The sequence below is a fragment of the Ruegeria sp. CF5 genome, assembly GCF_056537325.1.
In genome coordinates this window covers 230,687-288,357 of the sequence record NZ_JBQFRI010000004.1, presented here as the reverse complement: position 1 = coordinate 288,357, position 57,671 = coordinate 230,687, and the positions used below count along the sequence as shown (strand labels likewise).

The window sequence follows — 57,671 nt, the reverse complement described above, 5'->3', positions numbered from 1 at the left end:
GATCTTTGCGTTTGGCATGATCGCATGAATCAGCCCAACGAGTTGAAAGTTGGCAGGCATTTTATCGACGACATGCGGGACGTCCGGGGCGAATTGCGTCAACACCTCGACATAATCTTCTGCGCGTTGCCTGAGCTTGTCGTCCGGCAGCGACCGAAGGGCCAGAGGTACATTCGTTAGGCCGTCGCCCATTCTGCCAAACAGGTTCTGCAGATCGTTCAGCTCGCCGGCTCCAAAAATTTCCGGATGCGAATTCAGGATGGATTCGGTCAACGTGGTCCCCGACCGTGGCATCCCAACGACAAAAATCGGCCGGTCGCTTTGAACCGCGCAGCCGCGCAGCCGATCGATCATGTTCTGATCAAAGCATTCTATCAACGCGTCCGTCAGTTGATCATTTTCGGCGGGATCGTACTCAATCAAAGAGCGTTTTACCCGGGCGCCCAAGGAAAATTGCTCGAACGCTTCGTCAAATCGTCCCAGCTTTTCATAGCTCTCACCCATCGCGTAATGATAGGCGGTGGCCTTATGTGGCAACATCTCTGACGCTTGCGGCATCGCTGCTTCCATCGCCTGAAACACGGGGCTGTCAGCGGTCATTTCTTCCAGTCTGGCCAGCGAAAGCAATGCGCCCAGTTTGTCGTCGGCCGCGTCGGAAGCCGCTTCAAAATGCTGCCGGGCCTTTTCAAAGTCGCCCTGTTCCATTTCCAGATGACCCAGCGCCAGTCTGCTGGCTGTCATGTCAGGTTTCAAATCCAAGGCTTTCAGATAGCAGGTTATCGCGGATTCAGTGTCACCAAGCTGAGCCTGCGCCATGGCCATCTGATGAAAGGCCGTAGCGCTTTCCGCATCAAGACGCAGCGCTTGCTTGGCCTCGACCAGGGCAAGGCCGGGGTGGTTCTTTTCATAAAGAACCTGTGACAATCCCACATAGCTTTCTGCGTTCTGCCCGTTCAATGCGATCGCATTTCGAAAAGACTTCTCGGCTTTGTCCAAATCCGGCACAAGCAGGAAGATACGGCCCAGATTCCGATGCAACTCGGCATCCTGCGGGGCGCGTTCCAGATGCTTTTCCGCCACGGCGCGGGCCTCGGCGATTTTTTCGGCCTCAATCAGAACAGAAACAAGGTTGTTGGCCGTTTCGTTGGAGCGCGGATTAATTCTGAGCGCTTTTTGGTACAGTACCACCGCCTTTTCGCGATCATCGTTATCGCGTGCGATACTTCCAAGGTTGTTGATCGCCCGGTCGAATTCGGGATCAAGCGCCAGCGCTCTTTCCTGCGACGCTTCTGCGTCAGCGAGGTTTCCCAGGTCATAACAGACCAGACCCAGATTGGAGTGCGCAGCTGCGCTGCCGGGCGCAAGACGAACGGCCCTATGACCGATTTCAACAGCCTGTTCCAGATTGCCGGCGCTGCGAAGTATCTCGGTGAAATTGGTCAGGAAATTCGCGTTGTCCGGCTGCAATCTGACGGCCTCGTTCATGGCGCGTATTGCTGGTTCGAACTGACCGGCTTGGAAGGCGATAAGACCGATCATCTGATGGGCTGCAGCATGTTCCGGTACGGCCTGCACAATACGCGACAACAGTGAAGCGGCGTGTTGCAGTTGCCCACCTTGATAATGCGTCATTGCCTGATCAAACGCATCCTGCACCGAAATCTGTTGCTGGCTGGTCATCGGCATTCCTTTTTTAGCCAGAGAAGACAGGCGGGACGCCTCGTTAGGCCATCTACAACTGCAAATTTGTCTGGTCAAGATTGTGACCCGAGCATTTGGCGGCGCCGCCTCGATTGATCCGCCGATGGGTTGGCTTTGGGTTACAATGTCTGGATCAAAGCCTGCAGGATGCGCATCGCCCCTGTTGATGCCCCGGGCGTTAGGGCATCAAAGACTCAGGAGCTTAGAGATGGCGCATATTTGCAAATTAGATGGCGCATCGGACATCAATCGCAAGAAGTTGGGAGCTAGGCTTTAGCACGCATTCAGTTTTTTGATTTTTATCAGAAGTTCGTGCATGATCCTATTCAGCGTTTCTTCCAAGATTTTCTGTCTCAATTGCATATCAGCATGGGGGTCATAATGGATAGAATGATTGCGTTAATGAATCTGACGGGCGCTTCGATCTTGTCAGTCGTGATAATGTCCAATGGCGCAGACGCCTTTGAAGGCGAAATTCCACCAAACGACGCTGTGCCATCACAGAACTACTCGCCGTTCGTTGACCGATCTTATCCGGATCAAGTTCTCTTTGGTGATCTTCATTTTCACACTGAAATCTCATTTGACGCCGGGCTTGTCGGAACATCCCTGAACATTCATGACGCATTTCGAGTGGCGCGCGGGGGAAGAATAACCTCGAATACCGGCCAGCCAGTGCAGTTGATCAGGCCTCTCGACTTCCTAGCTATCACTGAACACGCGGAAATGTTGGGGCTTGCGACGGCTGTTCGCGCAGCTGATCCCCGTCTTTTGGCAGATGAGTGGGGCCGCCTGACTTATGAGCGGTTCAACTCCGGGCAAGAGGGTCGCATGGCCGCTTTTGCTGACATTATCGAAATTGCTGCGGTTCAAGGCCGCGACCCTACGGCTGGTCTCGATCTGGACGGCGATCTTTGGCAGCAGATTGTTGAAACAGTTGATCAGTACTACGAACCCGGTGTGTTCACATCACTTGCGGGATATGAATGGACATCAACACCGCTCGGAAACAACCTCCATCGCGTCGTACTGTTTGGCGACGGGGCGGAGAAAACGAGCCGGACTCGACCTTTCACATATTTTGAAAGCGAAGATCCCGAGCCGCTTTGGGATTATCTGGCCGCCTACGAAGAGGAAACAGGCGGCAGCGCAATTTCCGTGCCTCACAATGGAAACATATCAAACGGGATTATGTTTGCGCCCACCAAATTCGACGGATCGCCCATGGATGCTGAGTACGCCGCCAAACGTATTCGTTGGGAACCGATGCACGAAGTGACCCAGATCAAGGGTGATGAAGAAACGCATCCGCTTCTTTCACTGACGACGAATTTGCAGATTTTGAAACCTGGGACGTTGCAAATATTTCTGGAACCGTCGCCAAAACGCCTGAGATGCTGCGCTACGAATACGGCCGCTCAGCTTTGAAAGTCGGATTGGAAATCCAGCAGCAAGTTGGCGTCAATCCCTACAAGTTCGGCTTCTACGGTACGACGGACACGCATACCGCCCTTCCGACCACGCGGGAAGACAATTACTTTGGCAAGTACCAGCACACCGAACCCTCAGCGAACCGCCATAACTTTGATGTAATCCCTGCGGAAGACCCGGCGCTGCGGATTATTACGGCTCAGGAATCAGCCGCGGGTCTCACCGCTGTTTGGGCGCGCGAAAATACGCGGGAGGAAGTCCACGGGGCCATAAAGCGCAAGGAAGCCTATGCCACAACCGGACCAAGAATGCGGGTACGGGTTTTTGGCGGCTGGGACTTTGACGCTGAAGACCTGGGCGCCTCGGATTTTGTTTCCAAAGGGTATCGGAACGGTGTGCCTATGGGGGGTGATCTTGCAAAGGCGCCCGACGGGGTATCTCCAGGCTTCCTGATCCGCGCCCTGCGCGATCCGGACGGCGCAAACCTCGATCGTGTCCAAGTCATCAAAGGTTGGATTGATGCGAATGGCGAGACCCACGAGCGCGTCTTTGACGTCGCCGTCTCCGGTGACCGGGTTATCGGCGAGGACGGACGCGCACGGGAACCGGTTGGGTCCACCGTCAATATCGAGAATGCAACTTACAGTAACTCAATTGGTGCCGTGGCACTTGACGCCTACTGGCAGGATCCGGATTTCGATCCCGCTCATAATGCCTTCTACTACGTCAGGGTGATCGAAATTCCGAAACCACGTTGGACGACTATCGATGCTGCGTTTTATGATATCCCATTGCCTGAAAACGTTCCGGCAGAAGTTCAGGACCGCGCCTACACGTCGCCAATCTGGTACAGCCCCGAGTAGTTTTTCACAGCCTCGGCTGTGGCTTCAATTCTCAACTCGGGTTCGGACCGGCAGCACGAATGATACTGTCGGGTTTACGCGCTGCTAGGTGAGACGAGTGTCCATGTTAACACCTGCATCCCTTAAAAGCTCGAACTTCACTGCAGTGGCACTGACCTGACGATAGAACGCGATCAACTGTTTGGTTGGCCCCTGCAGGCGGGCAAGGCCGACCGTTGCGGCGACCACAGTCCCTACGTCGGTACTGCCGTCCAGAACATGTAAGCCACCAACAATCAGGACAGCCACTGTTCCGGCGCCGTTGATGGCACTCAGGACAAATTTGGACGAAAGTTTCCAAACGAAGATCTGGGAACGGGTCTCATAGATATCATCGAACCGGGTGGAAATACTTGCGGTTGGTTGGTCACCGGATGTCAGTTGTTTGGCGGCACCTCTGAGCATATGAACCCGATCAGCGACAAGCGCATTAACTCGGCTTTGCACGGTCAGGACGATCACAACTTGGGGCAGTATCATGAGCAACGCGATGAGCCCCAGCGCGGGGTCATTCGTTGCGATGTACCCGACAATGACAACAAGTGTACCAGCCTGCAACAAAGGCTCGGACAGGGCGCTGCCCGAGAATTTCCCAACCTGTTCTGCTTCGGCGGAAATCATCGTTGCCATCTCTCCCTGTGAGATCGGCGGCGCATCTTCGATATCGTCGTCTGTTGGATGACAAATGGAGTTTCTCAGGTTGCGGATCATATCCTCGCCTAACCGGCTGGAAAGGTAACCAAGCACCCACTTGAGAGCGAGACTCAGGAGAATAACCGCGCCCATTGCCAATCCAAGTGTCACCAGTTGGGACTTCGTTATCCAACCGTAGGTCAGCCCGTTCACTAACTCTTTTTGATAATTCAAGGGTAACGCGGCAAGCCCTGCAATGGCGAGGGAAAGCAGGATGTTGATTGTTTGCTTGCGACCTGTTGCTAACCAAATAGATTTGTAAAACTGGATCATTCGAGCCGTCCTTCCCCCAAACAAGCGCTCTGATTATTAATGACAAGTGCTGATTTTGTATGCGCTTTGAGTAACTTGAACCAATATATTCGAATGGGTTGTTTAAATCTATGGCAGGCCAATAATCTCAACCGCGCCGTGCAACTGTCGTGCCGTCCGGCAATGTTTCAGGGTGAGCGACGTGTGTGTCTGAAAGATATCCTTCGACCAATACGAGCGCGCTAGGCTGCCATTTCTGGTGCCTTTTCTGGGGGTGCTGTTGACCCCCGCATCATCGCTGGTGTTCTGGCTATTTGATTTGCCTTGCGGGCCAAGGCGGCTCTGAAGGTGCAGGCACCCTTGCTGGCCACGCTATGTAGTTGCATGGTAGCTTGCTGCGAAAGTTGATCAGGGCCTATCTGCCCCTGACTTCGGAGATCGTGGTCTCACTGAGACGGCTGATCAGGCTTTGCTCGATTTCCGTCATGATACTCGAAACGCGGCGGTGCAGGGCATGTTCCACTGAACATTCCGGAGCGTGATCTTCGTTGCCGGACGCGATCAGGCTTTCGTCCAGTGCAAGATACACATCTGCAAGGGTAATGCTGTCTGGTTCGCGTGCCAGACGCCATCCACCTGAGTGGCCTTTTTCCGAGGTCAACAGGCCTGCGTCACGGAGGCGTCCCAAGACACGGCGTACTACCACCGGGTTCGTCCCGGAATGCTCGGCAATGTCTGCCGAGGTTCTCACACGATCCGGATCTCCGGCCATGTGGCTTAGCGTGTGCAGGGCGAGGGACAGGCGACTATTGCGCTTCATTTGTGTTTCTTCTCCAAGCGGGCGTCACACGTAACAATGACTGTTGCATTCGTCTAGTAACTATGAGAGTTACATGACTCTCGAGGCACCTTTCGGAGCAACCCATGTCAGATACTCGTCTTCCTGTCACCGTCCTTTCCGGCTTTCTTGGCGCGGGCAAGACCACGCTATTGAACCGCGTCCTGAACAATCGTGAAGGGCGGCGGGTCGCGGTGATTGTCAATGATATGTCCGAGGTGAACATCGACGCTGATCTGGTGCGGGCCGATACCGAACTTAGCCGAACGGATGAAACGCTGGTTGAGATGTCGAATGGCTGCATCTGTTGCACTCTTCGTGATGATTTGTTGGACGAAGTTCGCCGTCTGGCAGCAGAAGGCCGATTTGATTATTTGTTGATTGAATCCACCGGTATCTCCGAACCCTTGCCGGTTGCCGCAACGTTCGACTTTCGCGATGAGTTCGGCAACAGTTTGTCTGACGTGGCACGGCTGGACACGATGGTGACAGTTGTTGATGCGGTAAATCTCCTTAACGACTATTCCTCTCATGATTTCCTGCGGGATCGGGGCGAAACGATGGGCGAGGAAGACGAACGCACACTCGTCCATCTGCTCACGGATCAAATCGAATTCGCTGATGTGGTGGTTTTGAACAAAGTCAACGATGCGGGGGCGGATAAGGTCGACGCAGCGCGCAAGATCATCCGCAGCCTGAATGCGGATGCCGAGATCATCGAGACAAATCACTCCTTAGTCGCCGCCGAGAAAATTCTCGACACCGGCCTCTTTGATTTTGAACAAGCTCATGAGCATCCGATGTGGGCCAAGGAGCTGTACGGTTTTGCCGATCATGTGCCAGAGACCGAGGAATATGGCGTCACCTCATATGTATACCGGGCACGGCTTCCGTTTGTTCCCGAGCGCATTTTGAAAGTCCTCAACGGCGATCTGCCAGGGGTGATCCGGGCCAAGGGGCACTTTTGGATCTCGACACGACCCGACTGGGTAGCTGAGTTTTCGCTGGCCGGGGCGCTGTCCAGTGTAAAACCGCTGGGCACCTGGTGGGCGTCGGTACCGGAGGAGCGGCGCCCTACACATGACAGTGCGAAAGCCTACATGCAGGCCCACTGGCAAGAACCCTGGGGTGATCGTCGTCAGGAAATCGTCTTCATCGGAGCGGGCATTGACTGGCCGGTTTTGAAGGCGCGGTTGGATGCCTGTCTTGTTCCTGCAGCTGCAGCCATGGGGCCCGACACATTGCCCGACTATCCGGACCCGTTTCCAATCTGGCGACGGGTGGAGGATGCCGCATGAACTTTGCCGAAACGCTGGAAAAAGACGCGGCCATTGGCGTCGCGGTCGCGGAAAACCCATCGTCATTCGCCACGTTTCTTCAACCCGGATGCGCTGCTGCGATTTGGCGGAGGCAAGCACCTGCTGACGTCCAAAGCTGGCTGAACAGGCTTGATCCAGAGGTTCTGCCACGCGGACGGGTCATTTTGCCGTCGAACGCGGTCAGGGATGCCCTGGCGAACCTCTGCGACTTGTCTGGTTTGCCTGACACTCCTGAAAGAGAGTGGTTGCAGGATGATATCGTGTCCCTCGCTGACATGTTCTCGGACCTGTTGAATGCAAGGTACCTGCGACTGCGGTTGGATGTTGTAACCACCAACGCCTGTCGTAGATTTCATATCGATGCGATTACCGCGCGGTTGGTTTGCACTTATCGCGGTACCGGAACACAGTACGGTATTTCGCAGGATGGAACGGATCCAGCACATGTGTTCACGGTTGAAACCGGTGCTCCAATTCTCTTGCGGGGGACGCTGTGGCCCGAACAGCCATCGTCAGGGCTGTTGCATCGCTCGCCGCCAATTGAGGGTACAGGTCAGACCCGGCTTGTACTGGTGCTGGACCCCGTGTTCGACCCGGACGACGAAGCATGAGCCGGAATCTCGGGCAATGCAGTCTACGACGCAAGCGGCGTTCCGATGATCCAATGGCTGCATTTGACGGCTTGCCGGCGCCGTTGAGGCGTTGGTTGTCCGAAGCAGCCTTGCCATGGTCCCCCACATCCGCGCGACGCATTTGGTCAAAGTCGCGGGCCCGCGGTCTCACGGCGGAGGAAACACTTCGGTCCCTAAGCGAAGCCGAAGCCAGAACGCTTGCCCGTGACCGGCAATCCACCGTTTTCAAACTCATGTCCCGAACGTGAAGGAGAACTCATGTCTCATTCATCACGGCCTGTTGTTGTTAAACATGCGGCTTTTGGCACCGCTCGATCGATGGCTTTCATGGAACCGGTTTGACGACGCCGAACGCAAAAGATGCAATTGATAGGTTTTGACTCAGGTCCCGATTGACAAGGCATCCGGTCTAAGACAATCAGGGTACAGATGGTTCCCCATGGTACGCCCAGGGGATGAAAAGGGAATACGGTGCGGTCCGCCTGTCGGTGCCAAGTCCGTAACTGCCCCCGCAACTGTAAGCGGTGAGCGACGCCAAACAACCACTGGCCAATAGGGCCGGGAAGGATGGCCAAGCGACGATCCGCAAGTCAGGAGACCTGCCATCGCATGTTTAACCAACCCGGGGCGGGGCGTCCTGGAAGGAGGCTTTGATGGCACGTCTGACACGTGTTTACATGATCGGCACCTTCTGTCCGCGCTTGGCTTTAAGCGGAGCGGACAATGCCGGAAACACCTGACCATTTCCTTCTGATCTGCTCGACCTGTCGCGGCGCACTGTCTGTTGGGGCCATGCGCAATACGCTGACCGGTAAGCTGCCCACGGGATTCGCTATCCGCACAGTTGCCTGTATGGCCGGTTGCGCGCAGCCAACAACTGTCGGATTTCAGGCCGTCGGTAAAGCTCAGTATCTGTTCGGTGACATTGAAAGCGAGGATGACATCGAAGCGCTGGCCAAATTTGCGCAGCAATACCACCACAGCCCGGATGGCTGGACCAATGCCTCCGACCGGCCGGGTCCACTTTTTACAAAAACGCTTTCACGCTTGCCTGGGATCCAATTGGAGGAGCCATCATGACGACCTCGACCTTTCTGGTTGCGCGGGACCTCGAATACTATGCGCTCAATGGTGATGTCCTGCTGCAGGACGCCTCGTTTGAGTTGGACGAGGGCGCGATACTGGCAATTGCCGGTCCGAATGGAGCTGGCAAAACAACGCTTTTGAACCTGCTGTGCGGGACGGCTGAGATCGTGCTGGGCGACGTTCTGGTCAAGGGGCGCAGCCTGAAACAGATGCCTGCCAAAGACCGGGCCCGGATGATCGCCGTTGTCAGTCAGCAAGAGCTTCCCGATGGCAGGCTTTTGTTACGGGATTACGTCGCGATGGGTCAGATTCCGATCCGGGCCGACCGTTCGGCTGCAGAACACGCTGAAGAACTGGACAGGGTACTGAACCTGACCGGCCTGAATGCATTGGCAGACAAACGAATGGCAATGCTGTCCGGGGGCGAGCGGCAACGCGCCCATATAGCGCGGGCTTTGGCACAGAATCCTTCACTGCTGTTTCTGGACGAACCCACCAACCATCTGGACCCGGATGCCAAGGGGAGGATGCTGTCGCTGGTCGCCGAACTGGGCATCACGGTGGTGATGATCGTCCACGATCTGGTGATGATCCCCGAATTCGCCACCCATGTGGCGCTGATGAAATCCACGCGGCTTACGGGAATTGGCCCCGTGGCCGATGTACTGACCCCGGAACGGGTCCGCGACACGTTTGGCGTCGATTACCTGTGCTTTCACCACGAAGGCCGCATCATCCCGGCGCTGGATATCCGAAGAACAACAGTCTCAACCTAAACCAAGGAGCATTCCCGAATGAAACACATCTGGTCCGTGGCGCTGGTCACAGCCATGGCAGGCGCCGCGTCCGCGCAGGAGGTCAGCGTCGACAACTGTGGTGAGCCGCTGGTGTTCGAAACTCAGCCCGAACGGCTGGTCGTACATGACATGAACATGACCGACATGGCCTTTGCGCTGGGTCTGCAGGAGAAGATCGTCGGCCTGACCGGCATCACCGGCTGGTACAAGACCAGCCCGGAATTCGACAAGTTGCGCGGTGATATCCCGGAACTGGCGCCGAAATACCCAACAGTCGAAAACCTTGTTGCGGTCGAACCTGACCTGTTTTTTGCTGGCTGGTATTACGGCATGAAGCCGGGCGGCGACGTCACGCCGGACACGCTGGAGCCCTTTGGCATCAAGACCATGATCCTGACCGAAAGTTGCGTGCATCTGGACAAGGACCGTCCCGAGGCCAGCATGGGCCTGCTGTTCAACGACGTTCTGCGGCTGGGCAAGGTCATGCAGGTCGAGGACAAGGCTGAGGCGTTGGTCACAGGCTGGAAGGAAGAGCTGAACGCGCTTGAAGCCCAGACCGCAGACCTGCCCAAACCGCGCGTCTTCCTGCTGGATGGCCCTGCGGATGCGCCCTTTACCGCGGGCAAATTCGCCATCCCGGACGCGATGATCACCGCCGCTGGTGGTCAGAATGTCACGCATGACATGGACACCAGCTGGGGCCGTACCTCGTGGGAGGCGGTGGCCGCCGCGAACCCGGAATTTCTGGTGCTGCTGGATTATCAAACTGGAAACGGGGCTGCGGACACGTTCAAGTTTCTTCAGGAACATCCGGTGATGTCCCAGACCGACGCCGTGAAGAGCGAGCGCTGGATTGGCCTACGGTACGAAGAGCTGACCCCCGGACCGGCGAACATCAAAGCGATCTCGAAAATGGCACAGGCCATGCATCCGGGTCTCAACTGATATGGGCCGATCCGGTCTGACACTTGTGCTGGGGGCGGTCGTTTTGGCCGCCCTCTTGCTGATTTCAACCATTTACGGCACCACGTCCATTCCGGTCTACGACACAATCACCGCCGTTCTGCTTGGAACGGGGCTAAGCGATGGGGATATGTCGCCGCTGCACCGGATCGTATTTGACCTGCGCCTGCCGCGCGCATTGTTTGCCGCTGTGATCGGTGCGGGGCTGGGCATCGTTGGTGTCGTCCTGCAAACGACAACGCGCAACGATCTGGCTGATCCGTTCCTTTTTGGCCTTTCCTCTGGCGCCGCTGCAGGGGCCGTGTTCGTCATAACAGTCACCGGAGATATTCTGGGGTTCTGGACCCTGCCACTGGCGGCCTTTTGCGGGGGGCTTGTGGCGTCGGGCATTGTGCTGGCACTGGTTCACGGGCTGCGCACAAATGCACCGGAAAAGCTGATCCTTGCCGGTCTTGCGGTTTCCTTCCTGTTTTCCGCCATTACGAATTATCTGATCTTTTCAGGCGACAACCGCGCCGCGCATTCGGTCATTTTCTGGATGCTGGGTGGGCTAGGTCTTGCCCGGTGGGAGACATTCCCGCTGGTCTGCGCCGGGCTGCTGCTGATCCTGTCCTATTCACTTTTTCGCAGCCGCTGGCTGGACGCGCTGCTGACCGGAGACCTGACCGCCGCGACGCTGGGTGTGCCGGTGCCGAGGTTGCGGTTCAGCATGTTTTTCACCGCCGCCCTTGCAACAGCTTTATTCGTTTCGGTGGCAGGCGTGATCGGATTTGTTGGCCTGATGGTCCCACACATCGCACGCGGAATCGCCGGACCATTGCACCGGCAGCTCTTGCCAACTGCGGCGATCGTCGGGGCAGCTTTGCTGACCGGATCAGACATACTCAGCCGTCTTTTGCTTGCACCGCAGGAACTGCCCGTCGGGATCGTCACAACATCCATCGGATCCGTTTTTGTGTTCCTGCTGTTGTTCAGAACGGCCAGGTGATCACCAATTTGCTCGTGTATTGTGAACCCGTTGGGTCATACGAATTTGGATACCTGTAATAAAAAAGCCTGATGGGATTTCGTTGTCCGCACGAGAATCTGTTAGACGTTTTCAGCCCCTAAGCGGATCTAAAAACTGGAGAAAAACCGCATTGGTGGATAACCCTTGTGGCCGCCAAAATTTCACCACGATTTGTGTTCAGATGGGGTCTCGTATCGAGCTTTCGAAAGGACCCCAACTTTGAAAAACTATATTGCTTCCGCAACCGCTCTTCTTTTGTCTGCCGCGGTCGCAAATGCCGAGATCTGCTATCTCGAAATCGATGGCGTGATCGAGATGCAGGGGCCATGTGTGTTCGACCCAATGGGTGGTGGGGATTTCTTTGCGGCGGATATCGATGACCGTACCGCCTTTGTGTACTTTTATCTCGAAGGCGATGAAATCGGCACGGCCGCCTGGAGCGACCATGAAAGCAGCGCAAATAGCACGCTGGGCAGATTGTACCGTGATGGAGCCTGCTGGCAGAATGACTTTGCCACGCTGTGTGCCTGGGAGTCCTGACCATCGGCGGATGCGCCCGCCCCAGCGCCTATCGCCCCAAAAATCCCCTGAAAGAGACACCCCGTGGAAGCCCTGTTGATTCTGCTATTTAATCTGTTCCTCATGGCTGCAGGTTTCATACTCATGGTTGTTACCGTGGGCTGGAACCTGAGCTTTATCAGTAACCTGACTAAGAACAGTGACGCCCGTTTGGGCATGATCGGTACATTTGCAGCCTTCACCATACTGTTCAGCAACCCCGCTATTTCCGGTTGGATATCTGCGGCCTACTATGGGGATGGGGCGTGGTCGTCCCCCTACGTACTCCATATTCCGACGGCTGCCGATTTCGGCGGGTTCCTCGGCAGTTTCTTCAGGGGCTGGTCGTATGGATTGCCAATGAGCGGCTGGGGACTGGGACTGTTCGTTGCATCCATCTCACTCTTTATCCTTAACATCGGCATCGCCTTCGCCACGAAGGACAAATACAGTGCTTTCGAGAGTGGCAGGGTTTTCAGACTGGGCCTCATCATTTTTGCCCTTACCTTCGCGGGATTTCTTTTGGCCACGTTCCTTTTTGCCTACCTTCTGGGCACCTTGATGTGGCTTGGAGACTGGTGGTGGGCTGTTCTCCTCCTCTTGGGTGTTGGTGCGGGAGGTGGCGTGAGCTATGTCTATGATAGCAGCGGTCGCCGCGTCGGAACGTTTTACCACGACTAAAATCTGCGTCGCGCCGTTGTTCGCGAAAATCTGCGTCTGTTATGCCAAGGACGCGCAGATTGACAACTCAGTCACTCGCGTGCGGCATTATTCCATTCCGTATGCTTCGGGTTGCTGATCTGACGGTGTCAGACTGTTATCAGTACTGCCAGTGTTCACAGGGTTGGTGAATTTGTCACCTGCACGGCAGCCTGCCGAGTTACTATCATCACGATAGTTCACTTTTATCCGTCCAGAGTCTTTCTGCAGGAGAAGAACATTGACGTTACACAGGTTATTAAAGGCGACTACTCGTGCAAGCATCGCGTTGATCGCCTCAGTATCAATGGCGTGGGCTTGCACCGGGATCATGCTAACTGGGGCTGATGGCAGCATCATTCGTGCACGAACCGCAGAATGGGGGCCATTCGATCTGGAAACGAAGATCAACATTATTCCCAGCGGATTTACCTACAATGCGGGTGCGATGCCGGACGGACAGCAAGGCGCGACCTGGACAGGTCGCTTTGGCATGGTGGGCGTCAGCATGCTGGATCACGGCGCACCTGCTGACGGGATAAATGAGGCGGGTTTGACTGCAGGGTTGTTTTACCTGCCTGGTTACACGGAGTATCAGGAATATCTTCCTGACCAGGCTAATAACACAATCCCCGGTGACCTGCTGGCCAGCTATGTCCTGTCGCAATTCGAAACGGTTCAAGAAGCACAAACCGGTCTTGAAGGCATTCGTGTCGTAGGTGTGGTGGATGAGACGCTTGGCTTTCCGTTTCCTTTTCACATGCTGGTGGCAGATCGTTTTGGCGGGCGGATCGTCGTCGAGTACATTGATGGAGAACTGACCGTCTTTGAGGCCCCGCTTGGTGTTATCACCAATTCACCGACCTATGACTGGCACATGACCAACCTCAATAATTACGTCAACTTGTCTGCAATCGGCCTTCCGGAGGTTGAGGTCAGCGGTGTTACCTTTGCTCCACTAGGGGCGGGAAGTGGTATGATCGGCTTGCCCGGTGACTTCACTCCTCCGTCACGCTTTATTCGCGCGGTGGCGTTTTCACAAACTGCGCGTGAAACCGCAGGCGGCTACGATACGGTGCGCGAAGCGTTTCGAATTCTCGACAATTTCAACATTCCCCCCGATGCCGCAGAAGGTGCGCAGGATGATGTCCAGTCGGATGATATTCTCTACAGCGCTACGCAAATCACGACAGTCAGCGACTCCGAAAACCTCATCTACTACTATCACACGATGTATGACAGGACGATTCACATGGTCGATATGAAGCAAATCGACTTCGCGGCCATGGGTGACGAAATGATCGTCTTTGAGACGAGTGGCGATCGCGAGCCGACAATCGTGGATATGACGCCGAGCAATTAAGTCCAGACTGGTTTGGATTGCAGATAGCGCGATGCCTAGTCAGCCGCAATCTTATCAGGATCGCGGCCTAAGACACGGTGCCGGTCATGGAATAAACCAACGAACGGGGTACTTATCATCAACCCCGTCAGTTGTTGATGTCGACACAACAACGCCGTTCCAACGCGGGATCCTCAAGCAAAGCGGAGAATGCTGCCCCCCGATCCTTCGGTCTGCAAATTTCGGCAGGAAAGACATGGATGCGAGCCATTTCTGATTGCGTTATTGAATGGCTCCATACAATCTGCAAATAAATGCACCAAGGAGCGAAACAATGAGCAGCAACGCGGCGAATGTCGCATGGGTCCCGTTGATCGAGAAGGATGGTGGCCCCATGTATCTTGCGATTGCCGAGGCAATTATGCGCGACATTCGTTCGGGTGCGCTCAGCCCGGGTCAGCGCCTTCCCCCGCAAAGAGCCCTTGCCGAAGCATTGGGTATTGATTTCACAACCGTCAGTCGCGCGTACGCAGCTGCGGGCCGGGATGGATTTGTCGAAGGCCGGGTCGGGCAGGGCACCTATGTGAAAGGACCGCCTCCAGCCAGGGCCGTCGCAGTGACAGGCGCAAAAGATCAGGCGGTTGATATGAGCATGAACATGCCGCCGCGATTTGAAGACACCGGCCTGATCCGTCGGATGTGGCAGGGCTTTGACGCGCTCAGGTCCGACCATGGGATCGAATTTCTGATGCGCTACCAGATGCCCGGCGGCAGTCACGCCGACCGGGTTGCGGCGCAGTCATGGTTGCAGGAAAACCTGAGTATCCGCACGCTTGACGACGTTGTCATCTGCAATGGGGTTCAGGGGGCAACATGGGCGATACTCTCACTGTCGCTCAGGCCCGGCGATACGATTTGTTGCGAGGAGCTGACCTATCCGGGTTTTCTTGCGATTACACGACATCTGGGTCTGAACGTTGTGCCGGTCCCGATGGACAAAGGCGGGCTGGACCCAATGGCCTTGGAAGAGATTTGCAGGCAGGTCAGCCCTCGGGCGCTTTATACAACGCCTACGCTTCACAATCCGACGGCAACCACGTTGTCTGCAGAGCGGCGGCAACATGTTGCAGAAATTGCTCATAAGCACGACCTGCAGATCATCGAAGATGACGCCTATGGGGTGCTTGCCACCACATCCCCCGAGCCGATAGCCAATTTCGCGCCAGAAAGAACCTGGTATGTATCAACGCTGTCGAAATGTCTGGCGCCCTCGCTCAGGGTATGTTTCATCGTGCCGCCGGCGGGTGTTTCCAATGATGGTATCAGGCGGGCCATTCGGGCGAATGGCAGTGTGGTTTCCCCGATCTCTGCGGGTTTGGTGACCGACTGGATTACCTCTGGGTTGGCCAGCAAGATCACAGGGGAAATCCGTGCAGAAACCAAGAGGCGGCAGGATGCACTGCTGCAGTGGTTGCCGGACGTCGAGGTGCAGGCAGACGCGTTTCACGTGTGGTTGCCGTTGCCAGAGGGGCATTTGGCCACTGAATTTGTTCTGAATTTGCGTGGATCGAGTCTTGGCCTTGTGCCCGGTGTGGCCTTCGCGCCCGGCAGCGCACCGAATGCGGTTCGAATTGCTCTAGGGTCAACGGATACGATGGAAACCTTGCAGGCTGCCTTGCGCAGCCTGGCTGACACGTTGGCAAACCCAGACCAAAATAGCTGGATGGTCGTTTGACGAGGAGCCTCGACCGTTGAAATGAACTCGTGGCAGGGCAGGCATCCGGTTATAGGAGGATGCCTGTCCGCTCAATCAACATCTTGCGGGTTATCTGAAACTCCGGGTTCGTGGATGGCTTTTGTTCATCCAATCCTGCACCTCAGAAGCCGTGCATATGTTTTGCCCACTGGAAGCCAATCATGGCCCCCTTGATCCTCGGCAACAAGAACAGTGAAAGCGCCACCGCCCCGAGGGAGGTGACGGATGCCAAAACCATCGGGGTAGGCTCCCAGATTGACCAGATGATGTGGAGTGCGAACCCTGCGAGGTGTCCAACAATCAGAATTGTCAGATATGCCGGACCGTCATCGGCGCGCGCGCAGGTTAAATCCAGGCCGCAAACCTCGCATGTGTCATTAACCTTCAGATAATTGTGCAGTACATGCCCCTTGCCGCAATTCGGGCATTTCAGCGCAAAGCCTCTGCGCATAGCTGATCGCGAGTCTCTCTCTGCCAATTGCATATCCATATCACCACAGCTGCAGAATTGATTCTGATGGGATGCATACATTGTGCAATCATTGACGTCAATTGCTGCGCTACATTGCAGGTCAAATTTGCCAAGCGCCGCCGCTTTAGGGATTGCGCTGATCTGCATGGGTTTGGTTCTTGGCCGACAATTGCGGCTCGTGGCTGCCTGAGAGTTTGCCGCTACATCTAAACTTCTGATTTCTCTTTGTTCAGATGATCCATTTCGAGGTTCAAGAAATAAGACAGACCGATCCGGATAACGACGGTCAGCCCAAGTATCGTGATCTCGTCAATCGTTCTGTGCAGGATCGTCAGAATGATGTCCGACATGATCAGGATTTCCAGAGCCAGCAGCAGGATCTGACCAAGGCTAAGTCGAATTCGGCGAAAGACATCGAAGAATTTCTCGGGCGAAGATCGGTCATACACCCTCACCAGTTCCGGTGTCGAAAGGATCAGGACACCGGAAAATCCCAGAACCAGTATTGCGATGGCGACCATCTCGACCGCTACCGCAACGCCCTCGAGTATCCCGACCAGCATCAGAATTTCGGAACCTGCTGTGTGATGCAGTGAATATTTCCTCCGCCCAGCAGGATTTCACGGGCTTGTACGCCGACAATTTCCTTGTCGGGGTAAATGGATTGCAGGATGTCAGCCGCATTCTGATCTTGCTTTTCATCCAACAGCGGGAACACGACCCGTGAATTGCCGATATAGAAGTTGCAGTAAGACCCTGCCAGCCGATCACCTTCGGCCCGGTCCATCCCGCTTTCCGACAGGTCGATACCTTCTGCTTCTTCGGCCGTCAGATACAGTGGTCCGGGCTGTTGCAGTTTGACAACTTCCAGTCGTCGGCCTTTTGCGTCGGTCTGTTGCGACAGGAATTCATAGGCCTCGTGCGAGATTTCATATTGCGGATCGGTCTTGTCGTCGGTCCAGGTCAACGCCACGACACCCGGTTTGCAGTAATGCACCAGATTGTCGACATGGCCGCTGGTTTCGTCACGGTAGACGCCCCGCTTGATCCAGATGACCTTTTCAACGTTCAGATAATCCTTCAGCGCCTGTTCGATCTTGTCTTTCGTCATGTCCGGATTGCGACCGGGATCGAGCAAACATTCCTCGGTCGTAATCACCGTGCCTTGGCCGTCCACATGGATCGATCCCCCCTCAAGCACGAAATGCGACCGGTAGCGATCCGTGCCTTCGATCTCGGCAATCTTGATGCCAACGAGCGAGTCCTGGTCCCACGGACTGTAAAGGCCGTTATAGGCCCCGCCCCACGAGTTGAAATCCCAGTCCACGGCGCGGCAATCACCCTGATCATTGACCACAAAACTGGGGCCTACGTCACGAAACCAGCTGTCGTTATAAGTCATCTCGACGACGCGAATGCCGCGTGACAGGCGGGCGCGGGCGTTGTTGAACTGATGTTTGGACACCGCGACGGTGACGGGTTCGGATTTATGGATTGCCTCGGCCACGGCGACAAAGGCCTGCTGCGCTGGCTTTGCCCCCAGCCGCCAGTTGTCTGTCCGTTCGGGCCAGCCCATCCAGCATCCTTTATGTGGCTCAAATTCACCGGGCATCCGGTATCCGTCCTGCCGGGGAGTGGTTGTGAAACGAAATGTCATCGACGCTCTCCTGTGCTCAGCGTGATTTTTTGGCTTTGAAAATGAGGACCTCGCCAATGATCAACGCGACGAGGATACCGCCGCCGACATTGCGGAAGTAATCGGGGTCAAAACTGGTCCCCGGTACGTAGAAAAAGAAGATGACGCCGAGGATCAACAGGATCGAAGGCACAATGCCACAGTACCAAAGGGTAATCCTGCCACCGGGCACCAGATAGGGTCGCTCGCTTTCTGTATCTGTCAGGCGCAGCTTCAGAAAGGCGGGAAACAGCAGGATATAGCTGATCAGCAGCGTGACAGCTCCCAGCGAGAATACGTCCCAGAACAGGTCTTCGACCGACCCCTGATCCTCCAGACAGTCGGCCATGATGTGGTGCGTGTCGTTCAGGCAGGGTTCACCGCCCGAACCTGCGCTGGCCATGAACCCATATGCCAGCATGACAATCGTGGCGATGATACCATTCCAGATGGCGACATTTCGCGGTGCGCCGGTTTTGGGGTGCAACGTTGCTAGGCTGGAAGGCAACAGTTTTTCCTGCGCGGCATAAACCACAGCGCGGTTCACACCCATCGCCCATGTGGTGACATTACTGACCAGCGTATAGAGGAACATCAGGCCCAATATCACGATCACAAAGCGGGCGACGCTGCTGTCGCCCAACATGGCACGGAAGGATTCAATCACTCCGGTCGCATCACTGATCTGGTCTACCGGCATCGTGGCCAGAATGCCGAACGTGGCCAGCAGGTAGAATACCGCAATCAGCGTACCACCCAGAATGACGGCTTTGGGGATGTCGCGGCGGGGGTTTTGCATGGCGCTGGAGGCCCCGGCAATGATTTCGAAACCCATGAAGTTGAAAATAATCACCGGCAAATATCCCATGCCGGCCTCAAGCGAAGGGGTGATGGTCTGCAGATTGATCTCGTTTGCAAAACCCCGCTGCAGGCCCACATAGATTCCGCAAACGCCAAGCAGGATCATGATTGTGGATTTGAAGATCGAACCCACATTGGGAATCCAAAGCAGGTTTTCGATATCGCGCATGGTGATCAGGATCTTGATCCAGCTCATGACGATAGCGATGATTGCGATGCCCCAGGGACTGAGCTCAAAGCCCAGGATTTGAGACATGACCAAAGCGAACAGGTAGAAAACCGCGGGTACCCACAGGGCATAGTTGACCCAGTACAGCCAGGCGACCCGTGCGCCGACACTATCACCAAAGGCCCTGCGCACCCAGTCGACCAGCCCACCTTCGTCAGGATAGGCGGTGCCCAATTCGGCCGTGACCAGCCCGTAAGGGATGAAGAACACGGCGAACATGATCAGCCACCACACCAGTGCGGACGGTCCGATAATCGCCGAAGCGGCAATGGTGTCCACCACAAGGACCGAACTGACGGCGATCAGAACAATGCCGAACATGTTGACTTTTTGGGGAGTGGCCACGGCAGTAAGCTCCATTCAATATGCGTTTGTTTGGTGCAAGCTGTTGTTAGTAAGAAACAAAAAACGATTTAACTTTGGCTCCAACCACGTAACCCGGGGTGGCTATTCCGTGCAATCAATAATTTGAATGACTGCACGGTAACAGGACGCCTGATCTGAATGGTATCGAGTATAATGACGTATACGTACAAAGTAACCCGGCGGTTTTGTTCACACGCAGTCAGATCAGACAAAAAATTTGATAAGTGTCCAAGATGCGTCAAAATTAACTTGAGCAGGGGAGTTAACCAAAAATCATGTACCCAGCTGGCAAATGTGTAAGTTCACTTGAGATGGAGCGAGTTCGGGGTGTGTAATGAGAATCCTTAAGGCATTAAAGTTCTTGGCAATTGTTTCGATTGTTTATTGCATTCATCCGAGCGCGAGAATTGCTCATGCGACCCAGGATGACTGCCGGGTACTTACGATTATGCCCGTTGGTGATTCACGAGTGATGGGAGAACGCCCAAATTTTGAAAGTTATCGGTACGAGCTTTGGGCACTACTCGTTGCTCATAATGCGCAGTTCGATTTTGTCGGCCCGTTCACGGACAGGTCGACCTATGCTGAGGTGAATGTGCGCACATTTGATCGCGATCATGCGGGGTCCATAGGGTACTCATCATACGATCTTCTGAAAAATTTAAACGGCTTCTTAAAAGGGGTCACCCCACCCGATGTCGTCCTGTTGGGAATAGGTGGAAATGATCTGATCGAAACCGAAGATTCCACGAAAGAAATTGTTGGTAACATTGGCCGGATCGTCAACATTTTCCGCCGGGCAAACCCTCAGGTTACGGTTCTGCTGGAACAGATTGCACCCGGCCACAGCAGTGTCATGACCCCAGAGTTGAAGGGCAGACTTGTGTCCCTGAACCGAGGGGTAGCTGATCTTGCGGATGAGATGTCCAAGCCAGGGTCGCCGATCATTGTTGTTGATATGTACAAGGGTTGGTCAGACCGGTTCATGGCGGACGATGTTCATTACAACATTAACGGGGCCAGAGCGATTGCTGAACGGTACTTTTCTGCGCTGCAGGGGCTGGGTGTTCTGTCCGAAAAATCATTGTGTGAGTGATATAACCGCACCTGAATGAGTCGGGATCAGCGCCCCGATACTCTGAAAGGATCGACGGTCAGGCAGTGATTTTAGAAACAATCAGATTTTTATTACCGTACTTGAATTAATCTCGAGACAATCCGCGGATATTGAGCCAAGATGAACCTTCTAACAGTGGACTTACCTTCACATGTAACATGTCACTGGGTAGCCTCGAATTAAGGGTTTCTTACTGGTTCGTCTCTGATGGTTTTCAACTCATATTTGTTTGCGGTCTTTTTTGTGATTGTATTTGCCTGCTATCAGCTGAACTTTGGCTGGCAGTGGAAAAAGGCATTCCTGCTAGTCATGAGTTGGATTTTCTATGCTGCATGGAACCTGCCTTATCTTCTGATAATCATATTCTCCACGTGCGTTGATCACTATGCAGCAAAGCGGATTTACCGCGCCCCTTCTCAGAATGGAAAGAGGCTATGGTTAGTTGTCAGTCTGACTGCCAACCTTGGTGTACTCAGCTATTTCAAGTACGGAGAGTTCCTGCTGACAAGTACAACCGACTTTTTGGGGCAGATTGGGATCCACTATGAGCCAATGCCTTGGAGCGTATTGCTGCCGATCGGAATTTCCTTTTACACGTTTCAGACGCTGACCTACTCGCTTGATGTCTTTAAGGGCCGAATGCGGCCCGATGCAAATTTTCTGGACTTTGCTCTTTTCGTTTCCTTCTTTCCGCAACTCGTCGCCGGCCCGATCGTAAGGGCACGTCGTTTCATGCCCCAGCTGAAGGTACAGCCAAGTGTTTCGGCTGATCAGTTGGGATGGGCACTGGTTTTGTTTGTCGTCGGGTTGTTTGAGAAAGTTGTGCTGGCAGACGGGCTGTTCGCGCCGGTTGTCAATTCGGTTTACGAACAAGACGGCACTGTTCCTGCATCAGCCGTGATCTTGGCAAATTTTGCGTTCATGGGGCAGATTTTTGCGGATTTTGCCGGGTACTCGCTTATGGCGATTGGCGTCGCGTTGTCGCTTGGATTTGTTCTGCCGGTGAACTTCCGGGCGCCGTTTTCTGCCATTGGTTACGCTGATCTGTGGCAGCGATGGCATATTTCCATGTCGACCTGGTTTCGGGATTATCTGTACGCAAACATTCGTTCCAAGCGTAGCCGGTCGATCTATAACACCATGTTTGCACAGTTTCTTACGATGACGATTATCGGTCTGTGGCACGGTGCGAACTGGACGTTTGTCGTGTGGGGCGCATTCAATGGGTTGGTGCTGATGACTGAGCTTGGGCTTCGCCACAAGGTCGGGCATTGGAGCATCTGGCAGTCCACATACTCAAAGATTTCATTCTGGGCGCTTACGATGCTGCTGTTTTCTCAGTCTGCAATGCTGTTCCGGGCGGAAGACCTGAACCAAAGCACCTCAATGTTTGTGTCTTTGTTCAATTCCGGTGGCGCCACAATGCAAGTGCCGAAACTGGAAACTCTAGTTGTCGTGCTCAGTTTGTCCGGGCTGTTTGCAGTGCACTGGCAGTTGCGACATCGGCCGTTTCGCGAGGTCGTCGATGCATTGCCGCTGCCTGTTGTCACTCTTCTTGGGACACTGGCAATACTTTCAATCGCGGTGGTTGGTGGGGCCTCCGATGAATTCATCTATTTCCAATTCTAGGGATTGAGGAACCACCATGGAGCATCAGAAGTTAACAGCTGTCGCGGCTAAAAAGGGTCCTGCAACCAATAGCCGGGATGGCTCGCGTTATCTGCTGTCAATCTTCACGTCCGTGGTGCTGGCCGTTCTTATCCTTGGTGGGCTGGAGCTTCACATCCGAAGGGAAGGCGGCATACCCAGCGTTGATCACACGCAGGAGCGTTGGGCCCGGGTCCGCGCCGAGATCGAAGCTGATACCAGCACAAGTTCAGTTGCATTGCTTGGCGCATCCCGGATGCAGTCGAATGTCTCACTTTCAACCCTGTCTGACGAGCTTGGCGGTGTTCGTGTGCACCAATTGGCACTTTCCGGCGCAGCAGCATATGTGGCCTTTGAGGATATCGCCCACAATTCCCAATTCAGGGGGCTGGTTGTCCTGTCGATAATTCCGTCCCTGATGATGCCCGGTCCTGCTCGGGAAGAGCAGGCACCGAATGTTGCGTATTATAATCAGCATTGGAATAAGGCCAGATACATTGATACCTGGCTTGGCGATCAGGTTTCGTCGCGTTTGGCGTTTGGGGATAACTACTATAGCAGTATCCGACTGTTGAGAAACCTTTGGCGTTATGGGTATTTTGCCGGTCCTCCGGATTATGTAACAAACGACCTTCACAGGGAAACCACGATCCGGTTCGAAAACGTCAACATACCGGCGTTAAGGCAATCTCGGATCGAGTCGATGAGTGTTATGATGCAGACGTTGGATCGCGTTGATCCATCGTCATGGCGACAGTTCCTTTCTGGGGAATTCGGGGATCTGGTCTCGAAAATCGAAGGCCGGGGCGGGCGTGTCGTTTTGGTGTATATGCCGGTCAGCGACGATATGCTTCAACTCGAAACATCGGTCTTACCGCGCGAGACATACTGGGATCCGATCGAAGAGCTGACGGGTGCTACCACAATCCACTACCTCGACGATCCGGACATGGTGAATTTCGACTTACCTGACGCGTCCCATTTGGGTGAAAAAGATAAAGTGCCGTTCTCTCAAATACTGGCCGCATCATTGCTGCAAGGTGACGAGCAAAGGTTTTGTTGCGCAGAACGTTGATGGTCCTGAAAGACAAACCCCCGGCCTGTTTCATCCCCACTTTGAACCCGACATTTGCCGTCGGCGTGCAGATCTGTTCTGCTGGCCCCCTATCTTTGGGCCACGGCCCCAAGCTTTGCAAAACGCGATGGTGACATTCCAACTTCCTTAACGAACATGCGCGTGAAGTGGGGTGCATGTTCGTAACCAAGCTCAAAAGCAATATCGGTGATTGTCAGCTTACTTTGCTGCAGCAGCTCCTTTCCTCGTTCGACGCGAACCGATTTCAAAATTGATCGATAGCTTTCACCTTCTTCCCTCAGACGCTGCTGTAGTGTGCGAACACCGATATCGAGCGCACGGGCGGTTCCTTCTATCCCAGTCAAACCTTCTGACAAATTTCGGTGCACCATCGTCCGGATCTGTGCCGCCAACGTCTTAGGGCGCGTATTGCAGCGCTCGCGAACAATATCCTCGTACGTCACTGCGGCTGCCGCGCGGTTTGTTCGCGGTACATCCAGATGCATTTCATCGAAGTTCAGGTAAATCGCTGTCTCTGACATGCCGATCCTGCACCCAAAGTAAGTTTCGAGTTTATCCCGGTCATGCCGGTTTAGGTCCGGAATGTTGAGATCGATTTTATCCGGTCTCCAATCCTGTCCAAGGTAGGCACGGCAATAGCTGACCATGGCCGCGGCACCGCCAATTGCCAACTCACCATATCCATCCGTGGAAGCTGCGGAAAAAGCATAGGAAAATATTGCGACGCCGTTCCCGGGAGTGGTCAAATTGATCGTGTCGTTTGTGCCGTGCAAGTGGATTGAGGTACTCCCGCGAAGCAATCCCTCTCGGAGTGTCGGGGCAGAGAGAACCCAATCACCCCAAAGGCCATAATCATCGATCTGTATGGCATCGACCCAAGGACCAAGCACCCAGCTTTTTCCGGCCTCCCGGGCAATCGCATCAAAAAAGCGAACAAGGGCGGGTTGAGGGATATAGCCCTCTCTTGAGTAAAGCAGATCGCCGGTTAGCCCGGAAGCGTGGAATATGCGTTGGAGTGCCCGATCGCCCATTTCACTTTGAACCAGTTCCGGCATCGGACCCAGCGAAAGAGCTGAGATCATGGATATCGGGTGGCGTGCGTACAAAACCTGTCCTTTTCATTGGTTGGTGACGCTGTTGCGCAAAATGGTAAGCGCCATGAGCGGGCGTATGCAACGATTGAGCAAAGAAAACCCGTCATGGACGGTGTCCGGTGCGAACGAATAAAGGTGAGAAAAATGTACGATGTTCAAGTTTCCCCCTGCATCTCATTTGTGTTTCTGTTTTTGGCCCAAGGCGCCGTTGCCGAGACAGTTCCGGTCACCGCAGAAAATTTTGCGCAGGCTGAAACCGCATGGAATTTCTCGAACTGGGCCGGGAAGGGGGCTGATAAAGGGGTACTTCACCTGCGTGAGGTCACTCCGGTTGGACCTGAGGCCCCGACCGTCCGCATGAATTGGGACACGCTTTATTCAGTTCAGATCGTGAATGTGTCAGATGATGGCAGGTTCACGATTTCGTTGCCGGAATCCGATCTGTACGTAGCGGCGCAGGTCATGGATGAGGATGGGTTTTCTCCTTACTATCTGGTCGAGTCAGGAGATCATGAAGTGTCGGTTTCGACCGATTATGCGCTGATCATTTTCCGCACTGAGTTGAAAGATCGAACCGACGCCACCTCTCTGGCACATCTTCATGACGTTCAGGACAAGATCGCCATCTCAGGGATAGAACAAGACAGCACTTATGTGCCGCAAGAATTTGATCAGGCACAGTTGGAGGCGCTTCGAAAACAATACAAAGAAGAGTTCCTGAGCGCAGGGATTGACTACACCTATGCCAAAAGTGCCGGTGAGGCCGATCAGCATATTCTCAATCTGTCTCATGCGGCGGGCTGGGGTGGATATCCGCCTGAGCTGGGTGTTTCGAACGCCTATTCTAGTTCCGGAGCGCTTTCCGGTGACGAGTGTCTGGCGGTCACCTTCGATGATCCCCACAACGCGTTTTTCACATCGTTTACTCTCTATGATGTCGACGGATATCTCATGGACGGTGCGACGCACATCAATTCAAACATGTGGGAAGCAAACAAAGACGGCACGATCACGCTGCATTTCAATTGCGGCGGTGACAGGGTGAACGCCCTCTCGTCGGGTGGTGCGTCGTTTAATTACAGCATCCGCAATTACGGTGTCAGCCAGATGGTTCTTGACGGTGGGTTTCGTCCGATCAGCCCACAACCTGTGAAGTGACTTTTGATAACTCTGTTCTGAATTTTGAGGTTTCCCATGAAAATTCCCACCCTCGCATTTGTTGTATTGAATTCGGCGGGCGGCGCAGCGCAGCGACGGTTGAGCGGTGCAAATGACGGTTCTGCTCAGACATCACCGTGCTCGTCAGGGCGTAACGGGGCATAACTTCCGTCTTTACGATGCACTTCACGACCACTGAGAGGCGGATTGAAGACACAGACAAGCCGCAGGTCTGTATCTGTCGCTCGCACCACGTGCCGATCATTTTGGTCCAAAGCATAAAGGGTAAATGGCTCAAGGGAATGCCATGTTTCACCTTCAGATGCCCTGATCTGACCCTTGCCCTCAATACAATAACACGCCTCTAAATGGTGGGTGTACTCAAGCTCCAGCTCGGCACCCTTTTTGATGATCGTATCCGTCAGCGAAAACCCCATACCATCAGAGGCAAGCAGCAACCTTCTGCTGTTCCACCCCGGGCCAGAGACGTCCCGATCTGTTCCAAGGATATCTTTGAGTGCCGTAACAATCATTTTTCACTGCCTCGCTTCTATCGTACCGCGCGGTTCATTCCGCCGTCGGACAGTATACTCTGACCATTGATGTATCGAGCGCCTTCACTTGCGAGAAACACGCAGGCTTGTCCAATCTCTTCGAACGTTGCGGGGCGCTGAGCCGGGATTTCCCGACGGGCCTGTTCGGACAGGTTAACGTTCTCGCAGAATCCGGGCAGCAGGTTGTTCATGCGAATGTTGTGCCGTGCATAACGATCCCCGTAGAGCTTTGAGAAACTGTGCAGGGCGCCGCGCAACATACTCATGGGGTAGGGCGCTCGCGGCTCGATCGTATTCATGGATGAGATGTTGACGAATGCCCCGCCGCCCTGCTCGATCAGGATGGGCGTGACGATGCGGGCGATCTTGACGACGTTCAGCACATACATGTCCAGACTTTCGTGCCAGAGCTCGTCGCTGAGTTCCAAAAGTGGCCCGTCAAAGTCAGGATCGAAGCCGACTGTCTTGATCGCCTCGGGCACCGTCCCACCATGACCCATGTTGCTGACGATCGCGTCGATCCGGCCATACTTGCTCATGGTGGCGTCGATCATCGCCTGCAGATCGTCTACATCCAGCACAGAACCGCGGCGGCCAATGCCCCCAAGCTCCTCCGCCAATTCCACAGACCGGTTGGAGGGGGACATCAACGAGACCTTGTAGCCTGCCTTTGCCATTTCGATGGCACAGCCCCGGCCAATGCCTTGTCCGGTCCCTGTCATCAGCGCGACTTTAACTTCGGGCATGGTATGTCCTTTCTTTGGGCTGGTGGTGTGATGTTTCTTTGAGGTGGATCCAGTGTAGCTCCAGCCAATTGGTGGCGCCTATCGAGTATTTTGAACATTGCTGTTAGTTTTTCTCACATGCCGGAAAACCTCAGACACCTTCGCGCCCTTCAGGTCTTTGATGAATCTGCAACCCACTCCGGCCTGACCAAGGCAGCGGATGTCTTTAACATCGCCCACGGGGCAATCAGCCGGTAAATGAGGTTGCAGGAGCTGTATCCCGGCGTGACGCTTTTTATCGTCGCCCCGAAGGGGTAGAGCTGACCGAAACTGGGCTGTTCAAGTCGGGCTGAACGCTGATCGGATCAATTCGCAGAGCATTAAGTATGTGGATAGTGCCGTTCTGCTGGAGGCGGCAATAGACGGACAAGGCGTGGCATTGGCAAGACAACTGCTGGCAGAAAGGGACTTGAAACTTGGTCGGTTGATCCGCCTCGATGAAAGCTGTGTTCCATTGGGTCGCGGTTTCTACTTCGTCTGTCGACCCGGCGACCAAGAGCGGGTCACGGTGAGAATTTTCAAGTAACGGCTCATGTCGATTTGAGCTTTGTGTCTTAGTCTAAACAGACTGTAGAGTGCATATTGGAGAATGCCATTACTACTCTTTGTTGAACACTAAGTTCAGTTTGCCTTCGCCACCAACTGATACCCGGGCTTTGCTATCGCTCGAACCATCGTAATCGGTGCGCCATTGATCCAGGTGGTTCGTTCCATGACAAACAGGGCTTCGTCGACGTCGGATGCCAATAGTTCAGCCTCTTGGCGGGTTGCTCTCTTGGCAAGGAAACGAACTTCACAATCGCTGTAGGGACGGTTTCGGATCAACCATTCGTTCGCGCTTTCGCGGCTGAGATCAACATCCAGGATTTCTGGCGTGGTTTCATGGGCAATCCATCTGTCTTCGAAGATGTAAGGCTGTTTGTTGGCCATGTGCAAAGCCGTGACGTGCAACATCTCTGTCGGTTCGGCCAGTCCGAACGACGATGCAACGCGCGGGGGAGAAACGAGAATTTCACGTGATACGAGAAAGTAACTGTACTCATTTCCAGCCGCCTCGATTTCCAGCCGGGTTATCGGAATATCAAATGTCGTGCGTGTAATCGGGTGAAGTGTGATCGTGGTGCCGCCCTTGCGGCGTCGGTTTACGGTCCCGCTCTGAGCCAGATCTAGCATGGCACGTTGGACGGTCGTCCTTGAGCAATCAAACTCTTCTGCAAGTTCCTGATCATTTGGCAGTTTTGCACCAGGCAACAGTTCACGTTCCAGCACCCGCCGCCTGATTTCGTCTCGTATGTCTACCCAGTTTTTACCCATGGTCAGAATCCGTACTTTTTTCGCGTACACCGAATTTTGAAAGGGGGTCATAGCCAACGCACCAGTTCACCGCCACCCAAATTGATATTGACACCATTAATATGTGCATGCTTAAAAAGTTTTGGCAACGGCTTAATCCCGTTTGCTATTTGGGAGGACACAATGAAACGCAGAGAATTCGTGACAGCCGGCGTGCTTGGCGCAGCGGCGACTTCACTGGCAGCACCCGCAGTTGCTCAGGACATCCGGCAATGGAACATGGTAACAGCCTGGCCTAAAAATCTGCCTGGTCCCGGCGTGGCAGCGCAGATGCTGGCTGACAGGATCACCACCCTGTCGGGCGGGCGATTGGAGATTAAACTCCATGCCGCCGGAGAATTGGTGCCCGGGCGGGGTGTCTTTGATGCGGTCTCCGAGGGAACGGCCGAACTTTATCATGCGGTTCCGGCTTATTGGGGTTCTAAGTCAAAAGGCATCCTGCTCTTTGGTTCGCAACCCTTTGGCCTGCGTGCGGATGAGCAGTTCGGATGGCTGTATCACGGAGGTGGGCAGGAACTGTATGATGAGATATACGCCCGTTTCAACCTGAAGCCATTCCTTTGCGGCAATTCCGGCCCGCAATGGCAGGGTTGGTTCCGCGACGAGATCAACTCGCTTGATGATCTGAAGGGGTTGAAATTCCGAACAACAGGTCTTGCTTCGCAGATGTGTTCAAAGATCGGCATGGCGGTCCAGGCCATGGGGCCGCGGGATATGTTCCAGGGGCTTCAGACCGGCGCGCTTGATGCTGGCGAATTTATTGGTCCCTGGACGGATAGTGCGGTGGGCTTCCAGCAGGTAGCAAAAAATTACTATTGGCCCGGGGTTGGCGAGCCATCTTCGGCCGAGGAGTGCGCCGTAAACGCCAATGCCTATTCCGAATTGCCGGATGACCTCAAGCAGGCGGTCAGCTTTGCTTGCGAAAGCCTCTATAATCCGGTCTGGACCGAATATACGACCAAGCACGCGCAGGCCTTGGCCCATTTGGTCGCTGACGAGGGTGTCCAGGTCCGCAAATTGCCCGATGATGTCGTGCAGGCAATGGGCGCCGCAGCAGTCGAGATTATGGATGAGCTGGCACAGGATGAAGATGAGCTGGTTCGGCGGATCACCGAAAGCTTCCTGGCGTATCGGGATTCAGTCGGTCCCTATATGGTTTATGCAGACAATGGCCAGATGAACGCGCGCTCCAGCGTGTTGGGCTACTGATCCGCACATCCGGCGCGCGAAACCGTGCGCCGGATTACATTTGAGGCAAAACGTGCAGAAACTAGTTCAGACTTTGGATGGATTCAGCCAAGCGGTTGGATCAGTTGTTCGTTGGCTGGCGCTGGCTATGGTGCTGGTTCAATTTATGGTTGTTGTCGCTCGGTACGTATTTGGACTGAGCGATGTGGCAGTGAACGAATCCGTTCTGTACATGCACTCCACCCTGTTCATGCTGGGGGCCGGATACACGCTTTTGGTCAACGGGCATGTGCGCGTGGATATTTTTTACAACCGTTTGGGTGATGCCGGCCGACGTCGGATAGATCTTTTTGGTCACCTGTTTCTGTTAATGCCGACTATGATTGCCGTGCTTTATTGGTCTTGGCCTGCCGTTGTGAATTCATGGAGCATTCTTGAAGGGCCAATTTCCGTTGGCGGGATCAAGGCGGTGTTTTTCCTGAAAACGCTGATTCCGGCTTTTTGCATACTTCTCCTGATGCAATCCGTATCGGATGTGTTGCGTATTCTGATCGGGGGCGAGGCTCGTGACTGAATATCTCGACCTTCTGATGTTCGCGGCCCTGATGGCGGCAGTACTTTCAGGTTTCCCCGTGGCTTTCAGCATTGCCGGCACGGCGATTGCTTTTGCCTTTCTGGGGTGGTCACTCGGGGTGATGAACATCTCATTGCTGGGTGCAATGTCGCAACGTATATTCGGCCTTTTGACCAACGGTGTTCTGATCGCCATCCCGCTATTTGTGCTGATGGGCGCAGTATTGGAAAAAAGTCGGATCGCCGAAGAGATGCTGGACAAGATGGGGAGGTCCTTTGGCAGCCTGCGTGGCGGGCTGGGAATTTCCGTTGTTCTTGTTGGCATGCTGCTTGCGGCCTCGACCGGCATCGTGGGTGCAACGGTCATCGCTATGGGCATGATCGCGCTGCCGACAATGTTGCGGTCAGGGTATGATCCGCGATTGGCCGCCGGAATTGTCTGTGCGTCCGGTACACTCGGACAGATTATTCCGCCGTCCACGCTGCTGATCATTCTTTCAGATGTCGTTTCAAACGCCTATCAACAGGCGCAGTATGAGCAGGGAAAGTTTGCAATAGACACCATTTCGGTGGGGCAGATCTTTGCTGCCGCCTTGCTGCCCGGCCTAACGATGGTAGTTCTCTATATTCTGTACATTCTGATCCGAGGCTTTCTACGCCCAGCAGATGTTCCGGTTCTCAAAGATGCCGATGTCCGGTTGCCATTGTCCGAGACGCTGTCGGCCATTGTACCGGCAATCCTGCTCATTCTGGCAGTGCTTGGCGCAATTCTGAGCGGAGTTGCCTCACCAACCGAGGCAGCCTCCGTTGGTGGGCTGGGGGCGGTCCTGATGGCGGCGATCAAGATAGGAAAGTCACGAAAGTTCTTGCTTTTGGGCACCGCTTGCCTAGTGCTTTTGGCTATAGGGGCCAGCCTCTATCCGGTTCGTTTGCAGCGCAGCGATCTAAGCGCCTTCGATTACACTATGGGCGGGGGATACATGGTGCTGACCCTAATCGGTGCAGTTGCCATTCTGCTTGCCGTTAAGCAGTTGATCTCGCAGAAAACGCTTCAACCGGCTCTGACCTCTACGCTGACAATGACGTCCATGATCTTCGCCACCATTTTGGCGGCCGGAATATTCTCGCTGGTCTTCATCGGCCTTGGTGGCGAAGAGCGGGTGCATGAATTGTTGTCCGACCTACCGGGTGGTCCAACCGGCGCACTGCTCTTTTGTATGCTGTTCATCTTCTTTCTGGGTTTTTTCCTGGACTTCGTCGAGATCACGGTGATTGTTCTGCCTTTGGTCATGCCCACCCTCATCCTGATGGGGCATGATCCGGTCTGGCTGTCGGTCCTGATTGCAATCAACCTGCAAACGTCCTTTCTGACGCCACCTTTCGGGTTCTCCCTGTTTTACCTGCGCGGTGTTGCCCCCAAGGAACTTAGCACCGGTCAAATCTATGCCGGTGTGGCTCCTTTCATTCTGATCCAGATACTCGCCGTAACCGTCATCTGGTTCCTGCCCGAGATCGCAACCCTGTTGCCTGCGCTTTTGTTCTGAGCTCGGCCAATCCAGCGTCGCTGGCAGAGGCCTGATTGAGAACCGCACTTTCCGGACGCACAGGATCAGATGGCAAATGACAAATGAGCGGGCATTGGACACAGGTGCAATATTTATTGGGCTGGCGAACTCACAGATCGCCAACAATGCCGCCCGTTGAAGTTCTTAATTTTAGGTTCGACTTGAAGTCAACTCGCCTGCTCACGGTCGAATTGCATGCGAAATTGTCTGACTTCATCCATCTGTTCATGCGACCAGAAGACGAGTGGCTTCAGCATCTTGAGTAAGCTTCGGCCCAGAGGCGTCAATTCATAGGATACTGCCACCGGGGGGCCGGGATCGACGGTGCGGGTCAAGTAACCGTCGCGCTGCAATCCACGCAGGTTCTCGGTAAGCACACTTTGTGTGATGTCTCCGATGCAGCGCTTGAGGTCGCCAAAGCGTTTCGGCTCATCCTCCAGCGCGAGGATGATGATCATCCGCCATTTGCCGGTCACATTGGATAGCACGGAGCGGATTGAGCAGTTGGAGGCTTCTGCTTTGTTGGCAACACCCACAGGTAGCATATCAGTCTCTGGTATTGTTTCGAAACTAGGAGACATCATAGCCATGCATCGTCCTTTGCACAACACTCTGATCTATATGGCAGTAGTGTTGAACGTACCAAGTCAGTTTAAAGTACGTAATTGCAATGTAGTATGAATTAGCTACCACGTATCGAGAGGATACGAATCAAGGAATATGCTATGTCTCCTAAAGAACTTGTAATCGCACTCTTTACCGCTGCCTTTGCCGATCACGACCCGGAAGCTGCACGGCAACTCGTTACCCCGGATTACATTCAACACAACCCACAGGTCCCGACCGGAGCCGACGGTTTGGTTGGCCTGATACCTTTGGTCGAACAATCCGGAATGACCGCAACCACGCATAGGGTCATCACCGAAGACGATTTGGTGGTTCTGCACAGCACTTTTGATAACGCAGACGCCTTTGGCGCGCCGACCCTTGCCGCGTTCGACATATTCCGAGTGGAGGATGGCAAAGTTGCAGAGCATTGGGACAATTTGCAGCCAGTTCCTGAAACGACAGTCTCTGGCCGTGGTATGACCGATGGGGCGACCGAGATCACCGATCTTGACAAAACCGAAGAGAACAAGGCGTTGGTTCTTGGATTTGTCCGCGACGTCTTAGGCGGTGGCGCGCCGGAAAAAGCCCCCATGTATTCTGAGGTCTACATGCAGCACAATCCAATGCTGGCCGATGGGATTGATGGCTTGATGGAGGGCACCAAAGCTTGGGCCGAACAAGGAAATGTCATTACCAAGTTCGAGCCGCAGATCGTAGTGGCAGAAGGAAACTTTGTCTTTGTCGCCTCAGATGCCACAGTCAGCGAGAAACCATGGGCATTCTTCGACCTTTGGCGCGTTGAGGACGGCAAAATCGTCGAGCATTGGGACGTTGTTTCGCCTACCCCTGCAGAAATGGCGCACGAGAACGGTAAGTTCTGAAACACAGGAGTATTGGCGGGCCGGAATTAGCGGGCCCGCCAATTAAAGGACTGCGCCTCGAAAAGACCGCAACACGCAAAGTAGTTTGCAAAGTGTTTCCCCATACCTGCGATGCTTTAGTTTCGCCCCTGTACAATCCGATCCAGCACCATGGCACACATCAGAATTGCGAGCCCGGCCAGAATCCCTTGTCCCACGGCAGCATATTGCAGCGCGCTCAGTACGTCTTCGCCCAGACCTTTGGCACCAATCAACGAGGCGATCACCACCATCGACAGGCACATCAGCAGCGTCTGATTCACACCGGTCATGATTGAAGGCATGGCCAGCGGCAGATCTACTTTGAACAGCAGGAACCGCCTGGTGGCCCCATATGCAGTCGCGGCTTCGCGGATGTCATCTGGAACCCCGGCGATCCCCAGCGCGGTCAGACGGATGACAGGCGGCATCCCAAAGACCAACGTCGCGATAATCCCAGGAGGTTTACCGATGCCGAAGAAAGCGATGACCGGGATCAGATATACAAAGGCGGGCATGGTTTGCATGAAATCCAGTACCGGCCGAACATAGGCGTAAGCCTTCGGTTTGCGCCCGCACCAGATGCCAATAGGAATGCCGATTACGACGCAGAGAAAGGCCGCCGTGCCCAAAAGGGCAACTGTTGCCATGCTCTTTTCCCAAAACCCCAAAAACGCAAGATAAGCCAGTGCCGCGCCCGAGAAGATTGCCACGCGGCGGCCAGAGACCTGCCATGCAATGGCGAGAACAGCCATCATGACAATCGGCCATGGCGTCACGACCAGCGCGGTTTCCATTAGGCTCAGGGCTCCGTTAATCCCGGCCGTTACGCCGTAAAACAACCAAGTCAGATTATCGGCAATGGCAGCGACACCGCCGTCAATCGCCTGAGACACCGCGTTGCGGAAATCCGTGGCGGCGGGAAAAACCTCAAGCCATTTTGGCGTGTTGCTGGTGGAAAATCGGTAAACCGCAAGAGGATAGCAAATCGCCACCAGAAGGGTCGCAAAGGCGATACGCAACGGTGGCAGTCCATGAGGCAACTCGGGCGCACCGCGCCATTGGCGAAACCGCGCAGCCAAAGCCGCGTTGCCAAGCAATGCAATCGCCGCACGGACGGCCAGCAACAAAGCCAGACCACCACAGATGAAAAGGGGCGCATCGGCGCGTGCGGCATCCGCCTCGCCCCGCGCTTTTTCAGCTGCTTCGGCAATGGCTTCAGCCGAAGCTTTCATGCTTTCTCCCAAGCTGTTGCCACTTGCAATCGCCGCTTCTGCCGCCGCCATGCGATCTGCTGCCTGAGCAGCCAGCCGATCCGCACGTGCAATGGCATCACCGCCCAGATCCCCGAACATACCCACTCCGATCAGCACCACGGCAAAAATCTCAATCACGAAGGCTGGCCAGAAAGCAGCCCAAAGTGCCCGAGCGCCCAGCCAGATCGGGCCCAGCAGACCAGCGTACAGGTTCGGGATCAGCGCCAGTCCCTGGGTGTCGGCCACCCGATTGAAGACATCGCCATAGTAGGCACTGTTGCGGGCCGTGAAGGTGTCGACCAAAGTGGTGAAATCATCCTGTTGCACCTTGCTCATCCCACTTCCCCCTTGATACCGCGCAAAAGCTGCGCCTGATCAATCACGCCCACGATTTTGCCCTGCCCATCCCTGACTGCTGTTGGGCTGTTGGCGTCGACCGCCAGGTTGATCAGGTCCGATAGGGTCATATCGGTCTTCGCGACCGGGAATTCTGTCACAGGAGGATGATCGGGATGGCGCGCGGACCATTCGTCGACCCGTTCCATTATCCTGTGCGCATGTACGACATTCAGGCGAGAGATATTGGCCACGAAATCAGCCACATAATCATCCTGCGGGTTGGCAACGATCTCCTCGGCAGTGCCGATTTGCACAACGGCCCCGTCCTTCATAATCGCAATCCGCGTTCCGATCCGGATCGCCTCATCCAGATCGTGGGTAATGAACATAGTGGTTTTGCCCATCTCACGGCTTAGATGCATGAACTGATCCTGCAATTGCCGCCGGATCAGCGGATCAAGCGCCGAGAACGGTTCGTCCATCAACAGGATCGGCGGATCGGCAGCCAACGCTCGCGCCAGCCCGACGCGCTGCTGCATACCGCCCGAGAGGCTAGAGGGCAGGCGATCCCCCCAACCTGACAGATCCACTTTGGCCAACGCTGCTTCGGCACTTTCATAACGTTCATTCAGGGATGCCCCCTGAATTTCCAATGGCAGGGATACGTTTTCCCGCACCGAACGATGCGGCAACAGACCAAAGTTCTGAAACACCATGCCTATACGCGTGGCCCGCATATCGCGCAGATCGGAATCGGACTTGGCCAGAATATCCTCACCCTCGATCCGCACTTCACCTGCAGTAGGTTCCAACAGCCGGTTCACGTGCCGGACCAAGGTTGATTTGCCCGATCCAGACAAGCCCATCACGCAAAAGATTTCGCCTCTTTGCACGCTCAGGCTGGCGTCGGACACGCCCAGCACACAACCATAGGAATTGAGGATTTCGGGCTTGGACATGCCACTACGTGCCGCCACCATAGCTTCGGCCGCCCGTTCCCCGAAAATCTTCCACACCCCGTTAAGTTCGATCACGGTGTCATCGGTCATGGCCATCCCTTCTACCTTACCGAATCCGCAGCCTGTGGGGCGGCTATGCGCCGCCCCATCTAAGGTTTATTGGGCCATCCAGCCCGCGATCTTGGCGGTATTTTCCTTGGCCCAGGCCGAGGTGATATCGGCGGGTTCAGCCCCGTTCACAATCTCCAGAGACCAGGCATTCACATCCTCGGCGGACAGCTGAATGTTTTCCAGCAGTGGCACCAGCGCGGGCTGACGTTCAGCCAGGGTGGCGGACCAGCTGACATGCACCTTGGTGTCTGCATAGGCCGAGGCGATTTTGGACTTGGCCTGCCAGTCCGGGTCAACCGCCGGCTGAACCATCACGAACGCAGCCGGGTCGTGGGGCGGTTCTTCCAGCAGGCGGATATCATAGGTGGCAAAGTTCTGATGTGGCCCATAGCAATAGCCGACCCAGGGTTTGCCTGCTTTCGATGCTGCGTCCAGACCCGCAGTTGCAACGGCCTCGTCGGTGGATTGCAGTTCAAAGAAATCGGCAAAGCCGTAATCCCGGGCGCGGATCGTTTCGGTGTTGGTCGACTGCCACCCCTGCGGGCCGATCCAGATTTCGCCCTTGCCGTCACCATTGGTGTCAAACAATGCGGCATTGGCCGGATTCGCAAGATCATAGACCGATTTGATTCCATGCTCATCCATGGTTTCACCGGTTACACAATAGCCTTGCACCGCATCGAACGGATTGCCGGACAACACCACGGACTTCTCTCCTGTGATGTATTTCTCGGCCAGACCCGACTGGTTCGGAAGCCACGTTTCAGTCCAGATGTCTATTTCGCCATTGCCGCGGGCCATCGCTTCCCAGATCACCGGGACGGCTGTGGTCGTGACCATTTCAACCTCAAGTCCCAAAGCCTCTTCGATGATCGCCTTGACGGCATAGGCCGTGGCCCGGCCCGAGGCATAGTTGGGGTCCGGAATGACCACATCGGCGGCAGCAGCAGCTAGCGGAGCGAGCCCCAAAGCAGCGGCAGCAAAGGGCATAGCCTTGCGTTTCATGAGTTGGTTCCTCCTGTTTTAGATGGGTGGAGCCTTGATGAAAAACGCCGCTTTGTATCGTCCTTTCTTGCATGATTAGGGAAACTGATTGAGCCTATTAGCACAGGGCGAAAGCGATGGTGGACGGGGGGTCAGTTGGGCAGGTCGCATACCAATAGACCCCGCTGAAGAACGGGTGCCAAGTCAGCAAACCGGCCATTAATTGCTCAGCTTTTTCGCCATCAGTGTCTGGTAATGCGGAAGGTGGTGATCGAGATATTCGCGTAACTGCGGTGCCGTTTTGGCCTGAGCTTCGAAGCGGTCGAGCTGTTGCTGGCGTTCGTCCGCATCCATCGGGCGGATACCTTTAGCCTGGCTCACATCACCATGCCAGCCTTCGACCTGGCCCCAGTCACGCGGCACCTCTCTTTGCCAGTCAAACGCGTGATCCGCTGGGCTCAGACCCCACCTTTGCCAGAGTGCCCCCATCACCCCGCGGGGATCAGCGCGCATATCCTCGGCCGAGATGACCGGCGGAGCTTGCCCGGTCGCCGCCACGATCCCGTCAAATAGACTCCGTTGCGCCTCCAGCCCGATCTCTTCGCGGGTCACCTCGGGATCAAGCCGGTGATAGGACGCAATTGAGGCCATCGGATCGCGCAACAGAAACCCATGGGTCAGACGGTTGAGAAACTCTTCATCCTCAAGGATTCTGGGCAATACGTAATAAGCCATGTCCTTAAAAAAGACGGGCCGGGTCGAAGCGCGTGACAACAGCATGTCACGAATATCCTCGTACCGCGTAGGGTGGCCTTCCTGCACGTCGAAATGCGGCATCACCCGTATTTTACGATGCACGTAGTAGTCGTACATGAAAGGCTCATGAGCACAGTCCAGATCCCCACGTTCCCGCATGATCCGCTCGGTCGCGGTGGACATGGAGCGGGGATGCGCCCAGAGCACGAAGATCGGATGTGCAGACATGGGCAGACCTCAGCTTTTCATACGGTTATTTCCCGGATCGTACGGCGGTTGGTCAAGGACGAAAGCACTACGTCGCTGTCCCAGAACCTCGACGCTCAACCCGTCGCGTGCGGATCGGTCGCGTAGATACGCCAGCGCAAGGGTGTTGCCGGTGCGATGCCCGAAACCTGCCGAGGTGACGATACCGACCACGCGATCTCCCTGATAGACGCCATGGGCGTAGTAGGGATCCTCATCGGTGGTGTCCAAATCCAGCAGCACCATGTCCCAGCGATCCTCGGCCTTCATGCGTTCAGCCAGAGCGTTCTTTCCGATGAAGTCATGATCCATCTTGATCATGAAACCGGCACCGGTTTCCGCCGGTGTGCGCTCGGTGGTAAAATCTGCCCCCCAGGCACGGTAGCCTTTCTCCAATCGCATCGCGTTCATCGCATAGGCACCGAAAAAGCCCAGACCATGCGGTTGCCCGGCCTCTTCCAACGCTTCAAACAGGGCGAGCATGTGCGCGGATTTCACATGCAACTCCCAGCCGAGCTCGCCGACATAAGACACTCTCAGTGCCCGAACCGGAATTCCGGCTACGTCGATTTCACGCACGGATAGCCATGGGAATCCGGCATCCAAATCAGCATCGGTAAGCCCGGAAAGAACGTCCCGCGATTTAGGTCCCATCAGGCCAAGCACACCGAAATCCTCGGTCACGCGGCTGATGGTGACGTCAAATCCTTCGGCACGGGCGCGCAGCAGGTCGTCATCCATCTCTTCCGCCGCAGCGGCGGAAGTGAGGTAGATGTGGTCCTCGGCCAGTACGCTGACGGTGAATTCCGATTGCGTCCCACCTGCCGGCGTAAGAGCATGAGTCAGGCCGATGCGCCCGGTTTTGGGCGCGCGGTTTGCGCCGATACTGTCCACAAAGGCGCGGGCATCCGGGCCGGTCACGTCGAATTTGGAGAAGACCGACATGTCGGCCAGACCCACATTGTTGGCAACCGTCTCGCATTCCTGCGCCACGCGGTCGAACCAGTTCGAGCGGCGAAAGCTTGGCATTGCCTCGTCCCCGGTCTGCTCCGAGAACCAGTTGGGCCGCTCCCACCCATAGGCTGCGCCCATCACAGCGCCGCGTGCGATCATGCGATCATGGATTGGTGACAGGCGTTTGCCACGTGCTGCGGGGCGCTCTTCGTGTGGGTAATGCACACCGAATTGCAGGCCAAAACACTCGATGGCTTTCTGCACACGATAGTCCCGGTCGGCCCAACTACCGAACCGTCGGCTGTCCACGGACAGTGCATCCATCGGCGGCGCGCCATGCGTCATCCAGTGGGACAGGAACCAACCCGCACCGCCGCCTTCCATCACGCCCATCGACGACCCGGTGAGCAGCCAGGCATTTGGCAGACCATGGGCGGGGCCAATCAGAGGGTTGGCGTCAGGCGTGAAGGTGATTGGCCCATTCACCACCGATTTCACTCCGCCTGTTTCCAGTGCCGGAATACGCGCCATCGCCATCATGATGATGTCTTCGACCCGATCCAGATCAGGAGGCATAAGGTCAGCCCCAAAATCAGGCGGGCACCCGTCGATCGACCAGGCCTCGGCGTTCTTTTCATAGGGGCCAAGGATCAGCCCGTCGCGCTCTTGCCGCACATACCAGCTTTCCTCGGGGTCACGGATCATCGGCAGTTCGGGCAAGCCAGCCGCGATCCGGTCAGCCACCGCGTTCACCGTATCGGTCACAAGATACTGGTGCAGAACAGGAACCGAGGGGATGTTCAGCCCCATCATATGCCCGATTTCCCACCCCCAGGTGCCCGCGGCATTGACCAGATGACGGGCGTGGATCGTGGTCTTTTCGGTTTCGACCACCCAAAGGTCGCCTTCGCGGCGGATAGAGGTCACCGGGTTGTAGCGCTGGATCGTCGCCCCGTTTTTGCGCGCCACCTGCGCCATGGCGTTGGTGGCCAGTGACGGGTCCACATGCCCGTCATCGGGCTCGTAAATTCCGCCCAGCAGCCCTTCGGTCCGGGCCAACGGGTGCAGACGTTCCACGTCTTCAGGGGTCAACATCTGCAGGTCATAGCCAGTGAACCGGCTGAGCCCGGCAACATGGGCAAACTCGTCCATCCGGTCCGGGTTCGAGGTGATCCTCATCGCGCCCGAACGGTGAAAGCCACAGGTGCCGCCGGTTTCTTCCGGCAGGATGTCGCGGTACAGCCGAACCGAGGTTGCGCGCAGTTCCTGAATGGTCGGGTTATGAGCGAAATGCGTACACAAGCCCGCCGCGTGCCATGTCGATCCGTGGGTGAGATCGTTCTTTTCCGTCAGCACCACGTCCGACCAACCCGCCTTGGTCAGGTGATACATCAGCGATACTCCCATAGCACCGCCGCCAATGATCAAGACCTGAGCTTGCGTGACTGTCATGATTTCATCCGTTCGTTCTTTGGGTCAAATGGCGGGCGCATTAGCGGGATCGCCGGATAGTGTGTGCCTGCCACATCAACGGTGAAGCTGCGGGTGCAGGTCTGGGACAGAGTCTCTCCGACGGCGATCTCGACCATCCCCAGAGCATAGGTCTTGCGGGTGCGTGCCCCCCGCGCACCCGAGGTGGTCGCTCCGACCACCCGACCGTCTTCAAGGATCAGTTCGTCATGCAGGATAAGTGGTTTGTCAGGTAGCTCGAAAATCACCGCGCGACGGCGAAGACCGTCTGCCTTCTGCCGGACCAGTGCCTCTTTGCCCAGAAAATCGGTCTTCCAGTCCACAGCAAATCCCAGCCCGGCTTCCAGCGGAGAGATATCCGGCCCGAGATCGTGACCCCAGTGCTTGAACCCTTTCTCGATCCGGCAGCCATCCAGCGCGAAATGACCCATCGGGCGCGCGCCTTGTGCTGTGAGCGCATCAAACACCGGCCCGCCTAGCTGTGCTGGAATGTAAAGTTCCCACCCCAGCTCGCCCACAAAACTCACCCGCTGCGCGCGACATTGCACGTCCGCCACCATGACATCTCGGGCGGTTGAAAACGGAAAGCTCTGCCAATCCGCGTCAGACAGCGCCACCAGCGTGTCGCGAGACCCGGCACCCATGACGCCGATCACGACTTCGTCTTCGGTCACGTCCCGGATCATCACATCTCGGCCCGCACAGTGCCGCTTGAGCCACGCCAAATCCTTTTGTCGGGTCGCAGCTCCTGACACCATGCGGAAGCGATCCGGCCCGAGCCGCAGCAATGTGACATCCGCCTCAACCCCGCCCCGCGCGTTCAGCAGCGGCGTATAGACCGCGCGTCCCGGTGCGACGTCCATATTCGCAGTGGCGAGATATTGTAAAAGCGCCAGCGCGTCCGGCCCGAAGATGTCGAATTTCCCGAACGGGGACAGGTCGAGCAGCGCCGTGCCATGCTCCATGATCGCAGCCTCGCGGTGGGCGATCTCCTGCCACGACTGTTCACCGGTGGAATAAGGCAGAGCACGTTCACTGTCGTCCCGCGCATACCACAGCCCGCGTTCCCAGCCTGCTGTCAGGCCGAATTCAGCCCCAGCGGCGGCCCATTTGTCGTGCAAGGCGGATTTGCGCAGGCCACGCCCGGCTTTGGGTTGTTTGAAAGGCCAGTGAAGGGCAAAGGCGTCGCTCACGGCTTCTTGCATGCGGGTTTCAATATGGCTGGCTGCAGCGGCCAATGGATCGACCCGCGCCACGTCGACCTCCCATAGGTCCATCTGTGCTTCGCCCTCGATCATCCAGTCGGCGAGGACCCGCCCGACGCCCGCCGAGGACATGACACCGACCGAGTTCATACCGGCCGCAACGTACAACCCGTCCACTTCGGGTGTCTGGCCAATCAGAGGGCGAGTGTCATGGGTAAAGCTTTCCGGCCCGTTCATAAAGTGCTGGATGCCGGTTTTGGCCAATGCCGGGATCAACTCCAAAGCGCCCTCCATGAAAGGCATGAACTGATCCCAATCCTCGGGCATCTCCAGAAACGGACGATCACCCTCGGGGCTAAAGGCATCCCAGCATTTCGCATTCGGTTCAAAACCGCCGATGACCAGCTTGCCCGCGTCACCCTTGACGTAGAACCCACGGTCGAGATCACGCAGAACCGGATAGGGATTGGGCAGCCCGGCCATCGGTTCGGTGACGACATACATATGCTCAACAGCCTGCAGCGGCAGAGCCACCCCTGCTGCGTCGGCAAGCTTCTTCGACCACGCCCCGGCACACAGTGCCACACTGTCGGCCAGCAACTCGGACCCGTCGGCCAGCGCAACGCCCTTGATCCGGCCGGCCTCAACCAGCAGCCGGTCGACCTGCACGCCTTCGCGGATTTGCACCCCCTTGGCGCGCGCAGCTTTGGCATAAGCCATGCACAGATCCACCGGGTTCACATTGGCGTCTTCCTCGACCCGCAAAGCTCCGACTATTCCGTCTGAATTGAGGCCGGGGACATCTATCGCCTCGGGCCCCACGATCCCAGGTGTGAGCCCAAGATGGCGGCCAAGAGAGGCAATGCGGTGCAACTCATCCATTCGGTTTGGATCGCGGGCCAGCCAATAGCCACCGGTTTGGCGATAGCCGGTGGAAAGACCGCATTCTTCTTCCAGCTTCGGGAACAGCGTACCGGCATACATGGCGAGATGGGTCATGTTCGGTGTGGCGCGCAGGGGGCCAACAATCCCGGCGGCATGCCAACTGGTCCCGGACGTCAGCTGGTTGCGCTCCAGCAATTGGACGTCCCTCGCTCCGGCTGAGGCCAGATGATAGGCCAGGCTCAGCCCGATTGCGCCGCCGCCGATGATGATGGTTCCTGCCATTCCCGGAACTCCTCCCTGTCGCCCGATCATGTTCTCTGCGATGAGGCCAGGATCAAGTACGACTAAACATCATAACCACAACTAATGATAAGCAGAGCTTGCGCCTGTTCAGCCCTGTGCGTTTCATGCCATTACAACGATCTATGGGGATTCGAGGGGCAAATGGCGCGCAACGAAGTGGAAATCAATCTGTTCCGGGCGATCGAAGTCTTCATGGCCGTCGCGGATATGCGCCATGTAACGGCGGCGGCAAATGCCCTTGGGATCACTCAATCGGCAGCTTCGCAACATTTGAAAAACCTCGAAACCGCATTTGGTGTAACGCTGCTGGACCGTTCGCGCCGACCGTTGGGTCTGACCCATGCGGGAGAGGCTGTGCAACGGCACGGGTATCGCATTCTCAATGAAATCGACGATCTGAAATCCGATCTGCGCCACCTGAATGCAACCGCACTACCGATACTGCGAGTCGGTCTGCTGGCATCTACAGCAACGACATTGACTCCGGGCCTTTTTGAATTTGTTGAGCATGAATTGCGGGTTCCTGAACTGATCCTTTCTGCAGGTCTTGCCAACGATCACCAAAGCGCGCTGAACGCGCGCAAAATCGATGTGGCAGTCACTTCGGAACTGTTCATGATGAGTGACGACTATGACACTTATCCTGTTCTGGAAGAACCGTTTTTCTTAGTTTTGCCAGAAGACTATGACGGGCCTGAAGATAACATCCACGCAATCTCAGAACGCCTATCTCTGGTGCGTTTCGGAGCACTTACACCGGTGGGGCGACGCACGGATCAGCATCTGCAACGCTGCCGCCTGCATCTGCCCCGCGCGATAGAGGCGGACAGGTCGTCGATGGTTGTGGCCGGGGTGGTAACCGGCAAGTGCTTTGCGATTTTGACGCCTTCGCTTTTGATTGATGGGGTCGCCGAAGGAATGCCGCTGCGCATTGTGCCATTGCCATTTTCCGGGTTCAAACGCGGTATCCAGGTTGTGTCGCGCAAAGGGGGTCTGGGCGACATCCCGGCCCGTCTGGCCCATCAATGCGCCGATATTCTGCGCGAGCACTTTACTCGCCGATTTCCGGACATCGCGGATCAGATCACGTACCACACTGGTGCTAATCCCGATCATTAGGATTTCCGATCAAGCACCTCTCCCCCTGTTCGCGCCCCGTTTCCGGTGCATATTCACAGGACCGGCACGGGCATCTGTGCCATGTCCAACAGGAATTCGGGAGGCACAACATGTCACGTCGCTCAGGCCGCAAATCGCGCGTGCAGGCGAGGGCCGCCAAGGGGGCTATGTCTGCCCCCTACGTGATGCGCCGAATTGGATTGGTCAGTCTGATTGATGACGAAGCCATCGCCATCATCGAACGCAATGCCGACCGGATTCTGGATGAGATCGGTATGGAGTTTCGCGGCGACCCGGACACGCTGGACCTGTTCAAGGCACATGGTGCGCGGGTCGAGGGTGAGCGGGTACGGTTCGATCCTGGCTGGTGCCGCGACAAGATCAAAACCGCGCCGCCTGTCTTCACTCAACACGCCCGCAATCCGGACCGATCGATCCAGATCGGTGGGCAAGCTCAGGTCTATGCCCCAAGCTTCGGCCCGCCTTTCGTGCACGACATGGAAAACGGGCGGCGTTACGCCACGCTTGAGGACTTCCAGAATATTACCAAGCTGCACCATCAGTTGGGTGCCGTGAATCATTCCGGTGGCGTGGTGGTGGAGCCGGTTGATGTTCCCGTGCCCCTGCGCCATCTGCACATGGCCCACACCCATCTGACCATGAACGACAAACCTTTTATGGGGGCGGTGACCGCCCCCGAGCGTGCCCGTGACACGATCGAAATGTGCAAGATCGCCATGGGTTCCGATTTCGTCGATGAGAACTGCGTACTCTACTCCGTCGTTAATACAAACGCGCCTTTGGTGATGGACGAGACCATGCTGTGGGCGCTGAAGGAATACGCGCGGGCAGGGCAGTGCACGGTGGTCTCACCGTTCGTGCTGGGGGGCGCGATGTCGCCGGTTTCCGTTGCCGCGACGCTCGCGCAGGTCCTGGCCGAGGTGATGGCCTCGGTCGCGCTGATCCAGATCATTCGCCCCGGTGCACCTGCCGCATTCGGCACGTTTTTCTCGCCCATCAGCCTCAAGACCGGTGCACCAACATTCGGCACGCCCGAAGGAACCCAGTTCCAGATGTGCGCCAAAACACTGGCGGATCGTCTGGGCCTGCCTTTCCACTCGGTCGGCGGGCTTACGGCATCCAAAGTGCCGGACGCGCAGGCGGGATATGAAAGTCAGGCCCAATTGATGGGGGCCGCATTGGCGGGGGTAAACTTCATCATCCACGCCACGGGCTGCCTCGAAGGTTTGCTGACCACCGGTTATGAAAAGATCGTCATGGACGCCGATCGCTGCGCGGCGATGCAGCGCTTTGTTCAGGGCGTCGACTTTTCGGAAAGCGCGCAAGCAATGGAGGCGTTTACCGAGGTGGAACCGGGCGGCCATTTCCTTGGCGCTCAGCACACGCAGGACAATTTCGAAACCGCCTTTTGGATGGGCGACATGTCCGACAATTGCACCTACGAACAATGGGCTGCCGAGGGCGCCCATTGGCAGCATGACCGTGCCAGCACACGCGTAAAACAGCTAATCGAAGACTACGAAGCCCCGGCCATGGAGGCCGGTATCCGCGAAGCCCTTGATGAATTCGTCGCCCGCCGTAGCCGGGAAATCGAAGGAGAACAGCCATGAACAAGCAAACCGACTGGACCCTGAACGACACCGCCCGGCGGCGAGACACCTTCTATGCCGCAAGCCAACGCAAGTTCGTCCCCTTCAAAGAGCCGATGGTATTCAAGAAGGGGTCGATGCAGTACCTATGGGACGTCGAAGGGCGCAAATACACCGACCTTCTGGGCATGAATGTCTGTATCTCGGTTGGGCACAGCCATCCCAAGGTGGTGGCCGCGGCGATGGAACAGGCGCAGGAACTGACCCATTGTACCACGATGTTCTACCATCCGGTGCCCGCGCATTTTGCCGAGGAACTGGCTGCGACCATGCCCAACCCGAACGGTGACATCGAATGGGTGGTGCATTTCACCAATTCCGGTTCAGAGGCGGTTGACCTAGCCATGACCATGGCGCGCAGCTATACAGGCAACCTTGACCTGCTGGCGCTGCGTTCCGCCTATCATGGCCCGACGGCCGCGGCCCAATCGATCACCGGGATTTCCGGCTGGCGCCATCCGGGGATGCCGGGCAACGTAGCCTTTGTGCCTGACCCGCATCAATATCGCGGCATCTTTGGCGAAAACGCGGGCGCACAGCCCTATCTGGACGAGATCGAGCGTACCATTCACGCTGCGACAACCGGCAGCGTCGCCGGAATTTTTGTGGAAAGCGTGCAGGGTTATGGTGGCATCGTCGAAATGCCCAAAGGGTATATGACCGGTGCCGCCGAACGGGTACGGGCGGCCGGGGGACTCTATATCGCTGATGAGGTGCAATCCGGGTTCGGGCGCACCGGTGACCACATGTGGGGTTTTGAGGCCGATGGCGTCATCCCGGATATCGTTGTCATGGCCAAGGGCATCGGCAATGGTTTTCCGCTGGGCGCAGTTGTTGCGCGTAAGGAAATCGCGGCGCCTATGGCCGAGAAGTTCATGTTCCACACTTACGGCGCCAATCCAACCTCTTGCGCGGCAGGGCGGGCAGTTCTGCAAGTGATCAAAGAGGACAAAGTACGCGAGAACGCCCGCGACGTTGGGGCCGCTTTGCTGAAACGTCTGCACGTGCTGAAGGACAAGTACCCGGTCATCGGTGATGTGCGTGGACGCGGTCTGATGCTGGCCGTTGAGATGGTCAAGGACCGCAAGACCAAAGAACCCGACCCGCAAACCACAGCCGCTGTATTCGAGGCGACGCGAGAAAGCGGAATCATTCTTTCAAAATCGGGCGCATATCAATCCTGCCTGCGCATGGTGCCACCTATGTGCCTGTCGATAGACGATGTGGAACATGTAGCCGAAGGCCTGGACCGCGCCTTTGCCATGGCTAATAACTGATGTGGTATGTGCAACACTCGTCAATCCGCGAAGGGCCAGCCGCGTGATTGGTCCATGTAAAGGTGGTGAAAGCTGCTCGATCCTTCGACTGCGATGTAGTTCTACGCAATAGTGCTGATCTCGGAGCAACCCTACATGATGGTAGGTGCGCACCCAACGATCGTGTGTGGCCTTTCGACATGGCACGCAAGCCGGGATTTGCAGTGAATATGCTGTCCCGGTGCTGCCCAATCGCAATACGCAGCTCGCACCGCCGAATGGCTAATGCATTAAGGTGTTGAAATTAGATGAAATTTGGTCGGAGTGAGAGGATTCGAACCTCCGACCCCTGCCTCCCGAAGACAGGGGTTTTCCTTAAATATATGGTATTATTCGACCAGATTGCACGGAACACTCCGTAAACATATGTAGAACCTACGCAATTTTGTGCAATCCTGCATGTATTGCACAACTGTACTTTGCACGACTTGCAAAGGGTTGCAATACAGAGCACCGTTTGCACTTACAATTTTTACGGCTCGATGATCGAGTTAGATGACTTCACCTGCGCTAGTATAGGTCTGCTGAACTGGATGAATTTGCGCTTCTAGACCAATACAATCAATCATAGAGGCGTCATCCAAGACTGAAGGCGGTTTAAGTATCGACGCAGTTAGGTTGCATTTTTGAAAGGTGCCGTTTGCATTGTCGACCTTTGCAAACGTACTTACTTGTAGGTTGCATCGACTGAAACGAGTGTTTGTGAGGTTTGACTGATCGAAGTGGGTTTGCTCGAAGTTGGAGTTTATGAAATGGCTGTTGATGAATTCACACATGTCGAATGTGCAAAGCTCGAAATCGGCATTCCTAAACACCATACCATCGAAACTTGCCCCCCTAAAATGTGTATTTCGAATCCTAACTCCGCGCTTGGTTTTGTGGGAGATTATGGCGAGAGTCTCTAGCGCATACTGAGCATCTGAACCGCTTCCGAGAAATGAATCGTCGGGACCCTCTTCTTCGGCTCTTTCCATCTCGCCACATCTGTCTTGAATAAAATTCTGCAAGGCTTCCATACAGGCCACGCCGTGACGGGAAGGCTTGCTTAGCGCTAGGTCCTTTAGAAAAATCACGCCCGCTTGACGCACCGAAAGTCGGTCATCACCCAACATCGCAGCACCCTTCTGGAAGCGGTCCATGTTGTGTGCCCGTGTGGCGATAGAAGCCTGCACCTGAGCAATTATTGTTCTCCAAATAAGGAATGGTATGCCAAAAGCAGCGCTGCAGATCAGCGCGATGTTGCGCCAATCTTCGATAGTGTACGACGCCCACGATGCAGGTAAGTTGAATTGCATGTTTACCTCAAACTGAATTCGATGCGCACCATGTTCGAGATTGAATTTACGTGCAAGAGGCTCCGAGAGATGGCTTCAAACTCCGCTTCGAAACATTGGCCATGCAATGGCGGATAGGTTTTTTTAAGACTCGCTTGAGGTGAAAAATCTGGACCGCAGCCGGTGGTTTTGACCCGTAGAACCGTGACCCGTTTTTTCCCTGATTTTTGACAAAATGGTAAAAATCGAGTACAAATTTACTACAAAGGCAGAAATGCCGGAAGAAAATAATCCTTATATGTGAGTTGTTTAACAAGTGCTGACTGTATGTCAAACCGACTTGGTTCGCGCACTTGGTCGGTCTCAGAAAACCGTGACCACCAGAGTGCGCGGCCTCGAATATTCCCACGGACAAAATGGTGCGCGTCGTTATCGGCTGGCGGACGTTTTGCCGACAATCAAACCAAAGGAACGGCAACACGTTCCAGCCCTCCTTGAGTTGGCTCATGACGACGGTGAACAGCTTTGGACAGGCGATAATGCCGTACCCCGTGCTCGTCGTCTCGAAGGCTGGTTGAGGGGTGAACAAGTTGAACGTCCGTTTGGGGCGCGTGTGGCATTCACCAATGCGCTGTCGTCGTCTGTACAGTCTTCAGTGCTCTTTGAGCACCTTGAGGGCTTGCGCCTGAAATTGATCCTGACGGACCCGGTGTTGAGATGGACCGTGCTGGGCGATGCCGAAGCGTTGCCAGCGTTCGAACAATGGGCTGTTCCATACGCAATCACCAATGCCCGCTACGAAAATATGAACTTTGAAGAGAAGGATGCCGCATAATGGACGACGGCGCGCAGTTCCGGGCCATCGTGGCCGCAGACGACAAATTGAAAGCCAGATGGGACGTTGTGTCAGACAAGATCATGGGAGACGCCGCCAAACTGCTGGGCGTTGAACTGTCCCGCGAAGACGTCGTTGCGATGCCTTCGGCGAGGTTGGCAGTTCTCACGGATGAGGGGCTTTCCGCCAGCTATTTGGATGAGATCAAGCAACTCGAAGTCGCGAAAGAACAGGTGCGAAAGAACGAACTTCGTGAAGCATTGGAGGCCGGAGAAGTCGATGCTCTGGACGAGTTGAGTCGCCTCTCTCCGTCCGAGCGTATGAGCAAGGCCCGTGAGTTGGGGATGACAGGCGCAGCACCCGCGCCCGAACCGTCCAGTATCGCGGATGAAGCGACGTTGCTGCGTAGGTTGCTCACGTTGTCACCCAGCGAGCGCATTGCAAAAGGGCGCGAATGGGGGCTGATCAAATGACCGATCTCAACAAGCTCTGCGTTGAAATCAGTCAGTTCGGAGGAAACCCATGGGTAAACTTCGCTGCTGTCGATCACGGGTGGGAAGCGATCATGCTGCGCGGCGTCACCATTTCAGACCGCGAATTCGCCGAAATTTTGAACCGGTTCCCTGACGCACCAATCGACCAAGATGTTCTCCATGAACTGACCATGCGGGGTATCTGGCAAGATGATCACGACCCGACGCCGGAACAACCGCCTGCCGCTGATACGCCGCAACCGGAAAATGTGACTGAAACACCTATACGCTCGATGTCGGACGAAGATCGACGCAAGCGAAACAAGGCTTTGGATGCCGTCGCCCGTTCTGAAGCACGCTGGGATCGGAGGCGCAGACGATGATTCCTGCTGAACACTCCCTTTTCGGCGGAGGTCCATTGCCTCCAAAACTCACCGCTGAACAAGAAGAGCGAAAGCGCGTCCGGGATGCAAAATGGGAAGCTGCCCAAATTCTGCGGGCACAGATGGATGAACAGTCCAAGATCGATGAACAGGAACGTATCCGTGCACAAGTTGAGGAAATCCTTGCCGCCCGACAGCGGGCTGCGTAGGGCGCGGGCGCGTTACTTTAGGCGTCTGGCCCTCTGGAACGCTGCGCGGTTGTCCTGTCGCTCATATCAAGAATTCCGTGAAAACATTGGGACTATCGAACGGGCCATTGGCGCTCAGATTGCCATTGAATTCCCCGAAGCGCGGTAGCCGCTCCTACTGCCGCGCAAAGTTGCCCCCGCCTACCATCGGGATTGCGGGCGGGGGCAACCAAAGCCACCCACACAAAACGAGAAACCAAAAATGAACTATGCAGAACGTACAAAGTTTCGGCGTGAATGTAGCCGCCTCATCCGAGCATTCACACATGCGCAGGATCACGACAGAGGCCGCTCTGCCTATAGAGTACCGACAGCTATCGCCAAACGGATCGAGTCTATTGTCGGTGCGGACTTCTCCGAAGTAATGCAAGATGCGGGCTATTATCGTCCTCCCGGAACGCGGCAATGGGCAACGGGCGGGCGGACAGCGCATGGTGGGGAGCCTGTCTCATACCTTCGCCTCCACAATCGGTTCTGGTCATTGCTGAGAGCAATCGTGGCGTCTCATGCTCCGATTGATTCGGCCTCTTGTCGTTAAAATCTGTGATCTTGGCTGCTGGCGCGAGATTCCGTAGTCGTTTTTCGGACACACCGCGACATCATTTCGAAGTTTTTTCGACCGAGGCAGAATGTGCCAAAGTGTGCGAAAAGCCATGTTCCCTGTTTGGTCCATTGGTGGAAAAGTTAAGACAATACCGCCTCAATTCTTTACGATTTGTCATCCATTGTGACAATCGCCTGTGATTTAAGGGTGCGGTTTTTGGAAATGTCACTTTAAATGACATTTCAGGAATTCTCGTTTCCATTTCCAAAACTATTATATGTGCGAAATTCCAAAATCGCCCTTTTGGTCTGATGAAAGTTAGGTCCGGTTCGGGCCTTTCTGGCGTAAATTACTATTGATTACAAAGTAATATTCATCTTACGCCATAGAGGCTCACCACGGTGGCGGGCGGGAAACATAAGGAGATTTGTTTATGACAGAAAAACAGGCAGCGCGGATTTGCGTGATCGGGAACACGCTTAAAGAAGTGTCTGAAAAGGACATGAATATTCCGGAAAATGAATCGGAAATAAGGGCGCTTATTTCGGAATTGAATTCGATCTTTTCGGGATGCGAATAATGGAAATTGAAATGACCCACGAGGAGGAGATACGCGAGGTGCGCGACTGGAACGAAGCACTTGCGATTGGCGAAACGAGTAGTCTCCGCATTGAAATGATTGGCAAGCTGATCGACCGAATGAAAGACGAACTTGAACGGGCTGGGCTTCACATGGGTGCGCCTGCAATCGTCGTATTGGCGGAGGAAATCAAGCGGGTCGCCTCACTCCCTTTCTCAGAAGGGGACCAAGCATGATGGACACTGGCAATGACGCAGTTGTTGAAGCAGCCCGCACCGCACTCGTCGCGATGAATTGGGATGGACATGATCCCAAGCCCATCGGGGGTTTGATTTTGGTCTTGTCCGATGAACTGAACCACGCGGGTTACTCATACCGGGACATAGCAATCATGTTGGAGAAAACCGCCGCATTCTTGAAGGATTTCGAGGCAGGGCATGTGTGATGGCACGGGCCGCGTTAGCGGCCCAGCCCACCAACAAAGGCAACTGAATAGGAGATATCGAGCAAATGAAAGACTACACGTCTGTGACAAGTGAAACGGAGGAGGATGTACTTGACGCCGGTGATCGCAACGTTGCCGCGCAGTCCGTAGAGAAGTTCAACGATGCCGACATGATCGGCACTTCTTGCCCGGAATTCGATGAAATTCTGAACCAGCCTGCCACGCTTATGCTTGGGGAATTGTGGGGTGCAAAGGACCGCCGCAATACACAAGACGGTGACTGGAAGGCCACCGAAATGCCATGGCTTCACTGGATTATTGGTCAAGAAAAAACAGCCAACAACGCGGCTTGGGGGTTCTCTCGCCACCCTGTAGGTAAGTACCAGGAAGGCAATAGTATCGTCCTTGGCTCGGGGATCGACGGCGCGCGCAAGGCGCAGGCGATGCAGACGATGTACGCTCTGGGTCTCGATATTGACTCCGGCGCACGTCTGGATGACGTGATCAAGGTCATCGAGAAATCGGGCTTGTTCGCTCTTGTGTACACCTCATTCAACCACAAAAAGACCGGCCTCAAGCTGAAGCGGGATGTGGTACTGCGCAAGCTTCAGATCGATGCTGACCCGGACATTCACCAAATCCGTCAATATCTGCGTGAGCACGACAAGAACCGCTATGAAGAATCCTTCATCGCCGAAGTCGAGATCGTCGAGCAGAAGAGGCAGGAAAAGGACGGGGTGAAAATTATCCTGTCGTCACCGCCTCTGGAAAAATTCCGCCTGATCTTTCCCTTTGCGGAGCCGGTCGAGATCATCGATTTGGCGCAGTCGCATCAGGAAGCGCTGGAAATCTGGGAAAACAAGGTCACAGGCATGGCGGTGGAAGTTCTCGGTGTGCACTTCGACACGTCGTGTACGGACCCATCGCGACTGTTCTATACCCCGCGTCACGCTAAGGGATCAGAGAACTTTTACTCTGCCATCATTCAGGGCCAGCCTCTGAATTTCGATGACATTCCGGAGTACAAGAAGAGCCTGTACGCCGCGAAGCGGGAAAAGCTCAACGCCTTTGAAATAGCTGGTGGCGGCGGCGATTCTCAAGCCGCAAGGGACATTCCTCTTACGCCAGAGGGGAACAATCTCAAGCAGCGGTGGCACGACATCAAGGACCGTTTGCTTCTGGCGAACCTGCTTGAAGATCATTGTCCGGATAAGGTCCGGGGGAATCCTGCTGATGGGCGGGTTGAGATTGAATGCCCTTTCGAACATGAGCATTCATCCGAAGGTGGTACAGCCTGCATGGCCACAAATTGCACTGACCATCCCTCGGGGGAAGATACATTCTTCTGGAAATGCCAACACGATGCCTGTCAGGGCCGCAGCAAGTTGGAATTTCTTTCGCAAGCACTGCATGACGGGTGGTTTGAGGAAGAACTGATCTTCGATGAGGATAGCGCCTATCTGTTGCCGCCCGAAGACGACGCCGCTTACGCGGGCCAGGACTATAAAAGCAGCGAATTTGAAACCGCCTCAGATTGGCTTCCGCGTAGCTATAGAATTCGAAATGAAACCATCTACCTGAAGGGCGAAGAGGGCGATACTCCGTTGTGCCAACGATTTGACGTAGTCGGGCGCGCATCGACCATTTCAGGTGACGCTGGTGCAGGTCGTATCATCCATTTCCAGAATGAAAACGGCGTCGAAGTAGAAACAACCTTGCACATGGCAGACTTGATCCGTGATGGGGGTGGGGGCGTTCTGGAGGCTTTGGCTGATGCCGGAATGTCTTTGTACGCAGGTAGTAAATCGAACCGCGACGCCATTTTGAATCTGTTTCGCCAGATCACACCTCAGCGCCATATCCCCACCGTAACTCGTCCGGGTTGGGTCCGTGACCGTGGCGGTGCGCTGGTCGGTTTTCTGTGTCCTACTGGCGAGTACATCCCCGCGTCAGCGGGCATGCCTTACCGTTTGAGTAGCGCCGCGACCGTGAAGGACCGCCAAGCGTTGGGCACGTTGGACGGTTGGAAGGACGGCATTAACGCGGCTTTCGATGACATTGGCGATAGGCCTCCAAACTTCTTTTGGGTTGTGGGCCTTGCCGGTGCCTTTGCGGGGCCGCTTCTCGCTCTTGCCGATATGGATGGGTGCGGCTTTAATCTTTCCGGTGACTCGAGCCGGGGCAAGTCACTGGCACTCATGATGGGAACATCTGCATGGACTACGCCTCGTGACAAGAAAGGTGTATTCTTCAGCTTGTCTGGAACCTCCAACGCAGTGGAATTGCTTGCCGCCATCGGATCGGAGTCATTCCTCGCACTTGATGAAATCAGTCGTATGGAGCGCCCGGAAGACCTTGCCCCGTTGCTGTTCGGCCTTTCGTCTGGTTCAGGGAAGTCGCGGATGGGCGGACGCAATGTGAGTGCGGGTCTTGCCGAAGAGGCTGAATTCAAGGTGTTCGCGATGTTGTCGAATGAGCGGAGCCTGCGTACTGTCATCAAGGGTGCAAAGGCAGACTACAAGACTGGTATTTCAGCACGGTTTCCCGATTTGGATGTGACGGCGGGTGCGCGCGTCAGCGCGGAGACCATTCGACGGATAGAGGCTGTGACAGCGAATTTTGGTCACGCAGGACCTGAGTTTGTCCGTTGGTTGATCGAGAACGATTGGCACAAGCGGGGGCACGTCCTGCGTGCGATGATCGACAAAGCAGCAAAGACGCTTGCGGGCGAACACGCAAATCCTGCGCAGTCCCGTGCGGCCAAGGTATTCGCGCTGGTGCGTGTAGCCGGAAAGCTGGCGCACAGGGCCGGTCTGTTGCCGGATGCAGATAAGGTTACGGCTGCTGTTCAGACGGCTTGGGACACGTTCAAGACGTCAGACGAGGGCAAGGCAACGGAGGGGGAGTCGTCACTTCTGGATGGCTTCAAATCGTGGTTGGCCCGAAATATGGGCAGCAAGATCATCCCCGCGTCGGAATGGGCAGACGGAAATCATGCCGGGGTTGTCGGGTGGTACACCGACGACGTGATTATTTTGGACTGGCATGCCATTGAGAACGTGGCTGTGCTGGGATTGAGCGGCACCCGAACGGGATTGGTAACGGCACTGAAGGAAAGCGGTGCGTTGATCCTGAGCGGTAAAAACAACAATCATACGAAGCTGCCTGTTGAGGTGGGTGGCGGCGAAGCCAAGAACATTCGTGTTGATCGGGTGGCTCTTGGTTTTCCTGCTCAGGCAAAGAGCGCGTTTGAACGTGGGGGTGCTGGGCGTTAACCCATTCGGGCGGACGGGGCGGATTTTGTTTTTAGCAAATCCGCCCAACGAAAGCCCTTATTTTTATGGAAGGGCGGACAGGACGGACGGGACGGATAGATATTTGAATGGATTCTATTTTATCCATCTAACTACCACCTACCGTTGGATTGCTGCGAAAAGTTTTTGTGACGCTTTTCATGTCCGCCCGGTCCGTCCTGTCCGCCCACCCCTTATTTTTATGGCGAATCCTTGGGTGGACGGGAATGAGAACGTATCCGCCCCATCCGCCCGACGCTTACTCCCGGCCTAATCCCCAATTCCGATCAGGATCGTTCCGGCGATTTTTAGGCATTTCGACTGGAATAGTACCCTGACGATTGCCATCAGCGTCGTACCAATAGCAATAGACCTCCCCGGGATATCGGCTCTTTCCAGTATTCGACAATTGGTCTGGGGTCTTGGCCTTGTGACATCTCAGACCCCCAATCTCCAACTCTCCGTAGCGTCCCCAGCCTAACCGTTCTTTGAAAACACGGTCGATCAAGGTTGTCGTTATCTCAGATGGGTCCGCACAACTCGGGTCATCTGCGATTTCCTTGACTCGTTTTTCGAACGCAGCCTTTCGCTCGTCCGCCAGACGAACCTGTTCTCTGTATTCATTTTCCTTTTCCGCATAGCCGCGTAGGTCAGTCACGTCCTGAGAGGCGTGTTTTGTTTTCTGGGGTATCAATCCTCGTTCAAACAACTCCAACAGAATACGACCTCCAATCGGCGATATTCTGAGGCCATAGCCATCGTATAACGCTAGCCTTCGGTCATCCGCGTTGAGGTTTTCGTAACCGTGCTGCCCCTTGATGATGGCCTCTTTCAAGATACGCATCGCGGTGTTCAGCTTCACATCGGGGATCAGGTAAACAATGTCCCTTGCTCGTTCCATTATCCGGCTTTCATTAGAGTGTTTTTGCGTTTGTAGGGGCAGAGAAACCTGAGTGTCAAAGCGATAGCTTGCAGCTTCCGCTTGTTAGAACGGATTGTGGTGATAAGCTCGCCAAATAGTTGAAGAAATCTAGAGATTGATTGATGGTACAGACCGAAGGCTGGGAATTCGAGAACAAGTCTGAACAGCTCTACATACATTTCGATGTAAACGATCATTTCCTCAAACTGGAGACGTTTATCAGAACCGCTGAGAGCGCTCAGCGGATTATGGAGGCTTTGGATGAGACTTTCTTTCTGGGAAAGCTTGAGTACGAGCTTATCGTACTACCTCCGGAACCCGGCTCGTTTCTTTCAAGACTTGCAGTGTGGATCGGTGGGGGAATCACCGGCCTTTTTGCTTTCGCCAATACCGATATCGGGAGCACATATATTAAGGCACTTACTGGCCAATCCCCTGTTTACTGGGCGGATCAGGTCGGCAAGCATAATCGACAGATGCTTCAAGACCTTGATGAATGGGTCGGTGAGTTAACCGACGATGAACTTGAACAGCTAGAAGCCGAAATTGGTGATGACGAACCCACACCGGCTTCGCTTCCATCCGCAGAGGCTGATGAAGCTTGTCGTGTCGGAGCAAAGATTGTCGTCGAGATGACACGGGGAATGCTATCCAAAGATACGGCTGATTTAGAGCGCCTAGGAATGGACACTGGGAGTCTACCTGATGCCGTTGATGCCCGCAGTGACTTTTATTTGGCATGCCTTGACGATGCTGATGTTAAGAGGATTGGGTTCTCAGATGACGATGATTTTCCAATTCCCCGAAACTCGTTCCCACAAAGAGCTGTTAAACCGCCACGACCAGAGAAAGAAGACGACCCAATACCTTGGATTGTGGCTGTCGAGAGCATCTATGTTACGTCACCGAACTGGGACAAGGATGACCAAAAGTCTCGCCAATGGAAGGGCAAGGACGCCATCCGACGCGACTGTTATTTTGTAATTGAGGATGCAGAATTCTGGTTTCATGTCCGACAGAAAGACCTGAGTGTCGATGTGCTGGATAATCTTAAAGTGCAATGGGCATATCAGGAAGTCGGTGGGCGGATAAGAAATCGGCGTGTACTGCGCGTTCTTGAGTTTAACGGCGATAAATTGGCTGATCCTCTTACTGCATCTGCAATTCGGGCGATTCTGGGAGATTACTCCAGTGTTGAAGCAAGGCGGGGACAGCCATCGCTATTCGACGATGGCGATGCGTAAAGCCCGTTTCAGTCGCCACCGACGTCGCAATGTGCAACTTTCAAGAATATACATCTAATGTATATACAAATCTAACCGGATCGGCTGTACAGCAGCGCCGCTGACGCGGACACACCGCACCAACAACGAGAATCCACGAATTTAGAAAAAGAGTAGCAATTACAGTATTTTACGAGATGTCTGGCTGAGCAATAATATTGCGCGGAATCCGGTGAATTCGAGGAAGAATCGCGTTCAAGATATTATCTATTAAATACAGTAACTTACGCAACATATCTCAAATTAAGAATTTAACATAATGCGCGTTATCGTGCGCTCGTGCTCACGCCTCAGAAGGCTAGTATAACATGGCTGGTAGGGGATAACACTGACCCGCTGACGCGGGCCATGCCGACACACAAAACCAATGCCAAATCTTGTCGAAACCTACCTGTTCCCACAACATCTAGAGCGCTTAATGGTTAACACATTGTCTTGCCTGATGATGTGACTTGGTACTCGCCGCTTTAGCGGCTCACTGCAAAGTGTACGCTCTAAATGTAGCGCCGGGGACCCGCCGGGGTACTAGGGGTGGGGTGCATTTTTCGACGTGGTAGCTGTCTGTAACCGGTTGTGCAACTGTTAATGCAACTCCTTCA

Annotated in this window: 51 protein-coding genes, 1 tRNA gene, 2 pseudogenes and 1 riboswitch (1 of these 55 cut by a window edge); of the genes and pseudogenes, 33 read left to right on the top strand and 21 right to left on the bottom strand. The window is 55.1% G+C overall.

What is annotated here, in order from left to right:
• Positions 1-1,680 carry the 5' portion of a tetratricopeptide repeat-containing sulfotransferase family protein gene (locus ACR0NW_RS12655; RefSeq protein WP_480450231.1) on the bottom strand. It extends 408 nt beyond the left edge of the window, so only the first 1,680 of its 2,088 coding nucleotides appear in the window; the start codon lies at positions 1,678-1,680; its stop codon lies off the left edge, out of view.
• 390 nt (positions 1,681-2,070) lie between these two features.
• On the opposite strand from ACR0NW_RS12655, the pseudogene ACR0NW_RS12650 reads away from it, so the two are divergent.
• Positions 2,071-3,995, top strand: a pseudogene (locus tag ACR0NW_RS12650) (DUF3604 domain-containing protein).
• An 84-nt stretch (positions 3,996-4,079) separates the two neighbouring features.
• Here ACR0NW_RS12650 and ACR0NW_RS12645 read toward each other — a convergent pair.
• Together ACR0NW_RS12645 and ACR0NW_RS12640 are read right to left on the bottom strand one after the other, a co-directional pair.
• Positions 4,080-5,000 carry an ABC transporter ATP-binding protein gene (locus ACR0NW_RS12645; RefSeq protein ID WP_480450232.1) on the bottom strand — a complete coding sequence of 307 codons (921 nt, stop codon included), beginning with the start codon at positions 4,998-5,000 and terminating at the stop codon, positions 4,080-4,082.
• A gap of 394 nt (positions 5,001-5,394) precedes the next feature.
• A complete protein-coding gene (locus ACR0NW_RS12640) occupies positions 5,395-5,799 on the bottom strand; it encodes an Rrf2 family transcriptional regulator (protein ID WP_170653092.1) in 405 nt (134 codons plus the stop codon).
• A gap of 104 nt (positions 5,800-5,903) precedes the next feature.
• Here ACR0NW_RS12640 and ACR0NW_RS12635 point away from each other — a divergent pair, with 104 nt between their 5' ends.
• From ACR0NW_RS12635 to ACR0NW_RS12585, 11 genes are all read left to right on the top strand, one after another.
• Positions 5,904-7,115, top strand: coding sequence for a GTP-binding protein (locus ACR0NW_RS12635; RefSeq protein WP_480450234.1), 1,212 nt, complete (start codon positions 5,904-5,906; stop codon positions 7,113-7,115).
• Positions 7,112-7,747 (top strand): DUF1826 domain-containing protein, encoded by a 636-nt coding sequence (locus ACR0NW_RS12630; RefSeq protein ID WP_480450235.1) that lies wholly within the window; start codon positions 7,112-7,114, stop codon positions 7,745-7,747. Before ACR0NW_RS12635 ends, ACR0NW_RS12630 begins: the two co-directional genes overlap by 4 nt.
• A complete protein-coding gene (locus ACR0NW_RS12625) occupies positions 7,744-8,016 on the top strand; it encodes a DUF6525 family protein (protein WP_480450237.1) in 273 nt (90 codons plus the stop codon). Before ACR0NW_RS12630 ends, ACR0NW_RS12625 begins: the two co-directional genes overlap by 4 nt.
• 165 nt (positions 8,017-8,181) lie before the next feature.
• A riboswitch (cobalamin riboswitch) is annotated at positions 8,182-8,389 on the top strand.
• Between the two features lie 102 nt (positions 8,390-8,491).
• A complete protein-coding gene (locus ACR0NW_RS12620; protein ID WP_480450239.1) occupies positions 8,492-8,848 on the top strand; it encodes a DUF1636 family protein in 357 nt (118 codons plus the stop codon).
• Positions 8,845-9,630: an ABC transporter ATP-binding protein gene (locus ACR0NW_RS12615; protein WP_480450240.1), complete on the top strand. Its 786-nt coding sequence runs from the start codon at positions 8,845-8,847 to the stop codon at positions 9,628-9,630. The genes ACR0NW_RS12620 and ACR0NW_RS12615 overlap by 4 nt, the downstream gene beginning before the upstream one ends.
• A gap of 18 nt (positions 9,631-9,648) precedes the next feature.
• A complete protein-coding gene (locus tag ACR0NW_RS12610; protein ID WP_480450242.1) occupies positions 9,649-10,596 on the top strand; it encodes an ABC transporter substrate-binding protein in 948 nt (315 codons plus the stop codon).
• Position 10,597: 1 nt separating this feature from the next.
• Positions 10,598-11,602, top strand: coding sequence for a FecCD family ABC transporter permease (locus ACR0NW_RS12605; RefSeq protein ID WP_480450243.1), 1,005 nt, complete (start codon positions 10,598-10,600; stop codon positions 11,600-11,602).
• 240 nt (positions 11,603-11,842) lie between these two features.
• Positions 11,843-12,163, top strand: a complete 321-nt coding sequence (locus ACR0NW_RS12600) for a hypothetical protein (protein WP_480450245.1) — start codon at positions 11,843-11,845, stop codon at positions 12,161-12,163.
• A gap of 63 nt (positions 12,164-12,226) precedes the next feature.
• The gene (locus ACR0NW_RS12595; RefSeq protein ID WP_480450247.1) at positions 12,227-12,862 is read left to right on the top strand and encodes a hypothetical protein; all 636 of its coding nucleotides are present in this window, start codon (positions 12,227-12,229) and stop codon (positions 12,860-12,862) included.
• A gap of 349 nt (positions 12,863-13,211) precedes the next feature.
• Complete coding sequence (locus ACR0NW_RS12590) at positions 13,212-14,243, top strand: linear amide C-N hydrolase (protein WP_480791874.1); 1,032 nt, start codon at positions 13,212-13,214, stop codon at positions 14,241-14,243.
• A gap of 313 nt (positions 14,244-14,556) precedes the next feature.
• Complete coding sequence (locus ACR0NW_RS12585) at positions 14,557-15,957, top strand: aminotransferase-like domain-containing protein (protein WP_480450251.1); 1,401 nt, start codon at positions 14,557-14,559, stop codon at positions 15,955-15,957.
• A 142-nt stretch (positions 15,958-16,099) separates the two neighbouring features.
• Here the strand turns inward: ACR0NW_RS12585 and ACR0NW_RS12580 are convergent, their stop codons facing one another.
• Genes ACR0NW_RS12580 through ACR0NW_RS12565 form a run of 4 tightly spaced genes read right to left on the bottom strand, consistent with a single transcriptional unit; the run spans position 16,100 to position 19,560 of the window.
• Positions 16,100-16,597 carry a DUF983 domain-containing protein gene (locus ACR0NW_RS12580; protein WP_480450253.1) on the bottom strand — a complete coding sequence of 166 codons (498 nt, stop codon included), beginning with the start codon at positions 16,595-16,597 and terminating at the stop codon, positions 16,100-16,102.
• 59 nt (positions 16,598-16,656) lie between these two features.
• Positions 16,657-17,013, bottom strand: a complete 357-nt coding sequence (locus ACR0NW_RS12575) for a DUF1622 domain-containing protein (RefSeq protein ID WP_170653066.1) — start codon at positions 17,011-17,013, stop codon at positions 16,657-16,659.
• Positions 17,013-18,107: an agmatine deiminase gene (gene aguA, locus ACR0NW_RS12570; RefSeq protein ID WP_480450254.1), complete on the bottom strand. Its 1,095-nt coding sequence runs from the start codon at positions 18,105-18,107 to the stop codon at positions 17,013-17,015. Before aguA ends, ACR0NW_RS12575 begins: the two co-directional genes overlap by 1 nt.
• Before the next feature lie 16 nt (positions 18,108-18,123).
• Positions 18,124-19,560: an APC family permease gene (locus tag ACR0NW_RS12565; protein WP_480450256.1), complete on the bottom strand. Its 1,437-nt coding sequence runs from the start codon at positions 19,558-19,560 to the stop codon at positions 18,124-18,126.
• A gap of 355 nt (positions 19,561-19,915) precedes the next feature.
• On the opposite strand from ACR0NW_RS12565, the gene ACR0NW_RS12560 reads away from it, so the two are divergent.
• From ACR0NW_RS12560 to ACR0NW_RS12550, 3 genes are all read left to right on the top strand, one after another.
• Positions 19,916-20,677 carry a GDSL-type esterase/lipase family protein gene (locus ACR0NW_RS12560; RefSeq protein ID WP_480450258.1) on the top strand — a complete coding sequence of 254 codons (762 nt, stop codon included), beginning with the start codon at positions 19,916-19,918 and terminating at the stop codon, positions 20,675-20,677.
• Between the two features lie 228 nt (positions 20,678-20,905).
• Positions 20,906-22,327, top strand: coding sequence for an MBOAT family O-acyltransferase (locus ACR0NW_RS12555; RefSeq protein ID WP_480450260.1), 1,422 nt, complete (start codon positions 20,906-20,908; stop codon positions 22,325-22,327).
• A gap of 16 nt (positions 22,328-22,343) precedes the next feature.
• The gene (locus ACR0NW_RS12550; protein WP_480450262.1) at positions 22,344-23,420 is read left to right on the top strand and encodes a hypothetical protein; all 1,077 of its coding nucleotides are present in this window, start codon (positions 22,344-22,346) and stop codon (positions 23,418-23,420) included.
• Positions 23,421-23,509: 89 nt separating this feature from the next.
• Here the strand turns inward: ACR0NW_RS12550 and ACR0NW_RS12545 are convergent, their stop codons facing one another.
• Positions 23,510-24,496: an AraC family transcriptional regulator gene (locus ACR0NW_RS12545; RefSeq protein ID WP_480450263.1), complete on the bottom strand. Its 987-nt coding sequence runs from the start codon at positions 24,494-24,496 to the stop codon at positions 23,510-23,512.
• Positions 24,497-24,679: 183 nt separating this feature from the next.
• Between ACR0NW_RS12545 and ACR0NW_RS12540 the strand changes: the two genes are divergently transcribed.
• Positions 24,680-25,693 (top strand): hypothetical protein, encoded by a 1,014-nt coding sequence (locus tag ACR0NW_RS12540; protein ID WP_480450265.1) that lies wholly within the window; start codon positions 24,680-24,682, stop codon positions 25,691-25,693.
• Positions 25,694-25,818: 125 nt separating this feature from the next.
• Here the strand turns inward: ACR0NW_RS12540 and ACR0NW_RS12535 are convergent, their stop codons facing one another.
• Together ACR0NW_RS12535 and ACR0NW_RS12530 are read right to left on the bottom strand one after the other, a co-directional pair.
• Entirely contained in the window at positions 25,819-26,226 is a 408-nt protein-coding gene (locus tag ACR0NW_RS12535) for an ectoine synthase (RefSeq protein ID WP_480450267.1), read from the bottom strand.
• Positions 26,227-26,243: 17 nt separating this feature from the next.
• Positions 26,244-26,993 carry an SDR family oxidoreductase gene (locus ACR0NW_RS12530; RefSeq protein WP_170653039.1) on the bottom strand — a complete coding sequence of 250 codons (750 nt, stop codon included), beginning with the start codon at positions 26,991-26,993 and terminating at the stop codon, positions 26,244-26,246.
• A 307-nt stretch (positions 26,994-27,300) separates the two neighbouring features.
• Here ACR0NW_RS12530 and ACR0NW_RS12525 point away from each other — a divergent pair.
• Positions 27,301-27,558, top strand: a pseudogene (locus tag ACR0NW_RS12525) (LysR substrate-binding domain-containing protein); the annotation flags it as partial.
• Between the two features lie 95 nt (positions 27,559-27,653).
• Here the strand turns inward: ACR0NW_RS12525 and ACR0NW_RS12520 are convergent.
• On the bottom strand, positions 27,654-28,346 hold the full coding sequence (locus ACR0NW_RS12520; RefSeq protein WP_480450269.1) for a GntR family transcriptional regulator: 693 nt from the start codon (positions 28,344-28,346) through the stop codon (positions 27,654-27,656).
• A 162-nt stretch (positions 28,347-28,508) separates the two neighbouring features.
• On the opposite strand from ACR0NW_RS12520, the gene ACR0NW_RS12515 reads away from it, so the two are divergent.
• The 3 genes from ACR0NW_RS12515 to ACR0NW_RS12505 are packed head-to-tail and all read left to right on the top strand — an operon-like array spanning position 28,509 to position 31,690.
• Positions 28,509-29,594, top strand: a complete 1,086-nt coding sequence (locus ACR0NW_RS12515; RefSeq protein WP_170653031.1) for a TRAP transporter substrate-binding protein — start codon at positions 28,509-28,511, stop codon at positions 29,592-29,594.
• A gap of 52 nt (positions 29,595-29,646) precedes the next feature.
• A complete protein-coding gene (locus ACR0NW_RS12510; RefSeq protein WP_480450578.1) occupies positions 29,647-30,147 on the top strand; it encodes a TRAP transporter small permease subunit in 501 nt (166 codons plus the stop codon).
• Positions 30,140-31,690 carry a TRAP transporter large permease gene (locus tag ACR0NW_RS12505; protein WP_480450270.1) on the top strand — a complete coding sequence of 517 codons (1,551 nt, stop codon included), beginning with the start codon at positions 30,140-30,142 and terminating at the stop codon, positions 31,688-31,690. The genes ACR0NW_RS12510 and ACR0NW_RS12505 overlap by 8 nt, the downstream gene beginning before the upstream one ends.
• Before the next feature lie 188 nt (positions 31,691-31,878).
• On the opposite strand, the gene ACR0NW_RS12500 is transcribed toward ACR0NW_RS12505, so the two are convergent.
• Complete coding sequence (locus ACR0NW_RS12500; protein WP_480450272.1) at positions 31,879-32,256, bottom strand: winged helix-turn-helix transcriptional regulator; 378 nt, start codon at positions 32,254-32,256, stop codon at positions 31,879-31,881.
• A gap of 180 nt (positions 32,257-32,436) precedes the next feature.
• On the opposite strand from ACR0NW_RS12500, the gene ACR0NW_RS12495 reads away from it, so the two are divergent.
• Positions 32,437-33,201, top strand: coding sequence for a nuclear transport factor 2 family protein (locus ACR0NW_RS12495; protein ID WP_480450274.1), 765 nt, complete (start codon positions 32,437-32,439; stop codon positions 33,199-33,201).
• A 116-nt stretch (positions 33,202-33,317) separates the two neighbouring features.
• Here ACR0NW_RS12495 and ACR0NW_RS12490 read toward each other — a convergent pair whose 3' ends face one another.
• From ACR0NW_RS12490 to ACR0NW_RS12465, 6 genes are all read right to left on the bottom strand, one after another.
• Positions 33,318-34,811: an ABC transporter permease gene (locus ACR0NW_RS12490; protein WP_480450276.1), complete on the bottom strand. Its 1,494-nt coding sequence runs from the start codon at positions 34,809-34,811 to the stop codon at positions 33,318-33,320.
• A complete protein-coding gene (locus tag ACR0NW_RS12485; RefSeq protein WP_480450278.1) occupies positions 34,808-35,863 on the bottom strand; it encodes a quaternary amine ABC transporter ATP-binding protein in 1,056 nt (351 codons plus the stop codon). Before ACR0NW_RS12485 ends, ACR0NW_RS12490 begins: the two co-directional genes overlap by 4 nt.
• 66 nt (positions 35,864-35,929) lie before the next feature.
• Positions 35,930-36,889 carry an ABC transporter substrate-binding protein gene (locus ACR0NW_RS12480; RefSeq protein ID WP_480450279.1) on the bottom strand — a complete coding sequence of 320 codons (960 nt, stop codon included), beginning with the start codon at positions 36,887-36,889 and terminating at the stop codon, positions 35,930-35,932.
• 198 nt (positions 36,890-37,087) lie between these two features.
• Complete coding sequence (locus ACR0NW_RS12475; protein ID WP_480450281.1) at positions 37,088-37,852, bottom strand: sulfotransferase-like domain-containing protein; 765 nt, start codon at positions 37,850-37,852, stop codon at positions 37,088-37,090.
• Positions 37,853-37,861: 9 nt separating this feature from the next.
• Positions 37,862-40,276 carry a GcvT family protein gene (locus ACR0NW_RS12470; protein WP_480450282.1) on the bottom strand — a complete coding sequence of 805 codons (2,415 nt, stop codon included), beginning with the start codon at positions 40,274-40,276 and terminating at the stop codon, positions 37,862-37,864.
• Positions 40,273-42,666 (bottom strand): GcvT family protein, encoded by a 2,394-nt coding sequence (locus tag ACR0NW_RS12465; RefSeq protein WP_480450283.1) that lies wholly within the window; start codon positions 42,664-42,666, stop codon positions 40,273-40,275. Before ACR0NW_RS12465 ends, ACR0NW_RS12470 begins: the two co-directional genes overlap by 4 nt.
• Positions 42,667-42,828: 162 nt before the next feature.
• Between ACR0NW_RS12465 and ACR0NW_RS12460 the strand changes: the two genes are divergently transcribed.
• From ACR0NW_RS12460 to ACR0NW_RS12450, 3 genes are all read left to right on the top strand, one after another.
• Positions 42,829-43,806 (top strand): LysR family transcriptional regulator, encoded by a 978-nt coding sequence (locus ACR0NW_RS12460; protein WP_480450285.1) that lies wholly within the window; start codon positions 42,829-42,831, stop codon positions 43,804-43,806.
• Positions 43,807-43,916: 110 nt separating this feature from the next.
• Positions 43,917-45,437, top strand: a complete 1,521-nt coding sequence (locus ACR0NW_RS12455; RefSeq protein WP_480450287.1) for a trimethylamine methyltransferase family protein — start codon at positions 43,917-43,919, stop codon at positions 45,435-45,437.
• Positions 45,434-46,753 (top strand): aspartate aminotransferase family protein, encoded by a 1,320-nt coding sequence (locus ACR0NW_RS12450; protein WP_480450288.1) that lies wholly within the window; start codon positions 45,434-45,436, stop codon positions 46,751-46,753. Before ACR0NW_RS12455 ends, ACR0NW_RS12450 begins: the two co-directional genes overlap by 4 nt.
• A 295-nt stretch (positions 46,754-47,048) precedes the next feature.
• Here the strand turns inward: ACR0NW_RS12450 and ACR0NW_RS12445 are convergent.
• Both ACR0NW_RS12445 and ACR0NW_RS12440 read right to left on the bottom strand, forming a co-directional pair.
• Positions 47,049-47,151 (bottom strand) — tRNA-OTHER (locus ACR0NW_RS12445).
• Between the two features lie 132 nt (positions 47,152-47,283).
• On the bottom strand, positions 47,284-48,087 hold the full coding sequence (locus ACR0NW_RS12440) for a pentapeptide repeat-containing protein (RefSeq protein WP_480450290.1): 804 nt from the start codon (positions 48,085-48,087) through the stop codon (positions 47,284-47,286).
• 364 nt (positions 48,088-48,451) lie between these two features.
• Here ACR0NW_RS12440 and ACR0NW_RS12435 point away from each other — a divergent pair, with 364 nt between their 5' ends.
• The 8 genes from ACR0NW_RS12435 (at position 48,452) to ACR0NW_RS12400 (ending at position 54,849) form a co-directional block, all read left to right on the top strand.
• A complete protein-coding gene (locus tag ACR0NW_RS12435) occupies positions 48,452-48,901 on the top strand; it encodes a hypothetical protein (protein WP_480450292.1) in 450 nt (149 codons plus the stop codon).
• Positions 48,901-49,374: a hypothetical protein gene (locus ACR0NW_RS12430; RefSeq protein WP_480450294.1), complete on the top strand. Its 474-nt coding sequence runs from the start codon at positions 48,901-48,903 to the stop codon at positions 49,372-49,374. Before ACR0NW_RS12435 ends, ACR0NW_RS12430 begins: the two co-directional genes overlap by 1 nt.
• Complete coding sequence (locus ACR0NW_RS12425; RefSeq protein ID WP_480450295.1) at positions 49,371-49,757, top strand: hypothetical protein; 387 nt, start codon at positions 49,371-49,373, stop codon at positions 49,755-49,757. Before ACR0NW_RS12430 ends, ACR0NW_RS12425 begins: the two co-directional genes overlap by 4 nt.
• Positions 49,758-49,792: 35 nt before the next feature.
• Positions 49,793-49,966 (top strand): hypothetical protein, encoded by a 174-nt coding sequence (locus tag ACR0NW_RS12420; RefSeq protein WP_480450297.1) that lies wholly within the window; start codon positions 49,793-49,795, stop codon positions 49,964-49,966.
• 1,016 nt (positions 49,967-50,982) lie between these two features.
• Positions 50,983-51,129 (top strand): hypothetical protein, encoded by a 147-nt coding sequence (locus ACR0NW_RS12415; RefSeq protein WP_480450298.1) that lies wholly within the window; start codon positions 50,983-50,985, stop codon positions 51,127-51,129.
• Positions 51,129-51,365: a hypothetical protein gene (locus ACR0NW_RS12410; protein ID WP_480450299.1), complete on the top strand. Its 237-nt coding sequence runs from the start codon at positions 51,129-51,131 to the stop codon at positions 51,363-51,365. The genes ACR0NW_RS12415 and ACR0NW_RS12410 overlap by 1 nt, the downstream gene beginning before the upstream one ends.
• Entirely contained in the window at positions 51,362-51,574 is a 213-nt protein-coding gene (locus ACR0NW_RS12405) for a hypothetical protein (RefSeq protein WP_480450301.1), read from the top strand. The genes ACR0NW_RS12410 and ACR0NW_RS12405 overlap by 4 nt, the downstream gene beginning before the upstream one ends.
• Before the next feature lie 65 nt (positions 51,575-51,639).
• The gene (locus ACR0NW_RS12400; protein ID WP_480450303.1) at positions 51,640-54,849 is read left to right on the top strand and encodes a DUF927 domain-containing protein; all 3,210 of its coding nucleotides are present in this window, start codon (positions 51,640-51,642) and stop codon (positions 54,847-54,849) included.
• Between the two features lie 277 nt (positions 54,850-55,126).
• On the opposite strand, the gene ACR0NW_RS12395 is transcribed toward ACR0NW_RS12400, so the two are convergent.
• Positions 55,127-55,768 carry a hypothetical protein gene (locus ACR0NW_RS12395; RefSeq protein WP_480450304.1) on the bottom strand — a complete coding sequence of 214 codons (642 nt, stop codon included), beginning with the start codon at positions 55,766-55,768 and terminating at the stop codon, positions 55,127-55,129.
• A 143-nt stretch (positions 55,769-55,911) separates the two neighbouring features.
• Between ACR0NW_RS12395 and ACR0NW_RS12390 the strand changes: the two genes are divergently transcribed.
• Positions 55,912-57,033, top strand: coding sequence for a hypothetical protein (locus ACR0NW_RS12390; RefSeq protein WP_480450306.1), 1,122 nt, complete (start codon positions 55,912-55,914; stop codon positions 57,031-57,033).
• Positions 57,034-57,671: the final 638 nt, after the last annotated feature.

Bases quoted from the DNA above. Each gene is read 5' to 3' on its own strand.
- ACR0NW_RS12645 (WP_480450232.1), bottom strand. From the start codon at position 5,000: ATGATCCAGTTTTACAAATCTATTTGGTTAGCAACAGGTCGCAAGCAA.
- ACR0NW_RS12640 (WP_170653092.1), bottom strand. From the start codon at position 5,799: ATGAAGCGCAATAGTCGCCTGTCCCTCGCCCTGCACACGCTAAGCCAC.
- ACR0NW_RS12635 (WP_480450234.1), top strand. From the start codon at position 5,904: ATGTCAGATACTCGTCTTCCTGTCACCGTCCTTTCCGGCTTTCTTGGC.
- ACR0NW_RS12630 (WP_480450235.1), top strand. From the start codon at position 7,112: ATGAACTTTGCCGAAACGCTGGAAAAAGACGCGGCCATTGGCGTCGCG.
- ACR0NW_RS12625 (WP_480450237.1), top strand. From the start codon at position 7,744: ATGAGCCGGAATCTCGGGCAATGCAGTCTACGACGCAAGCGGCGTTCC.
- ACR0NW_RS12620 (WP_480450239.1), top strand. From the start codon at position 8,492: ATGCCGGAAACACCTGACCATTTCCTTCTGATCTGCTCGACCTGTCGC.
- ACR0NW_RS12615 (WP_480450240.1), top strand. From the start codon at position 8,845: ATGACGACCTCGACCTTTCTGGTTGCGCGGGACCTCGAATACTATGCG.
- ACR0NW_RS12610 (WP_480450242.1), top strand. From the start codon at position 9,649: ATGAAACACATCTGGTCCGTGGCGCTGGTCACAGCCATGGCAGGCGCC.
- ACR0NW_RS12605 (WP_480450243.1), top strand. From the start codon at position 10,598: ATGGGCCGATCCGGTCTGACACTTGTGCTGGGGGCGGTCGTTTTGGCC.
- ACR0NW_RS12590 (WP_480791874.1), top strand. From the start codon at position 13,212: ATGCTAACTGGGGCTGATGGCAGCATCATTCGTGCACGAACCGCAGAA.
- ACR0NW_RS12585 (WP_480450251.1), top strand. From the start codon at position 14,557: ATGAGCAGCAACGCGGCGAATGTCGCATGGGTCCCGTTGATCGAGAAG.
- ACR0NW_RS12580 (WP_480450253.1), bottom strand. From the start codon at position 16,597: ATGCAGATCAGCGCAATCCCTAAAGCGGCGGCGCTTGGCAAATTTGAC.
- ACR0NW_RS12575 (WP_170653066.1), bottom strand. From the start codon at position 17,013: ATGCTGGTCGGGATACTCGAGGGCGTTGCGGTAGCGGTCGAGATGGTC.
- aguA (WP_480450254.1), bottom strand. From the start codon at position 18,107: ATGACATTTCGTTTCACAACCACTCCCCGGCAGGACGGATACCGGATG.
- ACR0NW_RS12560 (WP_480450258.1), top strand. From the start codon at position 19,916: ATGAGAATCCTTAAGGCATTAAAGTTCTTGGCAATTGTTTCGATTGTT.
- ACR0NW_RS12555 (WP_480450260.1), top strand. From the start codon at position 20,906: ATGGTTTTCAACTCATATTTGTTTGCGGTCTTTTTTGTGATTGTATTT.
- ACR0NW_RS12550 (WP_480450262.1), top strand. From the start codon at position 22,344: ATGGAGCATCAGAAGTTAACAGCTGTCGCGGCTAAAAAGGGTCCTGCA.
- ACR0NW_RS12545 (WP_480450263.1), bottom strand. From the start codon at position 24,496: ATGCCGGAACTGGTTCAAAGTGAAATGGGCGATCGGGCACTCCAACGC.
- ACR0NW_RS12540 (WP_480450265.1), top strand. From the start codon at position 24,680: ATGTACGATGTTCAAGTTTCCCCCTGCATCTCATTTGTGTTTCTGTTT.
- ACR0NW_RS12535 (WP_480450267.1), bottom strand. From the start codon at position 26,226: ATGATTGTTACGGCACTCAAAGATATCCTTGGAACAGATCGGGACGTC.
- ACR0NW_RS12530 (WP_170653039.1), bottom strand. From the start codon at position 26,993: ATGCCCGAAGTTAAAGTCGCGCTGATGACAGGGACCGGACAAGGCATT.
- ACR0NW_RS12520 (WP_480450269.1), bottom strand. From the start codon at position 28,346: ATGGGTAAAAACTGGGTAGACATACGAGACGAAATCAGGCGGCGGGTG.
- ACR0NW_RS12515 (WP_170653031.1), top strand. From the start codon at position 28,509: ATGAAACGCAGAGAATTCGTGACAGCCGGCGTGCTTGGCGCAGCGGCG.
- ACR0NW_RS12500 (WP_480450272.1), bottom strand. From the start codon at position 32,256: ATGCTACCTGTGGGTGTTGCCAACAAAGCAGAAGCCTCCAACTGCTCA.
- ACR0NW_RS12495 (WP_480450274.1), top strand. From the start codon at position 32,437: ATGTCTCCTAAAGAACTTGTAATCGCACTCTTTACCGCTGCCTTTGCC.
- ACR0NW_RS12490 (WP_480450276.1), bottom strand. From the start codon at position 34,811: ATGAGCAAGGTGCAACAGGATGATTTCACCACTTTGGTCGACACCTTC.
- ACR0NW_RS12485 (WP_480450278.1), bottom strand. From the start codon at position 35,863: ATGACCGATGACACCGTGATCGAACTTAACGGGGTGTGGAAGATTTTC.
- ACR0NW_RS12480 (WP_480450279.1), bottom strand. From the start codon at position 36,889: ATGAAACGCAAGGCTATGCCCTTTGCTGCCGCTGCTTTGGGGCTCGCT.
- ACR0NW_RS12475 (WP_480450281.1), bottom strand. From the start codon at position 37,852: ATGTCTGCACATCCGATCTTCGTGCTCTGGGCGCATCCCCGCTCCATG.
- ACR0NW_RS12470 (WP_480450282.1), bottom strand. From the start codon at position 40,276: ATGACAGTCACGCAAGCTCAGGTCTTGATCATTGGCGGCGGTGCTATG.
- ACR0NW_RS12465 (WP_480450283.1), bottom strand. From the start codon at position 42,666: ATGGCAGGAACCATCATCATCGGCGGCGGCGCAATCGGGCTGAGCCTG.
- ACR0NW_RS12460 (WP_480450285.1), top strand. From the start codon at position 42,829: ATGGCGCGCAACGAAGTGGAAATCAATCTGTTCCGGGCGATCGAAGTC.
- ACR0NW_RS12455 (WP_480450287.1), top strand. From the start codon at position 43,917: ATGTCACGTCGCTCAGGCCGCAAATCGCGCGTGCAGGCGAGGGCCGCC.
- ACR0NW_RS12450 (WP_480450288.1), top strand. From the start codon at position 45,434: ATGAACAAGCAAACCGACTGGACCCTGAACGACACCGCCCGGCGGCGA.
- ACR0NW_RS12440 (WP_480450290.1), bottom strand. From the start codon at position 48,087: ATGCAATTCAACTTACCTGCATCGTGGGCGTCGTACACTATCGAAGAT.
- ACR0NW_RS12430 (WP_480450294.1), top strand. From the start codon at position 48,901: ATGGACGACGGCGCGCAGTTCCGGGCCATCGTGGCCGCAGACGACAAA.
- ACR0NW_RS12425 (WP_480450295.1), top strand. From the start codon at position 49,371: ATGACCGATCTCAACAAGCTCTGCGTTGAAATCAGTCAGTTCGGAGGA.
- ACR0NW_RS12415 (WP_480450298.1), top strand. From the start codon at position 50,983: ATGACAGAAAAACAGGCAGCGCGGATTTGCGTGATCGGGAACACGCTT.
- ACR0NW_RS12410 (WP_480450299.1), top strand. From the start codon at position 51,129: ATGGAAATTGAAATGACCCACGAGGAGGAGATACGCGAGGTGCGCGAC.
- ACR0NW_RS12405 (WP_480450301.1), top strand. From the start codon at position 51,362: ATGATGGACACTGGCAATGACGCAGTTGTTGAAGCAGCCCGCACCGCA.
- ACR0NW_RS12400 (WP_480450303.1), top strand. From the start codon at position 51,640: ATGAAAGACTACACGTCTGTGACAAGTGAAACGGAGGAGGATGTACTT.
- ACR0NW_RS12395 (WP_480450304.1), bottom strand. From the start codon at position 55,768: ATGGAACGAGCAAGGGACATTGTTTACCTGATCCCCGATGTGAAGCTG.
- ACR0NW_RS12390 (WP_480450306.1), top strand. From the start codon at position 55,912: ATGGTACAGACCGAAGGCTGGGAATTCGAGAACAAGTCTGAACAGCTC.